The 53,001-nt window shown below is 50.6% G+C and carries 51 protein-coding genes and 1 tRNA gene; 27 read left to right on the top strand and 25 right to left on the bottom strand.

The features are described from left to right. Positions 1–341: 341 nt before the first annotated feature. Entirely contained in the window at positions 342–1,865 is a 1,524-nt protein-coding gene (rny, locus tag HRU10_05390) for a ribonuclease Y (GenBank protein NRA26667.1), read from the bottom strand. Positions 1,866–2,087: 222 nt separating this feature from the next. On the opposite strand from rny, the gene HRU10_05385 reads away from it, so the two are divergent. After that, a complete protein-coding gene (locus HRU10_05385) occupies positions 2,088–3,248 on the top strand; it encodes a rod shape-determining protein RodA (protein NRA26666.1) in 1,161 nt (386 codons plus the stop codon). Positions 3,249–3,323: 75 nt separating this feature from the next. Further along, a complete protein-coding gene (locus HRU10_05380; GenBank protein NRA26665.1) occupies positions 3,324–5,096 on the top strand; it encodes an Rne/Rng family ribonuclease in 1,773 nt (590 codons plus the stop codon). Positions 5,097–5,118: 22 nt separating this feature from the next. Here HRU10_05380 and HRU10_05375 read toward each other — a convergent pair whose 3' ends face one another. From HRU10_05375 to HRU10_05365, 3 genes are all read right to left on the bottom strand, one after another. Continuing rightward, on the bottom strand, positions 5,119–5,505 hold the full coding sequence (locus tag HRU10_05375; protein ID NRA26664.1) for a CrcB family protein: 387 nt from the start codon (positions 5,503–5,505) through the stop codon (positions 5,119–5,121). Positions 5,506–5,652: 147 nt separating this feature from the next. Continuing rightward, positions 5,653–6,642 (bottom strand): N-acetylmuramoyl-L-alanine amidase, encoded by a 990-nt coding sequence (locus tag HRU10_05370; GenBank protein ID NRA26663.1) that lies wholly within the window; start codon positions 6,640–6,642, stop codon positions 5,653–5,655. Positions 6,643–6,700: 58 nt separating this feature from the next. Further along, the gene (locus HRU10_05365) at positions 6,701–7,342 is read right to left on the bottom strand and encodes a translation initiation factor IF-3 (GenBank protein NRA26662.1); all 642 of its coding nucleotides are present in this window, start codon (positions 7,340–7,342) and stop codon (positions 6,701–6,703) included. A 314-nt stretch (positions 7,343–7,656) separates the two neighbouring features. Here HRU10_05365 and HRU10_05360 point away from each other — a divergent pair. From HRU10_05360 to HRU10_05330, 7 genes are all read left to right on the top strand, one after another. Next, positions 7,657–7,749: transfer RNA gene (locus tag HRU10_05360), tRNA-Ser, on the top strand. A gap of 116 nt (positions 7,750–7,865) precedes the next feature. Then, complete coding sequence (locus HRU10_05355) at positions 7,866–8,495, top strand: TetR/AcrR family transcriptional regulator (protein ID NRA26661.1); 630 nt, start codon at positions 7,866–7,868, stop codon at positions 8,493–8,495. Between the two features lie 2 nt (positions 8,496–8,497). Continuing rightward, a complete protein-coding gene (locus tag HRU10_05350; protein NRA26660.1) occupies positions 8,498–9,817 on the top strand; it encodes an AarF/ABC1/UbiB kinase family protein in 1,320 nt (439 codons plus the stop codon). 91 nt (positions 9,818–9,908) lie between these two features. After that, a complete protein-coding gene (rplU, locus tag HRU10_05345) occupies positions 9,909–10,223 on the top strand; it encodes a 50S ribosomal protein L21 (protein NRA26659.1) in 315 nt (104 codons plus the stop codon). Positions 10,224–10,250: 27 nt separating this feature from the next. Further along, on the top strand, positions 10,251–10,493 hold the full coding sequence (gene rpmA, locus HRU10_05340) for a 50S ribosomal protein L27 (protein ID NRA26658.1): 243 nt from the start codon (positions 10,251–10,253) through the stop codon (positions 10,491–10,493). 130 nt (positions 10,494–10,623) lie between these two features. Then, a complete protein-coding gene (locus HRU10_05335) occupies positions 10,624–11,289 on the top strand; it encodes a sigma-70 family RNA polymerase sigma factor (protein NRA26657.1) in 666 nt (221 codons plus the stop codon). 52 nt (positions 11,290–11,341) lie between these two features. Next, positions 11,342–11,581: a hypothetical protein gene (locus HRU10_05330; protein ID NRA26656.1), complete on the top strand. Its 240-nt coding sequence runs from the start codon at positions 11,342–11,344 to the stop codon at positions 11,579–11,581. 7 nt (positions 11,582–11,588) lie between these two features. Here the strand turns inward: HRU10_05330 and HRU10_05325 are convergent, their stop codons facing one another. Together HRU10_05325 and HRU10_05320 are read right to left on the bottom strand one after the other, a co-directional pair. Next, positions 11,589–12,431 carry a S8 family serine peptidase gene (locus HRU10_05325; protein NRA26655.1) on the bottom strand — a complete coding sequence of 281 codons (843 nt, stop codon included), beginning with the start codon at positions 12,429–12,431 and terminating at the stop codon, positions 11,589–11,591. Then, positions 12,428–12,943 (bottom strand): GAF domain-containing protein, encoded by a 516-nt coding sequence (locus HRU10_05320; protein ID NRA26654.1) that lies wholly within the window; start codon positions 12,941–12,943, stop codon positions 12,428–12,430. The genes HRU10_05325 and HRU10_05320 overlap by 4 nt, the downstream gene beginning before the upstream one ends. A gap of 131 nt (positions 12,944–13,074) precedes the next feature. On the opposite strand from HRU10_05320, the gene HRU10_05315 reads away from it, so the two are divergent. Together HRU10_05315 and mnmA are read left to right on the top strand one after the other, a co-directional pair. Then, positions 13,075–13,815, top strand: a complete 741-nt coding sequence (locus tag HRU10_05315; protein ID NRA26653.1) for a DUF547 domain-containing protein — start codon at positions 13,075–13,077, stop codon at positions 13,813–13,815. Positions 13,816–13,858: 43 nt separating this feature from the next. Further along, positions 13,859–14,935, top strand: coding sequence for a tRNA 2-thiouridine(34) synthase MnmA (mnmA, locus tag HRU10_05310; protein ID NRA26652.1), 1,077 nt, complete (start codon positions 13,859–13,861; stop codon positions 14,933–14,935). A 3-nt stretch (positions 14,936–14,938) separates the two neighbouring features. Here the strand turns inward: mnmA and HRU10_05305 are convergent, their stop codons facing one another. Next, positions 14,939–15,712: a M48 family metallopeptidase gene (locus HRU10_05305; protein NRA26651.1), complete on the bottom strand. Its 774-nt coding sequence runs from the start codon at positions 15,710–15,712 to the stop codon at positions 14,939–14,941. Then, positions 15,693–16,337: a MazG family protein gene (locus HRU10_05300; GenBank protein ID NRA26650.1), complete on the bottom strand. Its 645-nt coding sequence runs from the start codon at positions 16,335–16,337 to the stop codon at positions 15,693–15,695. Before HRU10_05300 ends, HRU10_05305 begins: the two co-directional genes overlap by 20 nt. A 108-nt stretch (positions 16,338–16,445) precedes the next feature. Between HRU10_05300 and trpC the strand changes: the two genes are divergently transcribed. Genes trpC through HRU10_05280 form a run of 4 tightly spaced genes read left to right on the top strand, consistent with a single transcriptional unit; the run spans position 16,446 to position 18,740 of the window. Next, positions 16,446–17,240: an indole-3-glycerol phosphate synthase TrpC gene (gene trpC, locus HRU10_05295; GenBank protein NRA26649.1), complete on the top strand. Its 795-nt coding sequence runs from the start codon at positions 16,446–16,448 to the stop codon at positions 17,238–17,240. A gap of 2 nt (positions 17,241–17,242) precedes the next feature. Continuing rightward, positions 17,243–18,094: a ribosomal RNA small subunit methyltransferase A gene (gene rsmA / locus HRU10_05290; protein ID NRA26648.1), complete on the top strand. Its 852-nt coding sequence runs from the start codon at positions 17,243–17,245 to the stop codon at positions 18,092–18,094. 56 nt (positions 18,095–18,150) lie between these two features. Next, positions 18,151–18,360 (top strand): hypothetical protein, encoded by a 210-nt coding sequence (locus HRU10_05285; protein NRA26647.1) that lies wholly within the window; start codon positions 18,151–18,153, stop codon positions 18,358–18,360. Next, complete coding sequence (locus HRU10_05280; protein ID NRA26646.1) at positions 18,357–18,740, top strand: PIN domain-containing protein; 384 nt, start codon at positions 18,357–18,359, stop codon at positions 18,738–18,740. Before HRU10_05285 ends, HRU10_05280 begins: the two co-directional genes overlap by 4 nt. Here HRU10_05280 and HRU10_05275 read toward each other — a convergent pair. The 16 genes from HRU10_05275 to HRU10_05200 form a co-directional block, all read right to left on the bottom strand. After that, positions 18,737–19,291, bottom strand: a complete 555-nt coding sequence (locus HRU10_05275) for a pyridoxamine 5'-phosphate oxidase family protein (protein NRA26645.1) — start codon at positions 19,289–19,291, stop codon at positions 18,737–18,739. The two genes, HRU10_05280 and HRU10_05275, sit on opposite strands and share 4 nt — an antisense overlap. Before the next feature lie 6 nt (positions 19,292–19,297). Next, positions 19,298–20,119, bottom strand: a complete 822-nt coding sequence (locus tag HRU10_05270) for a PhzF family phenazine biosynthesis isomerase (protein ID NRA26644.1) — start codon at positions 20,117–20,119, stop codon at positions 19,298–19,300. Between the two features lie 53 nt (positions 20,120–20,172). Next, the gene (locus tag HRU10_05265; protein ID NRA26643.1) at positions 20,173–20,823 is read right to left on the bottom strand and encodes a class I SAM-dependent methyltransferase; all 651 of its coding nucleotides are present in this window, start codon (positions 20,821–20,823) and stop codon (positions 20,173–20,175) included. A 255-nt stretch (positions 20,824–21,078) separates the two neighbouring features. After that, positions 21,079–21,924: a response regulator gene (locus tag HRU10_05260; protein ID NRA26642.1), complete on the bottom strand. Its 846-nt coding sequence runs from the start codon at positions 21,922–21,924 to the stop codon at positions 21,079–21,081. Between the two features lie 258 nt (positions 21,925–22,182). After that, positions 22,183–22,878 (bottom strand): cytochrome c, encoded by a 696-nt coding sequence (locus tag HRU10_05255; protein ID NRA26641.1) that lies wholly within the window; start codon positions 22,876–22,878, stop codon positions 22,183–22,185. A gap of 4 nt (positions 22,879–22,882) precedes the next feature. Continuing rightward, on the bottom strand, positions 22,883–23,620 hold the full coding sequence (locus HRU10_05250; GenBank protein NRA26640.1) for a cbb3-type cytochrome c oxidase subunit II: 738 nt from the start codon (positions 23,618–23,620) through the stop codon (positions 22,883–22,885). Between the two features lie 22 nt (positions 23,621–23,642). Then, positions 23,643–25,112, bottom strand: a complete 1,470-nt coding sequence (locus HRU10_05245; GenBank protein ID NRA26639.1) for a cbb3-type cytochrome c oxidase subunit I — start codon at positions 25,110–25,112, stop codon at positions 23,643–23,645. A gap of 15 nt (positions 25,113–25,127) precedes the next feature. After that, the gene (ccoS, locus tag HRU10_05240; GenBank protein ID NRA26638.1) at positions 25,128–25,316 is read right to left on the bottom strand and encodes a cbb3-type cytochrome oxidase assembly protein CcoS; all 189 of its coding nucleotides are present in this window, start codon (positions 25,314–25,316) and stop codon (positions 25,128–25,130) included. Positions 25,317–25,319: 3 nt separating this feature from the next. Further along, the gene (locus tag HRU10_05235; GenBank protein ID NRA26637.1) at positions 25,320–25,601 is read right to left on the bottom strand and encodes a hypothetical protein; all 282 of its coding nucleotides are present in this window, start codon (positions 25,599–25,601) and stop codon (positions 25,320–25,322) included. Positions 25,602–25,610: 9 nt separating this feature from the next. Further along, complete coding sequence (locus HRU10_05230) at positions 25,611–26,879, bottom strand: hypothetical protein (protein ID NRA26636.1); 1,269 nt, start codon at positions 26,877–26,879, stop codon at positions 25,611–25,613. Then, a complete protein-coding gene (locus tag HRU10_05225; protein NRA26635.1) occupies positions 26,876–27,532 on the bottom strand; it encodes a cytochrome c in 657 nt (218 codons plus the stop codon). The genes HRU10_05230 and HRU10_05225 overlap by 4 nt, the downstream gene beginning before the upstream one ends. 4 nt (positions 27,533–27,536) lie before the next feature. Beyond that, positions 27,537–28,091: a DUF3341 domain-containing protein gene (locus HRU10_05220; GenBank protein ID NRA26634.1), complete on the bottom strand. Its 555-nt coding sequence runs from the start codon at positions 28,089–28,091 to the stop codon at positions 27,537–27,539. Between the two features lie 5 nt (positions 28,092–28,096). Next, positions 28,097–29,614, bottom strand: a complete 1,518-nt coding sequence (gene nrfD, locus HRU10_05215; protein NRA26633.1) for a polysulfide reductase NrfD — start codon at positions 29,612–29,614, stop codon at positions 28,097–28,099. A 14-nt stretch (positions 29,615–29,628) separates the two neighbouring features. Continuing rightward, positions 29,629–33,066: a TAT-variant-translocated molybdopterin oxidoreductase gene (locus tag HRU10_05210; GenBank protein ID NRA26632.1), complete on the bottom strand. Its 3,438-nt coding sequence runs from the start codon at positions 33,064–33,066 to the stop codon at positions 29,629–29,631. Then, on the bottom strand, positions 33,063–33,716 hold the full coding sequence (locus HRU10_05205) for a cytochrome c3 family protein (GenBank protein NRA26631.1): 654 nt from the start codon (positions 33,714–33,716) through the stop codon (positions 33,063–33,065). Before HRU10_05205 ends, HRU10_05210 begins: the two co-directional genes overlap by 4 nt. Before the next feature lie 488 nt (positions 33,717–34,204). Then, the gene (locus HRU10_05200; protein NRA26630.1) at positions 34,205–36,163 is read right to left on the bottom strand and encodes an HAD-IC family P-type ATPase; all 1,959 of its coding nucleotides are present in this window, start codon (positions 36,161–36,163) and stop codon (positions 34,205–34,207) included. Between the two features lie 120 nt (positions 36,164–36,283). Here HRU10_05200 and HRU10_05195 point away from each other — a divergent pair, with 120 nt between their 5' ends. The 6 genes from HRU10_05195 (at position 36,284) to HRU10_05170 (ending at position 43,900) form a co-directional block, all read left to right on the top strand. Next, positions 36,284–36,760 (top strand): hypothetical protein, encoded by a 477-nt coding sequence (locus HRU10_05195; protein NRA26629.1) that lies wholly within the window; start codon positions 36,284–36,286, stop codon positions 36,758–36,760. A 74-nt stretch (positions 36,761–36,834) separates the two neighbouring features. Beyond that, the gene (locus HRU10_05190; protein NRA26628.1) at positions 36,835–36,993 is read left to right on the top strand and encodes a hypothetical protein; all 159 of its coding nucleotides are present in this window, start codon (positions 36,835–36,837) and stop codon (positions 36,991–36,993) included. Between the two features lie 124 nt (positions 36,994–37,117). Beyond that, entirely contained in the window at positions 37,118–37,822 is a 705-nt protein-coding gene (locus tag HRU10_05185; protein NRA26627.1) for a ShlB/FhaC/HecB family hemolysin secretion/activation protein, read from the top strand. Between the two features lie 24 nt (positions 37,823–37,846). Then, positions 37,847–38,623 carry a ShlB/FhaC/HecB family hemolysin secretion/activation protein gene (locus HRU10_05180; GenBank protein NRA26626.1) on the top strand — a complete coding sequence of 259 codons (777 nt, stop codon included), beginning with the start codon at positions 37,847–37,849 and terminating at the stop codon, positions 38,621–38,623. A gap of 61 nt (positions 38,624–38,684) precedes the next feature. Continuing rightward, a complete protein-coding gene (locus HRU10_05175) occupies positions 38,685–39,740 on the top strand; it encodes a filamentous hemagglutinin N-terminal domain-containing protein (GenBank protein ID NRA26625.1) in 1,056 nt (351 codons plus the stop codon). Then, on the top strand, positions 39,674–43,900 hold the full coding sequence (locus HRU10_05170) for a hypothetical protein (GenBank protein NRA26624.1): 4,227 nt from the start codon (positions 39,674–39,676) through the stop codon (positions 43,898–43,900). The genes HRU10_05175 and HRU10_05170 overlap by 67 nt, the downstream gene beginning before the upstream one ends. Positions 43,901–44,042: 142 nt before the next feature. On the opposite strand, the gene HRU10_05165 is transcribed toward HRU10_05170, so the two are convergent. Then, complete coding sequence (locus tag HRU10_05165) at positions 44,043–45,761, bottom strand: hypothetical protein (GenBank protein NRA26623.1); 1,719 nt, start codon at positions 45,759–45,761, stop codon at positions 44,043–44,045. 278 nt (positions 45,762–46,039) lie between these two features. Here HRU10_05165 and HRU10_05160 point away from each other — a divergent pair, with 278 nt between their 5' ends. From HRU10_05160 to HRU10_05135, 6 genes are all read left to right on the top strand, one after another. Next, positions 46,040–47,491: an MCP four helix bundle domain-containing protein gene (locus HRU10_05160; GenBank protein ID NRA26622.1), complete on the top strand. Its 1,452-nt coding sequence runs from the start codon at positions 46,040–46,042 to the stop codon at positions 47,489–47,491. Between the two features lie 158 nt (positions 47,492–47,649). Next, positions 47,650–48,561: an alpha/beta hydrolase gene (locus tag HRU10_05155; protein ID NRA26621.1), complete on the top strand. Its 912-nt coding sequence runs from the start codon at positions 47,650–47,652 to the stop codon at positions 48,559–48,561. A 5-nt stretch (positions 48,562–48,566) separates the two neighbouring features. Beyond that, a complete protein-coding gene (locus HRU10_05150) occupies positions 48,567–49,565 on the top strand; it encodes a hypothetical protein (GenBank protein ID NRA26620.1) in 999 nt (332 codons plus the stop codon). A gap of 106 nt (positions 49,566–49,671) precedes the next feature. Further along, positions 49,672–51,333 (top strand): cyclic peptide export ABC transporter, encoded by a 1,662-nt coding sequence (locus HRU10_05145; GenBank protein ID NRA26619.1) that lies wholly within the window; start codon positions 49,672–49,674, stop codon positions 51,331–51,333. A 93-nt stretch (positions 51,334–51,426) separates the two neighbouring features. Continuing rightward, positions 51,427–51,663, top strand: a complete 237-nt coding sequence (locus HRU10_05140; protein NRA26618.1) for a PUR family DNA/RNA-binding protein — start codon at positions 51,427–51,429, stop codon at positions 51,661–51,663. Between the two features lie 249 nt (positions 51,664–51,912). Continuing rightward, positions 51,913–52,728: a hypothetical protein gene (locus HRU10_05135; GenBank protein ID NRA26617.1), complete on the top strand. Its 816-nt coding sequence runs from the start codon at positions 51,913–51,915 to the stop codon at positions 52,726–52,728. Positions 52,729–53,001: the final 273 nt, after the last annotated feature.

The raw sequence follows: 53,001 nt of genomic DNA, 5'->3' as shown, positions 1-53,001 counted from the left end.
TTGAAGACGGCACAACAGTGCTTGGTTGGTTTTGGTTGTTTTTTCATCAACTGACTTCCTTGATCGGAAGTCCGCCAAAGCCAACCACTTTTTAATTTTTTAGCGCATCCCTATGGGATGGCTGTGAATGTGAGTATTTATAGTAGATCGTAATCGAGATTTGGCTGGTTACGAGTGCGCTCACAAAGCAAGAAGGTAGATCGACAAAATAAAGGCAGACACTCCGTCCACATGGGTGGATCGCCGTGTAAAGACCCAGCTTTTGGACCCCAATAACCCCGAACTTCTCGCGGCAACGGGGGACCTACACAAATATGACGATGTGAAATGGGAGAACGGTTTTATTTGGCTGTTTCCGTAAACCGCGTCTCGCGGATTACGGTGATTTTAACCGGATTGGGGAAATTGAATTCTTCTTCGATTTCGTTGCGTATTAAACGAGCGAGGCGGCGGGCTTCCTGATCGTCTACCTCTTCTGGAGAGACAATGATGCGGACCTCTCGACCCGCTTGGATCGCATAGGCGTCTTTCACTCCTTGGTGCTTAGATGCTAGCTCCTCCAGCGCAGAAATGCGGCGCACGTAGCCATCGATTGAATCAGACCGTGCTCCTGGACGCGTCGAAGAAAGTGCGTCCGCTACCATCAACAATGGAGCATACATACTTTCAGCTGGCACTTCTTCATGATGGGCTGCAACTGCATTCACGACGCGCATGTCCTCACCATTGCGCCGTAGCACTTCCGCACCAATGGCTGCATGCGAACCCTCGAATTCGTGGCTGACGCATTTCCCCATATCATGAAATAACCCTGCCCGCTTCGCGATATCTGGATCCAGTCCCAATTCTGAAGCGATGAGTGAGGCGATAAAGCCCACTTCAACTGAGTGTTCCAGGGTGTTTTGATTATTCGACAGACGATAGTGTAGCCGACCGACTAAGTCGGTTACCTCGCGCGGCATCTCAGGTAAACTCAAACGGCGCAGAGCCGTCTCACCCTGCTCCACAATCCGCGCATCCATGTCGCTTTGGATCTGCGCCACCGTATCCTCGATCGTCGCTGGATTGATCCGGCCGTCCTTCAATAGAGCAATCAAGGCCTGACGTGCCACCTCGCGGCGCACCGGATCGAAAGAAGACACCAGCACCATACCCGGCGTGTCATCAATGAGAAGTGTCGCGCCTGTTGCCGTCTCAAACGAGCGGATATTTCGCCCTTCTTTTCCGATGATTTTTCCTTTTTCATCATCGTTTTTGAGACGCACGTTAATAGCAGACGTCTCGTGGGCCGGATTCGTAGCAATGCGTTGCATCGCCGCCAACAACATGGCTTTTGCCTGACTATCGATCTCGTCTTCAGCCTGGCTCAGTCGCTCCATACGATAATTCGCAATCTCGCTAGCGATCCGCTGATCGGCGACTGCCATCAATTCTTTCTTAGCAAACTCGTGGCTAATTCCCGTCAAGCGGTGCAGCTTTAATTTATAAAGTCGTTGGTATTTCTCTGCTTCATGGTGCGCATCACTCAGCTCCTTCTCCTGCGATTCGAGCAGCCCCCGACGCGCTTCAGCATCTGCCTCCACCTGGGCGGCCTCCTCTAATTTTCGGGTGGCATCTTTCTCTCGTTGCTCGAAGTCAGCGAGCTGTCTCTTCCGTTCAATCTCGATCTCGGCTTGAGCCTGATCTAGAGCAGCACGCGTCTTAGCCTTAGCAGAATTCAGCTCCACCTCGGCCTCTCTTTCCGCAATAGCCCGGATACGTTTCGCATCATCCTTGGCCCGTTTCACCCAAGCGCTTCCGAAACCTACGAGAAGGATGATACCAACCAATAGGCCGACTACGAAGGCGACGAAAGCAGGGAGCATGAAGGAGCGTTAGGGAGAATAATGAAAGAGGATGGTAGCCAACCGGCGGTTGAGCCGATGCATCAATGAAGTTTAGTATCACAAGATCTTCAAGAAAAGATTGCTTAAGGGCTTGAAGCCGTGTGGGTTTTGGAAGTGCAGCAGTCCGTATTCGACAGGCAATATCAACGACTTTTCAAAAAGGAGTCGCTTGTGGATGCCGACTGGATCTCACCCATCTGCATGTTTGTGCTGCTCGTTATCGGTATTGCTTTTATCTATTCAGCCCAGCTTTCCTATGGAGGAGGAAGTTGGAAGCGACAGATATTTTGGATGGTTGCCGGAGGCGGTATCTATGTAGCCCTGGCGATAACGGACTACCGCATACTTTTATCCAAAGCCCACTGGATCTTCCTTGCCGCCCTTACCCTATTGGCTCTTGTGCACACACCTTTGGGAGTAACTCAAATGGGAGCAACCCGCTGGATCAATGTGGGCATTACGAACTATCAACCTTCTGAAGCCGCCAAAATCAGCGTCCTCATTATGGTGGCTAGTGTCTTGGCACGGTCGAAATTTGGAGGGATTAACGACTCTCTAATTGTATTGGCAAAAGTGGCGATAGTAGTTTGTGTGCCTGCCTCGCTGATTGCCACCCAACCTGACCTAGGCACCACCCTAGCCATGCCTCCCATGATCTTCGCCATGCTTTTTGCTTCCAACCTGAACCGACGATTTTTTGTCGGGACCTCAGTTGTTGTTGCGCTTGTATCTGCAGTGGTCGGCTTGGATATCTATCGTTATCATAATTTTCTGGAGGATCGAGGAATCACGGCTTGGGAAAATGCAAAAGTGCATGGCAGCCTCTATGAGAAAGAGTCGAAACTCCCGTTGCGCGATTACCAGCGTAATCGCATCTATGGATTTATCGCACCCGATGCTGCGGACCCGCATGGCAGCCAAATCACTTACAACGCCAAGCAATCATTCATTACAGTGGGAATAGGAGGGCTGATGGGCAAGGGATGGCTTGAAGGGACACAAGCAAAGCTGGGTTATCTTCCTCGTACTGTGGCTCATAATGATTTTATCTTTTCAATCATCGGCGAAGAGACCGGCTTCATCGGTGGTTTGATCATTCTAGGCATATTCACTATTTTGATAGCCAATGGGTTCCGCATCGCAGCATTAGCGCGGGATCACTTTGGCACACTCTTATGTGTGGGCGTGAGCACATTGTTCCTCGTCCATGTCTTTATTAACGTGGGTATGACTGTGGGACTCGCCCCAGTCACCGGACTACCCCTGCCTTTTCTAAGCTACGGAGGCTCCTTCGTTCTCAGCTGCTGCATCCTTCAAGGTCTCATCCAAAGTGTATACCGTCATCGAAAGAATTACTCATGAGTATACATTATCCCCTGACAGACAGAAGGTTGCACAGTTTGCGGCGCAGTTCCTCCGCAAAACCTATCGTGCAACATGGAAACAAAAGATCGTAAACTCGAAGTCATCGAGGATAAGCAAAACCAAACGGTTGAAGATAAACGCCGCGCCGAACTGCGGGAAAAGCCGGCCGAAAAGGTCGTCGAACGTGTCCCTGAGGACGAGTTAAAAGCCGGCGCCAAAGACCGCTCAAAGAAACGACCCCTGATTCAAAAAATCGTGCAAGCCATTACCCGAGAGAAACGCTCCTACAAGGAACTGGTCATCAACTCCGAACCACTCGAAAAACGCGTCGCCCTACTCGACGATGGCGTGCTGCAAAAATTTGAGGTCGAACGCGAAGGCGAAGAACGGATGGTCGGTGCGATTTTCAAGGGTAAGATCCAAAACTTGGAACCCGGCTTAAAGGCTGCCTTTGTCGATATAAACCAACCCAAGAATGCTTTCCTTCACTACTGGGATATCGTGCCTGCCGCAAACAATGAGGATTCGGGCATCGAAATTATCCGAGACAACAAGACTGAAGCACAGCGCAAATCCGGCTCTGAAAGCTTGTCGATTAAGGACGTGCCCAAGAAATTTCCGATCGGGACAGACATTGTCGTCCAGATCACTAAAGCTCAGATCGGAACTAAGGGCCCACGTACCACAACCAATATCGCGCTTCCTGGACGCTTCCTTGTCCTGATGCCTTTTTCTGGTCAGTGTGGTATTTCACGTAAAATCGAGTCACGCGAAGAACGTAATCGCCTAAAAACCATCCTCAAGGAACTCACCATTCCCGAAGGCATGGGCGTGATTATCCGTACCGCTGGTGAAGGCAAAAAAGCCCGTTATTTCGTCCGCGACCTCCATATTCTATTGAAAACCTGGGAGTCGATTCAGGCCAAGATTAACGAATTGAAGAAGCCTGCTTGCCTCTATCAGGAGCCCGATCTGATCGAGCGCACCGTCCGCGACTTCCTCACCGAGGATATTGACCGAGTATTGGTCGACAACAAGGAAGACTACGAGCGCATCCTGCGTGTCGTCTCCGCCATCTCTCCACGCTCGAAATCAAAGATTCACTTTTTTGGGGAAGACATCCCCATCTTTGAACGCTTCAACGTGGAACGTCAGATCGAACAAACGTTCATGCGCAAAGTGCCCTTACCCTCGGGTGGTGAAATCGTCATCGAGGAGACTGAAGCGCTCATCTCTGTAGACGTAAATACCGGCGGCCACCGTTCCGAGAAAAAAGACGGCAAAGACTTTATCTTACAGGCCAATCTCGAAGCTGCTTCTGAGGTCGCACGCCAGTGCAAACTGCGCAATATTGGCGGCCTCATCATTATCGACTTTATCGACATGAAGGCCAAGCGCGACCGCAATGCCGTCCTGGGACGCATGCGCGATGAGATGGCACGCGACAAGGCAAAGAATCACGTCCTACCCATCTCCCAGCTCGGCATCATGCAAATGACTCGCCAGCGCCATTCGGAGTCAAATGCTTCGCACATGTATACCGCTTGCCCGTATTGCAGCGGCAAAGGCATCGTAAAAAGTGCACGCACCATGTCCGTGGAGATTCAGCGAAAAATCACCAGCATTCTCCGTCACGAGCGCAACGGCACGAATCCAGAAGATAAGGTTCAACTGCGCGTCTATCTTCATCCGCTCAACCTCGAACGCCTACGCCATGACGACGAGCGTGTGCTACTTGAAATAGAAGATACCTACGGTTGCCGCCTGGCCTTCCGCGCTGATCCCGAGTTCCACATCGAGAACTTTAAGATCGTCGACGTGAAGTCTGGCCAGGAACTGCGCTAGGAGCGGGTATTTTAAGTCCCACCTACCTGACCCAATCAAGGATCTTCTGGGTCAGGTAATAAGTGCAAGACACCGCCGCGAAGGACCCGAGTACGTGCACAGCTGCATGACTGAGCGCGATGAGAATTTTTTGGTCCTGAATCAACTTCAAAGATTCTAGGCTGAATGCAGAAAAGGTTGTCAAGCCACCGCAAAATCCAAAAATCAACAAACCTTGCGTCTCCGCACTCAACGGCGTCGAAGCATTACGGACCAAGGCGAACAGGCAGCCGATCAATGCTGCCCCGATCACATTCACACAGAGCGTACCCCAGAAAAATTCGGCGTTCAGGCGCTGAACGATCGCAAAGCGCACAAGGCTCCCCAGAGCCCCGCCCACAGCAACCGCGATGATCAATAGGATAGGCATCTCATACCACCATGGATTTCTTATAGTAAATCGTGACGGTTGTCTTATTCGTCATCGAAATTTGTCAGTTTCCGAGAGCATTCATGATGCAAAAAGAAGTTCTGAGGACTCACTGCTTTCGCCCCGAAAAACTCGGTGAAACCCATCTTAGCCCCGTCCCCGGACTTCATTGAGCTTCTTCTGATATTGGAAAATCCCATTCTTAACTGTGTCTGCAAGGTGATTGATATAGGCCTCGCTCTTTAATTTTCGTGCCGTAGCTGGATGAGTCAAAAAACCCAGCTCAAGCAGCAGTCCAGGCACCTTCACTTCCCGCAATACCTGGAAGCGTGCCCGCTTCACACCGCGATCTGCTTCGTGCGGCAGTGCATCGATCAAAGAGCGCTGCAGCAGGCTCGCAGCCTGAAGATTCCACGTGTTGTTCCGGTTTCCTATATACGAACGGCCGTCACTACTACGACTGCGACTGGTAGAAGACGAAGGTTGGCCCTCTGGCGTCATCACAAAGGTCTCTATACCATGCACAGACTGGCTCGAAACCGCGTTGAAATGGATGCTAATAAACAGATCTGCGTTCGCCCGATTTGCGAAAGCCGCTCTGTCTTTAAGGGAGAGATAGCGATCACTTTCCCGGGTAAGCAGCACTCGGTATCCGAGCGCCTCCAGCTGTTTCTCTAGACGTTTTGCTACCTTCAGCGTCAGGATTTTTTCATTGATACCCATGGAGTTATTTATCGCCCCGTGATCTTTACCACCATGTCCTGGATCAATCACAATACGGTAAAGTTTGGGCTTCGGGTCTGTCTTTTGTGGCACTAAAAGCGGGTCAAGGGTCCGTGACAGATCACTCTTAGAAATCCAGAGTTTCCCCTGATATTGAGCAACAGGGAACCCCAGCGGATGTTTCAAGCCATTGAGATCAAAGCTACGCTGGTGAATTTTGAAATCGAGACGCGTCCACTGACTTTGCAAGCGCACCTGCTTCGAAGCGACCACGGTGATATGCCGCATCCCGTAGCGCGCAGCGATCGATTCGGCATCGACATAAACACGCCCGTGCAGCGTCTTCTCAGCTCCACTAAGGGAGCAGAATCCAAGAAAGATCAAACAACACGAGAGGAAACGAAGGAAAGGCATGACGCGTCGTAGTGAATAAACCCAGCCCTTAAGAGTTAGTTTCCAGGAGAAGGTTTACCTACTTTTCGTCTTCAGACAGGTCCTCGTCGAGCTCTTCTTCGTCATCGTCGTCATCAAGAACCTCATCATCCAGGCTGCCAAGCTTGAGCTTGCGACGCTCTTTGGGAAGCGGAGACATAAGCATACCCAAATTGCGCCCGGCGAACTTGGGATCGGCGTCCATCGTTCCAACGTGTTCTAGCTGAGCGACCACATTTTCCATGCGCCCAAAGCCCAAATCGCGGTGCTCATTTTCACGGCCGCGGAACGTGAGCGTGAATTTCACCTTATTTCCCTCATAAAGAAAACGCTCCGCCCGGCGGATCTTGGTATCAAAATCGTGCGCATCAATACCGAGCCGAAACTTGACCTCCTTTAGCTTGGAAGTGCCACTCTTCTTGTTGTCCTTCTTCTTTTTGGACTCCTCATACAGATATTTTCCGTAATCTAGGATGCGGCAAACAGGGGGCCGCGCAGTCGGTGAAATCTCAATCAAATCCAATCCAGCATCCTGGGCAAGCTTGAGGGCTGTTTTCGTTTCCAAAACGCCGAGATTCTTTCCATTCGGTCCAATGACACGTATCTCGGGTGCTCGGATTCTATCGTTTCTGCGGGGGCCGCGATCTCGTGACTTAAAACGGCGATTACCGGGTCTAGGCATTAATCAGTCTGGGTATTATGTGTGTTTATGAGGTAGTGGCTGACGCCATTAAAAAGCCAACCTTGCCCCCAGTTCCCTCTATTTCAACGTCAAACTGACCCTCTTTTCAAGCGACTGAAATGAATTGCGAGTCGAATGCAGCCTTATAATTCATAAGAAGAGAGAGGGCTGAGCCGCGGTTCCGAGCGAGTAAAGCGAGCAAAAAGACCGGTTTGCGCACAGCGTAAATCCGGACCAAGCAACGCGTCAGCCTCACAAAACTATTGATCTTACCAAAAACTTCCGAATGTATAAAAGCGTCCAACGGCAATTGAGGAGAGATGGCTGAGTGGCCGAAAGCAACTCTTTGCTAAAGAGTCGTACCTCCAAAAGGGGTACCGCGGGTTCGAATCCCGCTCTCTCCGCCATTCTGCAGAACAAACTAGCAGAATCAGATAAGCACTTATTAACCTGAGTAGCAAATCTCCAAATCTTCGCCTCATTTGACTCAACACCTGTGCCGATATGTTGATGTATGGCCGATATGGACCGAGATAGATTCATCGATGCTTACATTGATCACGTGCTCGAACACGGAAAGCCACCGGTTACTGTGTGGAAGTTTTGCAAAGGCGTCGGCATAGCTGAAGTGGATTTTTATAAACTATTTTCCTCACTATCCGTGTTGGAGGCATCGATCTGGGGAAATGTCGTCAGCGGCACCATTGAAACATTGAACGCAGATGAAGACTACGCTGGCTACAGTGCTCGTGAAAAGTGGTTAGCGTTTACTTACACTTATTTAGAGAACCTCAAAAACTACCGCACGTTTGCGCTCGAACGCTTCCCGAGGGAAGCAGGAAGCCTCTGTTGTAAGCGGCTCCAAAAAATGGAAACGGCGGTTACGGAATTTGCCGAGAGCGTCGTAGAAGCAGGAAAAGAGGACGGTTCCATCGCCGATCGTGGTCGGCTACTCGATCTCTACCCAAGGGCATTTTTCGGGCACGTGCTCTGGATCACCCAATTCTTTTTGGATGACGAATCTGAGGGCTTCGAGCGCACCGATGCAGCCATTGAGAAGTCCGTAAATCTCGCCTTTGATCTCACAGGAAACCAGGTCTTAGACAGCATCTTCGACTTCGCCCGGTTCATCATAGGCAAACCCGCCCAATAGCCATGCAGGAACAATCCAGCATACCCAAAAGCAAAATTTCACGCGCGGCGACTCTGGCATCAACAGGTGTCAAAATAGGCTCCAATTACGCACGCCACTTCGCCAAAAAGGCGGTCGGTAAAGCCGATAAGGAGACACTTAATCAAGACAACGCCAAGGCTAGCTACGAAGCCTTTAGCCGCTTGAAAGGTGGCCCATTGAAAGTGGCGCAGCTTCTCAGCCTCGATCGAAACATCATTCCGCAAGCTTTCCGGGACCAATTCACGCAGGCTCAATATTCGGCCCCGCCCCTTTCGTTCCCGCTGGTCGTTCAGACTTTCAAGAAGCAATTCGGGAAGCATCCAGACGAAATGTTCGATTCATTTTCCCGGAGTGCAATCAACGCGGCTTCGATTGGGCAAGTCCACCGTGCCACGCGCGATGGGCATACCTATGCTGTCAAAATCCAGTATCCCGGAGTCGCGGAGAGCTTGAAGTCAGACATTCGCATCGTGAAGCCCTTCGCTACACGGATGTTCAACCTCACTTCGGCAGATGTAGAAAAATATTTTGTCGAGATGGAAGCCCGCCTTTTAGAGGAAACCGACTACCACCTCGAACTTCAGCGTTCCGTTGATCTGTCACAAAAATCTGCCGACCTCCCGCTTACCCGTTTTCCGAATTATTACCCCGACATGTCGAGTGAGCGTATTATCACAATGGACTGGATTGAGGGTGAAATGCTCGATCAATACGCTCAGCGTATGGACGGCTCCCCCGAAAGTCAGCTCGTTGGCCAAGCACTTTGGGAGTTCTACCACTTTCAGGTTCATACTCTACGCGCTTTCCATGCCGATCCCCACCACGGCAACTTCATCGTAAAAGACAATACTCTTTGGGTGATCGATTTCGGCTGTGTCAAGGTTGTTCCCGACGACTATTATTACGATTATTTTCAGCTTCTGGATCGTGAGCGCCTCTATGACGACGCGATCTTTACCGAGATGCTCGAGAAGTTGGATCTGGTTTTCCCGGACGATGGACCTGCGGAGCGCCGTAAACTTGTTGAGATCTTTCGCGAATCCATCGAGCTACTCGGACGCCCATTTCACACTCAGGAATTCGACTTTGCGGATCCAAAATACATGGACGAGATCGCGGCGTTTTCTGAAAAGACGAGCCGAGATGAAGAGTGGAAGCTTATTAGCTCTGGCCGCGGCAACCCACATGCGCTCTACATAAATCGAGCCTATTTTGGCCTCTATAACATAATGGCCAACATGAAGGTGAAAATCCACGCAAAGCTGCCGGATTGGATTACCACATTAGAGAAATCCGGGTGACAAAATCTAGGCCACAACTGAGAAATCCGGCCTCGATTCTACAAAACTCTTGCCAAGGTGGTCGATTTCCGACTTTTTCGAATCTTTTCCCATGAAAGCGACAATTAAAACGCAAGGACAACAATTTACAGTTTCTGAAGGCGACATCCTCAAAGTTTCTCGCCTCCGCGACTCAGAGGAGGGCTCTAGCATCGATATCAACGAAGTGTTGATGATCCATGATTCCGAGGCTCCCAAGATCGGCACTCCTCTCGTTGAAGGTGCTAAGGTCACAGTGAAAGTTCTGGAAAACAAGCTCGATAAGAAGCTCACCGTCTTCAAGAAAAAGCGCCGCCAAGGCTACAAGCGCAAACGTGGTCACCGCCAATCGCTCTCCGTGATCAAGGTCGAATCAATCACCGCATAACCTAATCAATTCTAAAATTATCCTCCGATGGCACACAAAAAAGGACAAGGAACTTCTAAGAACGGCCGCGACAGTAATCCCAAGATGCTCGGGATTAAGAAATATGGGGGCGAGGCTGTATTAGCTGGAAACATTCTCGTTCGCCAGCGTGGTACACGTTTCCACCCGGGCGCAAACGTAGGTATCGGCCGTGATCATACACTCTTCGCTCTGTCTGACGGCAAAGTGGAATTCGACAAAGCTCACCGAAAAGTGAATGTCGTTAGCTAAGGGCCCCTTCTCGTATTATCTCACTTCAAAAACGCCTTCCTGACGGAAGGCGTTTTTGCGTACCCATCCTTTCGTTACAGAACTAAAATAGCTTGCCCCTTCATGACGTTAAAAATCTTTTAACACTCCAATGAGCCGACACATCGCAGATATTGACCTCGCCGAGCGGGCGCTTGCCGGCGACAGTAGTGCATCTGAAGAAATAAAAGAAATCCAGGATGGATTGATGGCGTATTTCCTCTCCCGTAAAGTCAAGCAGCAGGACGCAGAGGATGTTATCAGCCGCATCTGGGAAAAGTGTTTTCCTTCAGATCCAGAGCGCATCAGTATTTTGACTCGATATACTGGAGCGACTGGACTGAAACCCTGGTTCATTACCATCGGGCTGAACATCCTTATCGATTTCCACCGCAAGCAGTCGCGACTCGTCTACCTTGCTGAGCCAGAGGTTTCACCCGGAAGGGTCGAGGAAACTCCAATACATAAAACAACCCCAGGGGCTGAAACGGAATTGGTAACCAGCATGATTCGAGACGCCTTTAAAGAAGCACTGGAAGCCATCCCGTTGGAAGAACGCCTTATCCTTACGCTCATTTTCTTTGAGGGGATCCAACGCCAAGAAGTCGCACGGTGTTGGGGTTGCTCCAATGCCCGTATTACTCGAATAACTCAGAAAGCTGCGGTTCAAATCCGTGAAGAGACACTAAATTTGATTCGAAAACGTGAGCCTTGGCTGGAAGTTGAATGGAGCGATGTGCTCAAAATAGCTGCATCGGTAAGAAAACTCACTTTCTGATGCAAATCGCGACTCTCGGCGCGTATATGTCGTTACCACGTTAAATATTGTAATGAATACCAATGAATTCGAAGACTTGTTCGCCTTAATTGCGGACCTGGCACCCGATGCAGAAGGTCGCCAGCAAACCATCGAAGAGCCGCCTGTTTCGGTAAGCGATGAGGAATTAACGCGTCTAGCCCAAGGTGAACTGAGGGCAGAAGAGCGCAAATCTATCTGCCTCAAACTGCATCAAGATCCCGAAGGCATCAACCGTCTAGCTGTGCTTATCCGCTCGATGCGTATCGCCTGATCTTTTGTTACAGATCTGGAAATAGAACCGTTATCACTTCTTCACCGAAAAGACATGATAGCGGGATCTCTAGCTCGCCAAGGCGCATAAGCATTGCCTTCAGCTCCCAAAAGCCCAGGTTAGGCCATACTTCAAGGGCCCGCGCGATCAATGCAGTCGCGATCGGTGCGGCGAAACTTGAACCGGTCATGGAACGCCAGATGCCTCCTTTCCAGGGACAGTTAACCCACTCACCTGGGACCGTTAGATCAATAAAGGTTCCTGGCTGGGCAGACAGCGTCAGTTTTGCCCTTCGCTCCGAAGCAGAAACTCCAAAAACCGAGGAGAAGCTGGAAGGATATTCCTCTTGCTGAATATCTCGATTACTTGCCGCGGCAACGATTCGACAGCCTTCGCGATATGAACGGTCTACCCAGTCTTTGTAAACCCAAAGACGCTGCAAAAGCGGGCTACCAAAACTGCAGTGAAGCACCTGAGAGCCCGATTGAATAGCATGATGCGCTGCAGAAGAAATAGCCCCGGCACGACCGCGATTTTGCCCGTCCAAAACTTGATAACTATCCAGGCACACCCCAGGCGCCAGGAGACACAAAATTCCTGCAACCGCAGTACCATGGCCGAACGCATCCCCAGCATTCTGGGCATCTACTGCAACTACAGTATCGTCTGTATGGATCTTGAAGTCCTCCCCTCCTCTATTGCGACACAACGCAGGATGTCCCCTATCCACTCCCGAGTCCAATACAGCCACAGAGATTCCATCTCCGCGACTTGAACGCATGGCATCGACGAGGTCTCCAGCACGGGTCTCATCAAAACTCCAAATCGACTCGGATTGCCACGAGTTCATGGCTTCTTTTTCCAATCTTCCTCTAAATAACGCGATAACATCGCACTCAGGTCATGCATTTCTTTGAGGTGACCCAGGCCAAAGCGCCCTGTTTCATTGAGAATCACTGCGCTGACAACACCTCGCAGATCACCCCATAAATAGATCGGCACGACCATCATCGCCTGGGTGCATTGACTCAATTCCAAGTCGATCTGTTTGCTATGGTCGGGATGTGACGACACATCATTAGCAACCACACCTTCTCCGCTGTGAAACACCATGCTCACAATTCCCGAATCTAGAGTCTGACTTAGCTTTAGTTCCAATTCATCAGCCATTGGTCCAGTATTAATACACACTACAAGAGACTCATCACTCTGATCATACCACCAGAGACTGCCCTCATCCGCACCGATAGAGTCGATTGTTTTTTGCAATATTGAACGCGTCTCTTCAGTGACCAGGGCGTGTAAGTCCTGAGAAGACACAGGATGATTTGAAAAAGAACCGTGAGCATCGTCTGGCTGCATACTCACAGACCGTGGATAGCTCTTTAGTGTATGAAAAGGCAAAACGTCGATGAGGTTAGATGTAGTCTGAGACAGAATCTCCTAGCACTGATGAAACGGGAATAAAGAAACCGAATACGAATCAAAACCATATGAGCCCATTTCGTCATCTCTTTAAATCTACTTTTGTAGCTGCTGCTCTATCTGCCACGCTCATGGTTGCGAATGAAAATGAATCAGGCCTCCATCAGCCATATGCAGAGTTGTTGTCTGTCTATGCCAAAGCCGAAGGTATAGACTATGCCACATGGTTCCAGAGCCCAAATGACAGGTATAAGCTGTCAAAATATATCTCGGCTTTGGGTGAAACCTATCCAAAGACATCTGGCTACGAAGATCGAAAAGCAATCCTGATCAATCTATACAACGCAGCGATGATCGAAACAGTTTTCCAATACTATCCGATTAACAGTGTTACTGAAATCATGCCGGATTTTGGGATTTTTCGCAAAAAGCATATCCAGCTGGGGGATGACATTGTATCGCTGGATGACATCGAAAAGGGCATTCTATTGAAAGAATATCCAGACCCTCGCATTCACTTTGCGGTGAACTGCGCGAGCATCAGCTGTCCCCCTTTACGGCAAGAGCCATACTATGGCGAACGACTTAACGAACAATTAGAAGAGCAAACACTATTCTTTGCCGGCTGGATTGAAGGCTTACAAATAAGGGAAGATCGTGTACTTCTCAGCTCATTGCTCGACTGGTATGCCCACGATTTTGAAGACAACGATCCAATCGGCTTTCTCAACCAATACAGGGAGTCGGCAATCCCACGCGATCGGCCCATTGAATATATACCCTATAATTGGGACTTGAATCGAGAATAGCACTTCCTTGCACACGGAGATTCTCTGGTTATTCAATAGTGTTATGGCGAAAGAGAAAATCCTGGTAGGGATGTCGGGAGGCGTCGATAGCAGCGTGGCTGCCTTTCTACTTAAGGAGGCGGGTTACGATGTATCCGCGGCCTATATTAAGGTCTGGATGAATGAGACCGACGTGTTCGGTCGCTGCCCCGCACAGCAAGATATCGATGATGGATCGGCCGTCGCGGAACTCTTAGGGATCGATTATCAAGTGATCAACTTGATCGAAGATTACCGATCTCATGTCGTAGACTATCTCGTGGAAGGTTATCGTAAAGGGGTGACCCCCAACCCGGATATGCTGTGCAACCGGGAAGTGAAATTTGGAGTCTTTTTGCGCTGGGCGATGGAACGGGGCTTCGACGGAGTAGGAACCGGTCACTACTGCCGACGTATCATTAACGAACCGGACAAAGCTTTTATTCACGAGGGTCTCGATCGAAATAAAGACCAGTCTTATTTTCTCGCTCTCCTGCGCCAACAACAGATCCAAAAAGCGCGCTTTCCTCTGGGAGAACTGACAAAACCCGAAGTCCGCGCCCTTGCAAAAAAGCTTGGCCTGCCCAACGCAGACAAGCGAGACAGTCAGGGGATATGCTTCTTGGGTGAAGTGAAAATCAACGAGTTTCTCGGGCAATTTATCGAAGACAACCCCGGACCAATTATCAATCACGAGGACAGAATCGTCGGCGAACACCTGGGTTTACACCGCTACACGATAGGACAACGCAAGGGTATCGGCGTGCCTTCGAATACCGATAACAAAGCTTATGTGGTTGTAGACAAAGACTATCCTACGAACAGCCTGCACGTTGCTTTCGATCAGCCAAACGCAGACGGGCTTTGGCAAGAATCCATGGATGTAGTCCATATACACTACGCAGATGAGACACTTGAACACACTGTCGAGATTCAAGCAAAGCCGCGCTACCGCGATCCATCCCAAGCCGTCACCTTTACTCCCACTGGAAACGATTCTGCCACGATCCGCTTTCATCAGCCGCAACGCGCTTTAGCATCCGGCCAAGTAGTCGCATTCTACGATGGAAGCCGTCTCATCGGAGGCGGATTCTATGCCTAACACCTAAGAATGGCGACCGAGATTCATGATGCCGCGGCCGACCCGATTGAGCTCACGGTCATGCCCCCCTGCACTCGAATCATACACATGGAGGAGATCCCAAAAATGCCGACTGTGGTTCATCTCACTCAAATGCGCCAACTCGTGATAAATCACGTAGTCCTGTAGGATCGGCTCGAGCAAAATCAAACGCCAATTCAGGTTGATACGCCCCTGGCTAGAGCAGCTCCCCCAAAGTGTCGACTGATCACGCACTGTCACTGGCGGAGCTGGAAGACTCACTGTCCTAGACAAATAACTAACGCGCGAAACGAGGTAATCCTTTGCCACTGACCACAAGACTTGCTGCCACAGCTCATCACAGGCCGGATGGTCATGCTGCAAATTGACCCGTATCAGTTTCTGGTCGGTGTCCAATTTATAAAGCGATCCTTCTTCATCCAGATCCTCATCCTCAAACACGATCTTCCACTTCTTACCCTCAAGAGAAATCCAACCTTGCTCAGTCACGTATTCACAGAGACACAGCCCTTCAGGAATCTTTTCTAAAGCCTCGCGTAACCAGGCTTTATTTTCCCGCACAAAACCGATCGCCTCGTCCGGTGATACTCCACGGGGCACAGTTACCCGCACATCTTCGATGCTCTTCGCACTTAACTTCAATCGCCTGGCAGTAGCGTGAAAATGAAAAACCACAGGGATTCTGATCGTCTCATCATTTACGATCAGTTCCACTGGTTGAGTCCAACCTTGCTGGTTAGCCGGTTTTTCGCGCACGTGATTCGATTTCTTCTACAAGTTGTGTGGTAAAGCAACGCAGGGCAGTCTCAGGATCTATCCCAGCCTCTTTACACTTCACCACGATCTGAAATAAATGTTCCCCCATTTTATGCTCATCTACACTTGAGATGGGTTTTTCAATGTTATTCCTAACTAAATTAGCGTTAGGTGAAATATTATTGCGATCAATTTGCTTCAACACGTCTGCCGCATACCGCAGTGCCGGGAGTTGCGGCGGAAGATCTTTAAATATGCCCTTGGGTTTTGGCCTATTTTTTTCCAGAGCTTTGATTTGATCCCATCGTTTAAGCACTGATTCTGAATCATCCAACGCATCCTCATTTCCAAACACATGAGGGTGACGACGCACCAGTTTTTCATTGAGCTCGCGTGCTACATCTTCAAAAGCAAAATAACCGTTTTCTTCGGCGATTTGTGCATGCATCACAATTTGACACAAAACATCTCCCAACTCCTCTCGCATATGTGGCATATCGGCGTGATCAATTGCCTCAAGAAGCTCGGAGCATTCATCAATGAGGCAGCATGCCAAACTCTGGTGGGTCTGCTCTTGATCCCAAGGGCATCCGTCAGGCGCTCGCAACCGGCGAACCGTTTCCATGAGATCTTCTATCGCACTCACAATCTTGTTTCAACTTATTCAATAAAAATAGGTTAGTCGAGTTGCTTTTCAGAACTTTACTCGTGAGAAGGAATTCCCAATTTCTAAATGGACAAATTAGCAGAAATCATGGCGTGGAAACGCAAAGAAGTCGCGCCACGCATTCGCCCTATAACAGATCGCGAGCTTTCCAAGCTGAGTGAGATGCAACGCTCAAGTATCTCCTTTGCCAAAGCGCTCGTTCGAGAGGACGGCCTTGCCGTTATCGCGGAGATCAAACGAAAATCTCCCTCTGCCGGTGAAATTAAAGAGGTCGCCGATGCTGCTGAACAAGCGCGCGTCTATCTCAACGCCGAAGCCGATGCTCTCTCCGTCCTCACAGATGAAAAATATTTCGCCGGCACATTACGCGATCTTTGGGATGTGATCGATTTCATAGAGACTCACCAACGAACGATACCGGCCTTACGCAAGGACTTCATGGTCCACCCTATCCAAATTGTCGAAGCCGCTGAAGCCGGCGCACGCTGTATCTTGATCATCGTGCGCGCCCTGAATGACGATGAGATCAAAATGCTCTACGACAGCGCCACACAAGCCGGGCTAGATGCACTCTTCGAGGTGCATACAATGGAAGAACTTGAGCGGGCGTTAAAATTTGAACCAAAAATTGTCGGCGTAAACAATCGAGACCTGACAAAATTCGTCACCGATCTAGCGATCTCTGAAGAAATCATCCCACAGATCCCCGACGACGTGGTTGCCGTGAGCGAGAGTGGCATATTCACCGTAGAGGACGCTGAACGCGCTAGTGCTGTTGGAGCGAATGCCATCCTGGTCGGGGAAGCTCTGATGCGAGCTGACGACCCTGAAGAGCTGATGCGAGGCTTTCACGCCTGCTAAGCATGAAAGACCCCTTTGCCCTGTTGAACCCAGGTTCGACACGCTCACTCCTTGCTGAGCTTGGCCATGACCCAAACAAAAAGCTGGGGCAGAATTTTCTGGTAGATGCGAATATCGTACGCAAGTCCCTGGATCTGGCAGGTGTCAGTTCCACAGATACGGTCGTCGAAATCGGTCCCGGCCTAGGCACCCTGACTCGAGCCTTACTGAGGACAGGTGCAACGATACATGCAATCGAACGCGACAAACGCCTGTTCCAATTTCTTTCGACACACCTCGTTCCTCATTCTGAAAGCTTTCACCTGACAGAAGGCGACGCTGTGGCCGATCCGATTGCGGGACTCAAAAATAAGGCGTCCTTTAAAGTCGTGGCGAATCTGCCCTATGCCATCACCAGTCCATGGATGGACGCTCTACTTGCCGGGCCCTTGCCAGATTCCATGACACTGATGCTACAGGAAGAGGCTGCCGACCGCCTCACGGCAGCACAAGGATCGAAAGCCGTGGGCGCCCTGTCTGTCGACGTGGCGCTTGCCTACGAGAAGACAGCCCTCCACCGCGTTCCCGCTCAGTGCTTTTATCCACCACCTAAGGTCGGCTCGGTCCTCTTACACCTTCAGCGCCACGAACAGCCACGAAGTCTAAAATCCGCAACAAAGCAGTTCATACGCTTTGCATTCACTCAACGCCGCAAACAAATTGGCTCACTGGCACGGAAATACGATATCAAGGACATCGAGGGGATGTTAATATCAGCCAATATCGATCTTCAACAACGCCCCGAGTCGATCTCGGTAGAACAGTGGACATCGTTTGACGATAAAATCTCGCACAAAGCAGATCTTAAACTCTGACATTTAAATGCCAGTCTATTAACCATAAATCAAACCCAGCTTTCATTATGGCAAACATGGATATAACATTTAAAAAAATTACTGTTCAAATACCAGATGAGCTCCTCAAGAATGCCCAGGAATTCACGCAAGAGGGTGTAACTCAAACAGTAAATGCCGGACTCGAAAAACTAGCAGCAAGCCTAGCATACCAACGCCTTGGAGAACTTAGAGGCAAATTTCCAGGCATAGAATTGGATGTCAGTTCATCAAGAGAGGGTCGATGATAGCAGTAGACACCAGTAGTTTAGTTGCATTTTTCCAAGGAGAGCTCAGCGTCGATGTGGAGGCTATTGAACGCTCTATCAGCGAAGAAACCTTAATCGTGCCTCCTTTTGTGGTTACAGAAATATTTAGTGCGAAAAATTTGAGCACTGAAGCCAAGCTGGTTGTAGATAGTCTGCCGACACGAACCCTTGATGTTTCGTTCTGGAAAAGAAGCGGCCTACTGCGGTTAAAATTACTCAAGCTTGGCCTCAAAGCGAGATCAATAGATAGCCTCATAGCCCAATTCTGTCTTGATAATAAGCTCACGCTCATATGCGGGGATCGAGATTTTCGCCACCTTTCTGAGCATACAGGGTTGAATCTGCTTATCGAAAGCTAACTTTCGCCACCGCCCATAGCCGCTAATCCATCAATACTTTCAGTATTCTTCTCCCGGTTATAGGCCTCGATTCCATCAGGCCCCTTACGCTCGGCCCATTTCACTAGAGTTTCACGCTGTTCCTTAAGTTCAAACTCAGGAACACCATAGCCACAAGAGTCCGAGATGCGTTCGCCACGTAACACGATGATAGCACGTGCACCCGGTATTGCCTCGAAATGCTTACTGTATTCCTCCCATTTTGGGCTATCAGGATAGATCACCTCACCCTTTCCATGGACCCGAGCGATACGCGGGGGTCCCCAAAAAGCACACCACATCATGACCATACGCTGGTTCTCCTGAATATGAGCTATTGTTTCCGCTCCACTGCCAGTGAGATCCAGATAAGCCAGCGTCTCACTATCGAGTATCCTTAAAGTATCGAGGCCTTTGGGTGAACAATTTACGAATCCGTCGCCCGACAACGGGGCGGTCGCCACAAAAAACATCGGTTGCTCTTCGATCCATGCGCGAAGCTTGTCGCTAATCTCGGGAAATATTTTGGCCATAATTATCTATGCTAAGACTTTTTGTGAAACAGTTCCTTCGCTGAACACTCGGGTGCGCCCACGAAGGCAAATTTTTTTGTTTAGCACTTCGCAATCCACAACACCCCCACGAGGCGAAGCTTGTAGAGCTACCAGTCGATGTTTACCCAAAATACGAGACCAATATGGAGCCAACCAGCAATGCGCCGAACCCGTTACCGGATCTTCGTCGATACCATGTCTTGGAGCAAAGAAACGAGATATAAAATCGTGCGGTGACTCACTATCATCTGCTGCTGTAACGATAAGCCCACGCTTTGTAACTGATGATACCGCAACGAGATTCGGGTTCCAATACCTGACATACTCAGCACTCTCAAGGACCAAGGCGACATCCATGCCCTCGAATGTATCGATTACTCTACAGGGAAGCCCCAATAGGTTGAATTTCTCGGAATCTACGGCCTCAAATTGAAGCTGAGGAAAAGACATTTTCAGAAACTCACCCTCAGCTTCCACAGTTAACACACCACTCCGAGTCTGGAAATGAATCGACGCGGCATCGGGATAACGCTCAAAAATAGAGTGGGCTGCTGCTAAGGTCGCATGGCCGCAAAGATCGACTTCTACGACCGGAGTGAACCAGCGCAAATCAGCGTAGATCTGGCTTTCATCTGCACTGATTATTTCGACAAACGACGTCTCACTGAGATTAAACTGGGAGGCAATCTTTTGCCGAAGACCATCGCTAATGACATTCTCTAAGATACAGACAGCAGCTGGATTTCCAGAAAAGGCCCGATCCGTGACAAAGGCATCAATCACCTGAAAGCGCTGATCTATGCTCATAGTTTTGTTAAACTAAGAAATTCGTTAGATCCGGAAAAAAACTCAAAATCAAGCTATTTTACCGTCATCCTCGCTCCCTGCGAAGCAAAATACTCCCGGAGAGACTCCACAGGATAGCGTTCACCATTGAGCTGAACGAGAGGATAAATAAGGACTTCTTCCCGGCTCACACGAAGGAGTTCACTCAGAGATTGCCGAATAAAAGAAGGATCAAACCGATTGCCGTAAAGGAAGAGGAAGTGGGCATTGAGCACCAAATCATAGCTGCCATCTGAAAATGGAAGCTCCGGCAGCGATGCACACACATAGCGGCCCAAAGCGCGTCCAATCGGATAGTCCTCAGAAAAACGACGCAAAGCTTCATAGCGCAGACGATACACCTCTTCCATTGAGGAATAATGTGAAAACCTGAAGTGCTGTTTTTGCTCTGCCGCTTTTGATAAGACTGACTCAACATCCATGGACCCTACCCTTCCCAGCGCTGATGCCGTCCGATCATAAAGCGGATCGCAGGCAGTCACTTGGAAATTCCTATGGGAAGCTTCCGCAGCGAAAGACGAAGGACCTGCCGAAACGTCGAGTGTACTCTGAGACGCGAGCACATTGTCGTGCAGGTCAAAGAAACGAAGATATTCGTCAAAGGTCCGTCCGAGGAAGGCGATAGATTCGATGGGATAGATGTCAGGCGTGGAAAATGTTTTCATGTCGATCATAGAAGCAGGAAGATTGAAGAAACAAAAAGCCGAAGCAGGTGATCTGGCTTCGGCTTGGCAGAATGGATGGGTGCTCTAAAGGCACACACTTTGAGTGTCATCTCATCGACACCATCGCCAAGACGAAGCTGTCCACCACCACACAGATGTGGCTCCTGGGACTCGCAACTCGACTGGCACAGTGTTAATCATCGGCCAGAGCAAATTCGCTCGATCCCTAGTCTTCAAGCAAATTCTAGCACTGCGCTATCCGACTGCTACCGAACTCTGGTCGAGAGCATACTGATCGATAGCCGCAATAATGTCATCTCCTCGTGGCTTTGAGATCCAAGATGCCGCACCGACCTGTTTGCAGCGTTGAGACATCTCTTTGTTGATCAAAGACGAATATACGATCACGGGTATATTATCGCCGTGGGCCTGATTTTCCTTTATCTGTCGACAAAGTGTAAGGCCGTCGAGTTTGGGCATCTCAATATCGGTTAGCACCAGATCCACATAGTCGTGTATCGACCCGCCATCATCACTTAGATGATCCCAGGTGCGCTGGAGATATTCGAGCGCAGTCGCTCCATTATCGAAAGTCATGATTTGTCGATAGCCTGCGCTCTTCAACGTTTTCATCGTGGCATTGCGAATCATCCGAGAATCCTCAGCATATACGATTTTCACAGATTCGCGATTCTGAGCACGCTCCGGACTGGGAATCGCCATTCCAGATTCCTCGCGCTGAGGTTCAAAGTCGAGCATGAGGCGCTCGAGGTCGAGTATGACGACCACACGATCGTCCAGACGGACAGTTCCGGTAACAAAGCCGACACTGCCAGCATAGTCATTCTGAACGGCATCAAAATTTGTCCAAGCAGTCCGGTGAATCTTGTTCACACGATCAATCAGAAAGGCATTAACTGTCTGGTTGAAGGAAGTAACCAAAATCAGCTGACGCTCCGGGTCTCCTGGCTCTTCGTCGAGTCTGAGGGCCGAGCGCAGATCAATGAGCACAACTGCCTTCTCATGAATATATACCGTCCCCATCACTCCATCCGGCGCCCGGACGGCCGGGGTAATATCAATATTTTTCCGGGCGATCACTCGCTAAACTTTAGATACGTTGATTCCGTAACTACTATTCCCGATATAAAATTCGATGAACTCGACTTCGTTGGTTCCCGTCGAAAGCAGGATTCCGTCTTTTTTCTGATCAGTGGCTGCAGACATGGTAAAATGTAGGTGAGACTCTAGACTCAAACATCGCTGAACCACGATCTGTCTTTAGAACTCGATATAAATGAGCAAAAAAAAGGCGTTCATCCAACTCGGAGAACGCCAGAAAAATAAGCCTATAGCTGTCTACTCCACAGGTCCGAAGGCCTCAAAAAGCTCTGGACCTGACCATGGACCCGAGCGCTGCATGGGAGCAAGTGCCATGTAGCTTTCCATCTCAGTCGCCGTGATCGGATCTGCAGCGTTACCCCAAGAGCTACGGATGTAGGTGAGGACTGCGGCTATGTCCCGTGGGCGCAGGCCGGTGCCGTTAGGTCCAAATGCCGGCATATTACCGTTATAGGAATTACCCATGACCTCAATTTCACCCACTAGCCCGTTGATAAGGATACCCGCTAAGAGCTCTTCTGAACCCGTCACCCAGTTCGACCCCGCAAGTGGAGGAAATGCTCCCGCCATGCCATTGCCATCAGCTTGGTGACAAGCAACACATTGGGCATAGATACGCTCACCGCGTGGCATGAGCCAATCCACTGAGTCATAATCAGGCGGTTCGACAACAGCCATTCCCTTTGTACTAAACTGAGGATCATAAGCATCCCAGCGAAACTCGCCAGAATTCTTCTCGACGTAGATACCGCCCCAGAAAATGAGCGCGGAAAAAACAAATAACAGAAAGATAGGGACGGGAGTGAATCCTTCGCTGGGCTCCGACTTTTCCCGTTGCAACTGGTCATGAATATACTGGATATGGTCATCACCTACCTTGGCGTGTTCCAGGGTATGACGGGAAGGTGGAATAGACTTTGGGTCTTCGGACATGCTGCTATTCTTGGAAGGGTGCCTCAGGAAGGGCGTAGTTGAGTCGCAAGCTTTTCAGGTAAGCCACCAGAGCGCGTGCTTCCATCTTTGGGACCACCTGCATGCCAGCAGGCGGAGCATCTGGAGAATCTGAGGGAATTTGCACCGCGTCGGGTTCTGGAGTTCCGTCGACTATAGGTTTCAATTCAAACAGGTAACGGTAAGGAGGCATCGTTGAACCCACCGAAGTCAGTTGTGGGTTATAGAGATGTTGATAGTGCCAATGTCCATCGTCGGCAGAGATTCCACGATCTCCAACATTCTTTAGATCTGGCCCCGTGCGCATGGTGCCAAGAAGGACGCGGTCTTGTAGAATATAGTCACGTGCTACGGATTGTCGCTCACCCCAGAGTCGGTCTTGGTCAGCGCCAAAACCTTTTCGACGCACCTGCTGGCTGTGGCAATACATACACCCTTGGGACATGTAGACCTGCTTGCCCAGCTGGGCCAAGCCCAAGGGCTCTTGAGGATACATCGGCTCACCCTCCATGAGTAAACCCGGACGCTCAATCATTTCTCCACCCTCGACTAAGGGCTTAAAAAAGGTAGTTCCAGAGATTTGGTTACCCTCATCATCCATTAAAGCTGGTGTAGTCGGCTGTAGCCCACCGAGCTGGATTTCACTGGATATGATTAATCCAGTGAACGAAAACGCTAGCGCAGCGAAGAAGCCGAAAAACAGCGTATAAAAATTCTTCATCATAAGCGATGCCTCCCGAGCCAAATTAGGCTTCAGCCTCCTCCCCAATTAAGGTAGGACCTTGCTTGTAGCGAGCCCAGCGCCCGCCGATCAGCAACCAAAAGAAGTTCACTGCAAAGGCGATGTGGCCCACGGTTAAGAGAATACCAGACACAGAACGGGCGTAGAGATAGGGAACCGTATTCTTTACGATATCGAGAAACTCTATTTCTGGGTTATTCATCTCGGATCCTTGAATCCAACCGCCGACGCTCAGTGCAATCACCATTGCGGTAATGCCCACCGCGGTAGTCCAGAAGTGCACTTTGATCAGAATCGCTGAAGGCCACTCACGCTTAAGGAGCCGAGGCATAATAAAATAAATCGCCCCAAACATTACCATGGTGAAGAAGGCATAGAGACCATGGTGAGCGTGGCCGACGGTAAAATGGGTAAAGTGAGTCACCAGATTAACTTCGCGGATGGCCATCAGTGAACCGATCAAACTCGCCAGGGTATAGTTCATGGCACCAAACACCGTAAAACGCAGGGTGGGACTTGCCCATACCTCACGATGATGCCCGACAACAGACAGGTGGTGATTGATTGCCGTAACAATCACGGGGATCACCATCATAACACTGCCGACAATACCGGCTGTGATCAGCCATACTGGGATGGGTCCCCCCACCAAGTGGTGCACACCTGCCCAGTTATAGAAAAGAGCTAGGGACCAAAAGCCCAAAACAGAAAGATAGTAACTGTGGATAGGCCGCCCCAACACCTTTGGTATGAAATAGTAAACCGCAGCCAGCCCGATCGGCGTAAACCAAAGCCCCAAAACGTTGTGAGCAAACCACCAGTTCGTAATGCTCTGGACGACGCCTCGCGCCGGGACGAAGTTAATCATCACTTGCGCAATGATATAGAGCCAAGGCAGCCAGAATAACGCAGCCAGCACATACCACTGGGAGACATAGACGAACTCTTGTTTCCGATTAAGAAAACACTGGACTCCCCAAAAGCCGATCCCGAGGTAAGCCACCGCCAACAAAGGCGCTGCATAGGGGGGCATCTCCAACCATTCGACACTGGTCATGTCTCCTTTGAGGATTCCGAAAACCCCGATTATTACCCCTAAATTCCAAAATGCTCCGGAGATATAAAGTATCCCTCCGTGCATCAGCTTAACCTTGCTCAGGCGAGCCATAAGCCAGAGTGCAACCGCTGCTGCTACATTGAAACCCCATCCATAGGCCATGGCGTTCAAGTGTGCCGAGCGCGCACGTCCAAAAGTCGACCACTCGATGTTACCCATAAACTCCGGGGTGTGCGCTTTGAAGGCTGCCATCAGAGCGAAGACAGTTCCGATCATGAGCCATACAATCGAAGAGGAGACAAATAAAATTGCGGGTCCCCGAACCGAATCATCGATCGCCGACAAGGTAACCCGTTCTTCAGAACTCGGGCTTGTGATCGGCTCGCTCGGACTAGGAGCTGGTGCAAGGGTACTCATATGTCGGAAAGTATATTAGCGGCGGGCGGGAAAGCGGTCTATCACAACTCCCTCTGGCTCATCCTCTGTAAAGACTGACTTTGCCTGCTTGTCAAAATGCTGAAAGTGACCGCGTTTGACGGACCACATCAAAACGAAGGAGGCCACAACGAAGAATATCGCAGCGACTCCAAAGAAAATTAAAAGGTAGCTGAACCATTCCATGGGTCAGTATTGCTGAAGTTTCTCGATGGTCAATGCCACCGCCTGATCCACGGGGATCTTATAAATCTTGTTTTCAGCGTCGATGAGCGCTGCTTCGTTCAACGCCTTCGCACCCGAAGCATCCACAGATTCTTTTGTAGCCGTGCGCATGTCTACGATCTGCTGGTTGACCGGCTCATTACGTCCTGGAAGATATGCAATTCCTAGAATCAGCACGAAAATCAACATCGAGCCGATCACACCGACGACCGTCAAAAGCGGGGAGGATGGTTTATCGTGTTCCATGGTGCTAAATTATTCGTGGTAATTGATAGACTCGAGAACATGAGGATCACGGATCGGGATGATCTCATGTTTCTTCATGCTAGAGAAGAAAGCCCAAGCGACGATGCCCCCGACACCAATCAAGGAGGCGAGATCGAATGGATTGATAGAAAACTGACGGACTTGGTATCCCACCAAGCTCGCGGGGTCGGTATCTGTGAGTTTCCCTGGAAGGATATTCCAGAAGATATCGAGGACACAGAAGAATAGAATCCAACAGGCAGCAGTCACCAGCGCAGGTGTGCGGATCTTGGTATTATAAAAAAGCAGCGAGAGGAACGGTGCGAAAAAATGACCGAATACGAGCCCCATGCTGACCCACCACCAGGAGTTGAGCTCGCCGTTAGGGTTCTTCTCGCGGATGTTATACCAGAAGGTCTCTTCCGGTATGTTCGCCATGTAGATAAGGAAATATTGGGAAAAGCTTATGTATGCCCAGAAGACGGTGAATGCGAGGCAAAGGCAGCCGAGCAAATACTTGTGCGACTGGTTCACCAACCCCTTCAAGTAACCCTTGTATCCTAAATAGACTGTGATGAGTACAATAACGGCAAGGGCTGCCCGCATACTCGCGGCAAAATACCAAACGCCATACATCGTGGAGAACCAGTGAAACTCGAGACTCTTGAACCAGTCGATCGCAGCGAGGGTTGTCCCGATGGCCATAAAGAATAGACCTGGGCCAGCTAGGCGGCGAGCGCGTGAGGTCCATATCCCATCTCCATCGGCGTCTTGGCTGATGGAAAATTTGCGGAACGCTTCAGCGAGCAGTATCCAAAGACCAAAGATAAGCACGACACGGACGATAAAAAACGGGATGTTCAGGTAGGCTTCTTTTGCTGTGTAAAGCACGTCATTCGCGACCGTCTCGCCGTTAGGCATGACATAATTCGGATTCATCCACTTCCACAGGATAGCGTTGTCGGGTCCAGTGAGGGGAATAATCGCCAAGGGAATGAAAAGCAGAAAGAGCCACTTAAAGCCGGATAATGCATGCTCGACCTGCCGGCGGATGATAATCGGCCAGCCCGCGTCAAAGGTATACCAAATCATCACCAGAAACAGCATACCGATCAAAATCGATAGCCAGAAGGCCAACCCGATCAGGTAGCTGATGAGGTTGCGCGGGTCGTGATCGCCCACGCCCATAAAAACCCCCACAAGCGCGACAATGATTCCGACGGCACCAATGCCGAGGGAGAGACCAGAATATTTTTTTGCTAATTCTTGCGCGTTCATAGACCCAGCGTTGCTTTCAATTCAGGAGTGAGCTCGTCTTCTTGAGTATAGAAGGCTTGTTGTAGCACGCGAACGTATGCGACTACCGCCCAACGTTCCTCGGCGCTTAATTTATCGCCGTAGCCCATCATCGTATTCTTGCCGAGGCGAATCGTATTATAGATCTCACCGTGAGGCATTTGACGGTAGTTGTCCGCATGAAAATTTGCCGAACCCACCAAGCCGTATTGCCCCGTAATGCCGCGACCATCGCCAGCAACACCGTGACACACCGAGCAGAAGATATTATATTTCTCAGCACCCAACTCGATGAAAGTCCCATTCACCTCGTAAGGGAATTCAGAAGCCCATTCACCCGAATCTGTTTTGCCGGTATATTTTTCAGGTGAGCGGAATTGCTCATTCTCAAAATCTGAGCTCCACACCTTCTCGTAGTCCAAAGCCGTCCCACGGGACACCGTGCCCACAGGTGCGGGTCGGTCGGCCATACCGTTGTTGAAAAATCCACTCTCTCCTTGAGGGTGATATTTCGCCTGGCGGTCCATATCCGGGAAAATGAAGATAGGCTCTTTCTCGTTCTTGTTACCCCGAAACCCTAGGACGGAAACGACCGTGACGATCACAAAGGCAAGTATGGCGATAAATATGCGCATGATCTTAGTTATTTGAAACGAGCTTCACATCGGTAGCTCCGAGATCCTTGAGAAATTGAATGGATGTCTTGGGATCGAATTTCTCGTCCCGCGCTTCGATGCACAGGAGAAATTTATCATCCGTTGCCTTGAAAGAGGGCTCGTAGTTGAAGATCGGGCTGTGGTGCTGCGGCAAGCGATTGAGAAAAAACATCCCAAACAGTGTGCCGAAAGCCGCGAAAAGAATAGTCATCTCGTAAGCCACAGGAAACGGGAAAATAGGGCTGTAGAATGGCTTTCCGCCCACGATAAGCGGGTAGTCGAAACTGTTCATAAACCAAACCATCAGGTTTCCCGCGGTAAATCCTGTTACGCCTCCGATCAATGAGAAGAGTCCCACCAAAGAGCGTTTTTGACCACTCGCCTTATCGAGACCGTGGACCGGGTAGGGCGTGTATGAGTCCCACTTTTTGAAGCCCGCATCACGAGTCTTGATACAGGCCTCGAAAATATCGGGAGGTGAATGGAATGTGCCAATGGCTCCAAACGTCTCTTCAGGTAGTAATTCTTTATCAGACATAGCGGTTATTTCTCCTCCTTCTCATCTGAGTGGCCGTGGTGACCGTGCGGATCTCCAGCAGGCATATACATCTTCACCTCCGCCATCGCGATAAGCGGCAGGAAGCGCAGGAACAACAGGAACAGGATCGAGAAGAGTCCAAAGGTTCCAAAGTAAGTAAAGATGTCTACCATCGACGGTGAGTAGTATCCCCAAGACGACGGAAGGAAGTCATTCGCCAAGGATGTTACCGTAATCACGAAGCGCTCGAACCACATGCCCACATTGACAAAAATCGACAGGATCCAGACCAAGGCGTGGTTCTCGCGAACGGCTCTGAACCAAAAGAGCTGAGGCGTGAACACGTTGCAGGTGAACATCGCCAGATAAGCCCACCAATATTGACCTAAAGCTCTGTTTACGAAAGCAAAGCCCTCGTAGGGATTGGCCCCATACCAGGCGATAAAGAACTCCATCGTGTAGGCGTAGCCAACCATCGTTCCAGTCGCCAACGTGATCTTACACATGTTGTCGATGTGGTTCTGAGTGATCAAATCGTGGAGCCCATACAGCGCTCGGAGCGGTAACATCAAGGTCAGCACCATGCCGAAACCAGAAAAGATCGCACCGGCAACGAAATAGGGTGGGAAAATCGTCGTGTGCCATCCGGGCAAAATCGAAGCGGCAAAGTCGAAGGATACGATGGTATGCACCGAAAGAACCAGCGGCGTCGCTAGACCTGCCAGAAGGAGATAGGCCATTTCGAAATTGCGCCAGTGATTGGTGGAACCGTTCCAACCCATGGAAGCAATGCCGTAGAAATATTTACGGAGGAAATACACTACTTTGAGGTAGCTCCGCTCCGCAGCTGACTTAGCATTGGCGAGGTGCTTTTGATAGGTCATCTCGACCCGATCACGGATGGTTGCGATGTCGGGAATCATACCCATCAACCAAAACAGGGTCGAAACGGTCGCATAGGTAGATACCGCGAAAACGTCCCATTCTAGAGGGCTTCGAAACTGTGGCCACATCCAGTTAGAATTAGGGAAAGGCGCGAGCCAGTAAGCGAACCAAACGCGACCGACGTGGAAGGTCGGAAAAATGCCCGCGCACACAACCGCGAAAATGGTCATCGCCTCAGCCGCGCGATTAATCGAAGTCCGCCACTTTTGCCTCAGCAGACAAAGAATCGCCGAGATCAATGTTCCGGCGTGACCGATACCGATCCAAAATACGAAATTTACAATCGCCCAGCCCCAGTTGACTGGATTGTTCAGGCCCCAGACACCCGTTCCAGAAGAAACCAGGTATATCAGACCGAATAGTGTGAAGCTCGCACCCACGCAAGCGACTGCGAAAGTCATCCACCACCACAGAGGAGTCCGTTCCTCGACGATGCTGCAGACCTTTTCTGTGACCCAACCGAGGCTCCGGTTATTTTCGACCAAATCAGGCCGACCCACCGGAGCAGGCTTTACCTTTGCCATAATCTCGTGCTGAGCCGATCCGTGGTCGTGTGCGTTTTCAGAAACAGTAGCCATGACTATGCAATAAATTAGTGAGCTGCGGGAGCGTGGTTTTCATGGTCGTGGCCAGCGTGATCCCCGTGCCCATGTTCCTCGTGACCGCCGTGGCCATATCGGTTTTCGTAATCCTTACGCCCCCAAGGCTGCTTGTAGGCGTCCGGCATTGAGGGGTTCGGATTACGCAGCTTAGCGAGGTAGGTCGTGCGTGGGCGCACATTCAAGTAGCCCAACAGCGCGTAATTTCTCTTACTATCCTTTGCCTTGGACACTTCGGTGGTTTCGTCGGCAATATCGCCAAATTTGATGGCGTCAGTCGGACAAACCATTTGGCAAGCGACCTTGATGGCACCATCGCGGACTTTAATATCATTAGAATCTTTAGCGCGCGCCTTTTGGCGGATCTTGGCTCCCTGGATACGCTGGACGCAGTAGGTGCATTTTTCCATCACTCCGCGCATCCGGACGGTCACGTCTGGATTGTTGCGCATTTTGACAAGCTCGCCTTTGGGCCCATCAGTATTCTTTTTACCCAGAGGTCCAAGGTAGAGGTCAGAAATTTGACGCTTGTTCCAATCGAAGAAATTAAAGCGGCGCACTTTGTAAGGACAGTTATTTGCGCAATAACGGGTTCCAATACAACGATTGTAAGCCATTACGTTGAGGCCCTGGTCGTCGTGGACAGTCGCGTTCACAGGGCAGACTTGCTCACAAGGTGCCAGCTCACAATGGACACAAGACAAGCCCATGAAAGTCACTTGGACGTCCTCAGGGATGCCCTGGTGCCAACCGTTCATGGCAGAACCGGTTTCTCCAGCTGAAGAGTGGATATTCGGGTCTTTGTCGACGTCGGCTGCGAAATAACGGTCCAGGCGAACCCAGTGCATTTCGCGACCGCGCAACACTTGATCCTTACCCACGATCGGGATGTTATTTTCGCTCTGACAGGCAACGACACAGGCGTTGCAACCAAAGCAGAGATTCAGATCGATCGTCATTCCCCACTGCTGTGGGTATGTGAAATCCGGCGTCTCGTAGGCAGATCCACCTCTCGGCGTTTTGGTCGCCTTGTATTGGACAGACTTCTTCTTGTCTTTTCCGTAGATGGCAGGTGAGTGCGCCTCCATACCCATCTTCGAAACGAAGTCAGGATGTTTTTTGAAGTCATCAACCGTAGCCTCGCGGACGATGGCGCGACCTTCCATTGACCAGTGCTCCTGAGTATTCGCAAGCACGTAGGTTTCTTCAGTCAGCTTAATGTCCACGCCGACCGCCGTAGTGGCGTCGGTCGACTTGAGTGGAAAGAAATCAAAGCCGGTGTTCTGCCCGATGCGCCCAACCACACGTCGCCCAAATCCATAGGGAAGGATGACGCTGTAATTTGCCAAGCCTGGCATGACGTGGAGCGGTGCTTTAACGGTCACACCATCCACAGTAATCTCCGCCATCGGCGCAATCTCCTTACCGCGGACATATTTGTTATCACGAGCGTTGGCTCGGAATTTACCCATCGACTGTATGATGGTGGTGCCCGGTAAAATCTGAATGCCTTGCTCTTCTTCTAGCTCACGTGCAAGACGTGGACTGATCACCACGGCGTTATCCCAGGTGAGCTTCGTCATCGGCTCTGGACATTCGAGGAGCCAGCCGTTATTCGCGTAACGTCCATCGAAGACATGTTTGCTAGGGACAAAAATTGCCTCAAGGGAATCTTTGCTCAGCACGGAGGCTGGCATGATCTGCTCGGCAAACTCACTCACCTTTGAAGCAGAGATAGAAAGTGACGTAGCAGCAAATCCACTATCTGGGAGCAAGCCCTCAGACAGGAAAATCTTCATCTTCGTGGCGACGTCGTCTCCGTTTGCGATAGTAGCAAATGTCTCACTCACCATATCGTAGCCGCTTTTACCCGTTTCACCGGCTAGGATGCCCAAGATCTCCAGAGCGGTGAACGTATCGAAAAGCGGTTCGATCATTGGTTGGACCGGCACCAAGGTGCCGTCGAATGTCCGCGCATCACCCCAGCTCTCCAGATAGTGAGACTCCGCGATTCTAAGACCCGCAGATTCCGTGCTCTCAGTATCGTAGTAAGAAAGCGTCGTCAGGGAATCGAGTTTGCCCAGCGCATCCGTAAAACCCGCTGAAGCGGGAGCGTCAAAGGCAGGATTTGAGCTCAAAACGATGAGGTTTTTGACTGATCCCTCAGAGATCGCAGCACCCAGCTCAATAATGGAGTGAGTCGAAGCAGTTTTGGGCGTTTCGACATAACGCAAAAGTCCGCCATCTTCCGCGTGCAGCACTTTGTTGATGGCCGCTACGATGACGTGCACCTCTTCTGGAAGCTGAATACCAGCAAGCACAGCAGAATGCTGCTTATGGTTTACGAGGTCTTGGGCACAGGCCTTTATCCATTCATCATGGGCTTGTAGGGAACTTCCCTTTCCGCGCAGCGTTGCTACGAGATCAGCGTCAAAGTTGAAGGCCTCGAATATTTCCGCTCCTACCAGGGCAATAAATGCAGGCATCTGAGACGCACCCAGGCGGAGTCGGTGATCAGCCATGCCCCCGGTGAGCGAAAAATCGCCTTCCACCGAGTAAAGCCGATTCATCTTATCAGCTTCTTTAGGGTCGTCGATTGCGCGACCTTGACTGAAGCCTCGGATTAAATTCAAGGAACCATTTTCACCGCCAGTGATATCCGCTCCCACAGAGAGAACGCGCTCAGCCTTAGTTAAATCGTAGAGAGCCTTGACGGGCTTCCCTGCGTATTTTTCTAGAGCAGATTCCTGAAATCCTGGTTGGGACGCCTCATACTCGACGATCGATATTGAAGGGTATTTTTTCTTAATCGTCTCTAAAAGTCGGAGGCGCGTAGGGGAAGAACTCTTTCCCGTGACGATTGCGTATCCTTCGCCGCTAGCGGATGCCATGGCTTCGCTCAGCTCAGAAAGCGCGGTGGAGACTTCGGCTTTGGAAGCTTTTCCTCCATTGCGGACAGAATCAGTAAAGCGCTCGGGATCATAGAGATCCAGGATACTTGCCTGCGCAAAGATGGAAGAACCACCGCCGAAAGGCTTGTAGCTGGGGTTTCCTTCAATCTTGATCGGACGTGCACCGTGTGTCTCCACGACCAAAGGAATAGTCTGATTACCAATCGAGAAAGACGTGCTGTAGTAGGAGGGCACGCCGACTGGAGTGTATTCAGGCTGCTGAGCGTAAGGTAGGATATATCGACGTGGTTGACGACAGCCCGCCATTCCGACTCCGGCCAGACCGAATGATGCGGCCATCAGCTTCATGAACTTACGGCGGTCTACACCTTCAAGCTCGGAAGCACCTTCGGGAAATTCCCGCTCTACCCAGTCCTTGAACTCAGACGTTTCGGCCAAGTCATCGAGACTCTTCCAATAGCGTGGCCCGGTGAAATCGTTGGCGGAGGGCTCAGGATGTGAAAATATTCGTTTACTCATCGGTGGCAGCCAGAACAGCTAAGTGGCGGGTTCACATTCCAGTCATGCACAAGCTCTTCGCCCTGTGCTTTTTGGTCGCTCGAATCTCCAGCGGACCAATCCAAGTTATATACATCCTCGACGGGGCGAATGAAACGCTCGGGCTCGCGATGGCACTCGAGGCAAAATGCCATTGAGAGAGACTTTTCGTGGTGGACGACTTCCATTTCATTAACTTGGCCGTGGCAATGCACGCAGCTGACTCCTCGATTCACATGAGCCGCGTGATTGAAATAAACATAATCCGGTGTTTTGTGGATCTGGACCCATTCAACAGGTTCCCCAGATGCAAAGCTGTCACGGATTGGCTGAAGCTTAGGTGAGTCTGTCTTTATCAACGAGTGGCAATTCATGCATGTGTTGGTCGAGGGCACATTAGAGTGCGCGGCTTTGTCGACATCCGTGTGGCAGTAGCGGCAATCCATCCCCAACTGGCCAACGTGTAAACTGTGGTCGAATGCTACCGGCTGTGTGGGTTGGTAGCCCACGCGTGCATACTTCGGTGTAAAATAATAGGTGATGCCCGCAATGATTGACGTGGCAGTCAATGCCAGCGCTGCAATCACTTTGAGCGGGATCGTGTTCACCCATCTTGGGAAGATATTCGCCATAACTCTATGTATGAAATACGATTAGGTCGTAGAAATCAGATCACGTTTCTCTTATGAATTACTTAAGCAAATTTGATAGAGATCCCATTATCTCGCGTTAGTTTAGAATATCCGAGGGGCTGTTGGGATTCGCACTTCAATAGACGATGTCGAAGCGCGGATACTTGCCTGTGTGTAAGAAAAATAAGTGGTGAGATCATTTAATCGCTAGCTAGCGGCATTGCTGCCAAATTCAACGGACTGTTAGGTCGTCAAAAAACTTAGATCAATGGTTATTTTTCTCAAAAAATGGAACATTTCTTTATTGAGACATTGTATCAATAAAAACAAATTAGTTTAGACCTTAGATTAAGTGATTTTAATTTTCACAAACTCATAACTTACAAACACTTAAAAATTTTATTTAGCCCATTAAATAATGAGACGCAGACTCAATAGTTGAATCTTATTCTCAGAAACAGACGTATTAATAGATCGCTTTCACTCATTTATGACATCTGCTTTGCGGCACGCCAACTCACCCAAAGACTAGAACCTAACATAAGCAGCGCAGCGACCACCGGGTGCAGATTTCCAGATGCCGCGAGACCCATACCCACAACATTGTAGATAAGAGAAAATCGAATGTTACCACGAATACAGGCCAGGGTTTGACGCGAATTCTCTATGGCTTTCATAAGCTTTGGCAGAGATTCGTCCTGAATAATTCCTGAAGCGAACACCCGCGCTAAATGCGTTCCAGACCCAATCGCCAATGAAGCAATGGCCGCGTTCATCGCAGGCGTGTCGTTGATACCATCCCCGATTAGAACAGGCCGCTCGCCGCGTTGAACGGAACGATCTATCTCATCAGCTTTCTGTTGAGGCGTCATCCCATATTGCATGGTTACCCCAGACTCAGCCAGGGAGACCTGAGGCCTGGGATCGCCCGTTATCACTGAGGATTCGATACCATCATCTGCAAGCCCTTGAATCAGGGCCTCCACGTCGGGCCGCAAACGCTCACGCATGACTAGACGTCCAACAGGCTTTCCATCGATCAAGAGAGCCAGTTGCTTGGAATCTACCGACTCTGAATCACCCACCTGTGTCGCATCAATAACGTCAAAGCGTTGTTTGGACGCTAAGTTACCAGAAATTCCACCAGGGATCAGCGTTACCTGGTCAAATACAACAGGCTGTTCAGGCTTACCAAATTTGCGGACGATAGCTTGGGCGACCGGATGATCGGACTGCGTTTCAAGCGAACTTAACCAACGAATCAAAGTCGATCGGTCGATGGGAGCCTGCTCATCTAGGATCAAATCAATCCCGAGATCATCAAAATCGGTCAAGGTCCCAGTTTTATCCCAGAAGATTCGGTGGGTAGAAGCGAGCCCATCGATCAAGCGTGCATCGCGCGACACCACGCCAAGAGATGCCAAGCTGAGTAATCCTCGCCAAACCGCTATGGGTGTCGCCAAACCCAATGCGCATGGACAGGCCACCAAGAGCACCGACATCGCATTGAAGAGTGCCGTTACCCAAGAGTCACGCCAAAGCCAAAAAGCTGCCGTGAATACGGCAACGCCGATGACAAAAGGGACAAAATAGGCAGCCAATCGATGAGCTTCGGCTTCTATGTGTGACGGGTGCTTCCGGGCTTCCTTCAGCGAAGCAAATACACCATCAAGCATGCGCCCATTCTGAATGGGATCAGGCACCACCGAAATGTCACCAGAAACGAGCCAATACCCCGCTTCAACCCGATCCCCCTCAGTTGCATCCACCCAATTTTTCTCGCCAGTCAGCAAAGCGGTGCGCAACACCCCTGACCCCTCAGAGATCGTCCCGCTGACCGTGATCGGCTCGCCAGCTTCCACACTGACTCGCGATGTCTCATCCAGATCACCCACGGCCACCGTCATTCGATTACCACAACAACGCTTAACAAAACACTGCGAAAAGTCGGTTTCGACCTGCTCCACTTCTTTAAGCATTTGCTCGCGTGTGCGCCTACCCACGAATTTCCCGAGCGAATAAATCGCCAGAACAATAGCAACGACTTCATAATACACGCTGCCCTTCCCAGTAATCGAAGCAATGAGTGATGCTGCCATAGCACCGGTGGCGGTAAGTGTAAACAAAGCCTCAATCCCAATCCGACGCTCGCGAACCGACTCGGCTAATGCAAACAGCAGGGGACGCCCTAACAAACATGCCACTAAAACTGCTGAACCCGCCAGGATGCCATGCAAAACCCAATACGCCGTCGAGAAGAGAGGGGGCTGGGTAATATTGATGGTCAGCCCCCAGATCATCCCCTGCCCTCCGATCAGTATCCCAGCAATGAGGGCGCCGACCCCAGATTTAGGTGTATCCGTTCGAGAATGGCAGCAGGTGGAACCCGCTTCAGAGTCAGATTCTACCTGACTGTCCATCACCGCACTTAATCCTTCTGATGCCATCGCTTGCTCTGTATCTATATGTGTCTGTCAGGAAGAAGCCATGCCACTTTGACTTGCAACCTCGCTGACATATTAATGCACCAAAGAAAGCTGACCGTTCAGCTTCGCAACCCATTTCACATGTCTCAATCTCCTCAATCTACAGGCACCCCAGGTTGGAAGGTCGTCCTTTTTGTTTTTCTACCACTCACTGCCATCGTTGGCTCGGCTTTCATATTTTTGGCTCCGATCATTACGGCTAAGGAGCCCGGCAAACTCTACGTGGGCATCCGTTTCAATAACGAAGCCACCATTCGCTTCATGACTTTTAATGAGGGCAACCCCCTCGTGCGCGTGTCCCTGTTCCCTATCGAAGCCCCCATTGAGGCGGAGCCCATAGCTTCATTTTTTCCGGCTCGCCGAGGCAAAAACGTCTTCGATGTCTCTGCTTTGACAGATGGACAATATCGCGGGCTGTTTGAATGCAATGGCTACCATCCAATCACGGTGGCGTTGCTATTAGAAAATGGGAGCTTTATCCCAGACCCCGTACTCAGCTCACCCGAACATGTGCTGATCATGGATAAGTTTATTGGGGTTTTTATGCAGGAAATCTGACCGAAATAGCGCTGATTCAGGAGCATGCTCAGCAGATTTTATGCTCGCAAAACATCAGCTTTTTCGACAGATACATGAAAAGGTTTCCTCCCTATACCCACAACACTTCAGTCTACGAAGTGATCGCTGGGTTCTGTAAATCGCTGCATTTATTTGATTATGATCTCCTTCAAGGCCTGCAGCCGGTATTTGCCGGTGCTCATTCCCCTGTGTCTGCTTGGACAGGCATCTAATATTCCCGATGCGGGCAGTATTTTGCGCGAACAACCTTCGGTTTAGCCCGAGTTCGAGCAAGTTCCAGAGCAGAAAGAAGCTTTTGAGATAGATCTCAACGATCCCACAACCGATTCGGGTCCAATGATCTTCGTCAGCAAGTTTGTGTTAGAGGGTGTGACACTCGTCTCGGAAACCGAACTCCTCGATGCCTTAGCTCCGTTGACCAACCAAGAGATACCGCTAGCGACACTGCAATCGCTAGATATCATAACTACCTTCTATGCAGAAAACGACTTTTTGGCCCGCGCCCTCCTGCCAGAACAGGATATTATCGACGGCGTGGTGCGCATCAAAGTCATAGAGGGCTCGTTGGGGCAAATCGTTGTAAACAACGAAGGCCAACGGGTTCAAGAAGAACGCGTCATGGGATTTTTCGATCAAGAGATCTCAGCAGGCGATCCGATGAACTTATCCCAGCTCACACGTGCGCTCTCTATTTTAAGCAGTCAACCGGGTCTGGATTTCGACGCGTCACTCAGTGCCGGTGAGGAGGAAGCTGGGGTCGACATCAATGTCACTACTCGAGATACCCCCCTGCTCGACTTCGGCGCAGGCATCACCAATCTAGGCCTGAGGTCTACCGGTGAGTTGCAGGCCATCCTGGGTCTCAATGTTTTCAACCCTCTCGGTCTTTTTGATGAAGCTGTCTTACTTAGCACCTTGACCGAGGGAAGCCATTTCATACTCGGCGATTACAACCTGCCCATCGGCTATAGTGGCCTCCGTGTCGGCACAAGTTTCTCACACCTTGACTATGAGATCGTCCAAGAATCTCTCAAAGAATAGGGTGCCGAGGGCCACGCTTCGACGATGAGTCTCTACGGAACCTACCCATTGGTATTAGAAGAGAATACAAGCATCTCCATATCTGCTCGGGCGACTTACAGATCGCTTCAGGATTTCACTATTGCAGGACAAACAAGTGACCGGGAAGTGATTGTTGGCCAAATCGCTCTAAACGGCTCACACGAAGATGATCTCGGACTCGGAGGCATCACGAACTTTAGCCTCTCCTTTTTAACCGGTCACAGTGACCAAAACCTCGAAACCGCACGTCTACAGGACGCCGTGACGCGGGATGCTTTCGGGTCTTTTTCCAAACTCAATTACGCAGTGCGGCGACTCCAACTGCTTCCCGGCAAGTGGTATCTCGATCTGTCGAGCCGGGGGCAATTTGCATTCGATAATTTAGACTCATCCGAGCGTTTCTCCCTCGGCGGTGCAGAACATATACGCGCCTATCCAATGGGTGAGGCCGGTGGAGATTCAGGCCATATCGTATCGGCCAACTTGTTTTATCGGATTAACCGATTAGTGAGAGCCTCAGTCTTTGTCGATGCAGGCTACACTGAGAATAATTACGAAACTTGGGCCGATTGGAATGCCTTCAATCCGAACCAGGAAAACAGCTATACTTTGGCCGGAGCTGGGGCCTCTCTTGCTATTGGGTCCATCAATGGCTACATCCTTACCGCTTCGATAGCGACGCCGCTCGGGAATAATCCGGGGCGAGATCTAAATGGAAACGATTCTGACGGCCGCAATCCGAGTTTCCGCGGATGGCTCAGCATTACCTCTGAATTCTAAAAATCCTCAAAGCGAAACGATGATGAACCGCTCTTCAGCAACCTCTTTTACCCGACATTCCATGAAATCCCGGACTCCACGACTGCGCGCACTGTCTCTCATTTTCTGCATGGCGATCTCTTCTGCACGGGGCAACCTTCCGGCGAATGCCTTGCCAACGGGCGGCAATATCATATCGGGTACGGCACAAATCACACAAAGTGGCAACCGACTGGACATCACCCAATCGACGCAGCAAGGCATCATCCAATGGGATTCCTTCAACATCGGCGCTCAGTCGACCGTAAATTTCGCTCAGCCCAACTCAGGCTCCACGACGCTCAACCGCGTCTTGAGCAGTGATGCCTCGCAGATCTTCGGAAACCTCAATGCCAATGGAAGCGTCTTTCTCCTAAACCCAAACGGCGTGTTGTTCGGAAATGGTGCCCAAGTAGATGTGGGCGGCCTCGTCGCGAGCTCGATGCAGATCACCGACGACGCTTTCCTCTCCGGGGAGTATCTCTTTGAAGGCGACGCGCATTCAGGCTCGGTCATCAACCAAGGCGAACTGATCGGAAATTACATCGCCATGCTCGCCCCCGAAGTCCGCAACGAGGGCGTCATTATCGCCGAGCAAGGCACCGTCGCTCTAGCAGCAGGCGGAGCAGTCACCCTCAACATTTTAGGAAATCAGCTGATCGATGTGGAGGTCAGCGAGGCCGATTACGATACCCTCGTCGAAAACAAACACCTTGTTGAAGCCGAGGAAGGTTTTGCGGTGCTCACAGCAAAGTCCGCCGTCAGCCTCCTCGGAAAGGTCGTCAATACAGGAGAAGTATCGGCATCTGGTGTGATCAACGATGGCGGTGTGATTCGCCTCGTAGCCAGCAGCACGGTCCTCCATTCGGGTGAGATCACTTCAGATGGCGGCGACGCCGGCGATGGGGGCTCAGTCATCTTGCTTTCAGATTTAGAAAACCCCGACAGCCAGAAAGTAGTCTCTGGCGGAATCAGCGCGCGGGGTGGCTCCAGCTCCGGCGATGGCGGATTCATCGAAACCAGCGCAAGCCAGTGGGAATCGCTGAGTCAGCAGTTATCACTACCTCGGCACCCTCTGGATCGACAGGAGAATGGTTGATCGACCCAACGGATTTCACGATCGGCGTGAATGGGGATATTGAAGCCTCGACCCTGGAGACTCAGCTGGGCTCAAACAACGTGACGATCGAATCAGTCAATGGAGGCTCCGGGACGAATGGGGACATTTTTGTAAACGATGAGCTGAGCTGGAACACCCACACCCTGACGCTCACTGCCGACCGATTCATTGAAATGAACGCTCCGATCGCCGTAACGGGCGGCGGGGGACTCGCATTGGAGTTTGGCCAAAGTGGGACCGTAGCCTCCATGCCTCTGGGAGACTATTTAGCCCGAGCACCCGTGAGCCTAGCAGCCGGGACCAGTTTCACCACGCTCTACGGAACTGACGGCACCCTGATTACCTACACCATTATTAATGACGAGGCCGGCCTGCTCGCGATCGACTCAGACATGGCGGGCGCTTACGTCTTAGGCAACGACATCACGGTAACGACTGACCCCTGGGCGCCCCTCGGAAATGCTGCGGGCGACATCAGCACGGCAACGAGTTTCGCCGGTATTCTTGATGGACTGGGCCACGAAATCGACGGCTTAACCCGCGCAAATACGGACAACGCCAATGGCGTAGGTCTGTTCGGTGTGATCTGTCCCTGTGGCGTCGTTATCAACTTGGGACTTACCAATGTAAACTTGGCTGGCCTCGAAGGCGTTGGCGCTTTAGCCGGATTAAACGCAGGCTTAGTGGCGAATGTCTACTCTACAGGCACAGTGACGGGCAGTGACGCCGCGGGCGTGGGCTTGAACGTCGGGACCAATGACGACCCAGTCGGCGGGATTGGCGGTTTAGTCGGCTACAACTCTGGAGCCATCTCAAGTAGTTATTCGGCCGCAACAGTTACGGCAACCACCGGAGACCAAAGTTCCGGCGAAGGCTTTGATGGCGGTATAGGCGGTCTCGCCGGTTCGAATGACGGCGTTATAGATAACAGCTACGCCACAGGGAGTGTAAGCGGCATCAGAGACGTCGGTGGCCTCGTGGGCTTCAGCTTGGGCAGCATCAACTTTAGCCACTCTGCCGGGGCAGTTTCTGGAACAACGAATGTGGGCGGCCTACTCGGTGCCTTGGCCGACTTTATGGGATTTGACCCCCCGGGCCTCCTCGATGGCACTTATTGGAACACCACCAGTTCCGGCCAGGTGACCAGCGCCAGTTCTGGATTTAACGCATCCACAGGCCTAGATGGCACCGCTTTCCAGCAGCAGAGCAGTTTCAGCGATTTCGATTTTACGAATACCTGGGTGATCTATGACGGAGTCACCGATCCCCTACTGCGCGGATTCCTCACCCCTTATTTCGTGGTCGCGGACGATCTGTCCCAGACCTACGACGGCACCATGGCTTCAGGTTTCACAGCTACGGAAGTGACCAGCCCGCGCCCAGGCACAATTACCGGCACAGTTTCACTCTCTGGTGCGGCCACGACAGCAACGGATGCGGGAGACTACACAATCACCCCAAGCGGACTCACCCTTTCGGCTGCAGGTCAAATGGACCAACATGGGGTCATCATCGAATACGTCGACGGCACCCTGACCATCGACCCCGCAGCTCTCACCGTCACGGCTAGCGATCAGAGCAAGACCTATGGGGACACCTTAAATCTCGGAACGTCGGCATTTACTTCATCCGGCCTGATAGGTTCAGAAACGATCGGTTCGGTTACGCTCACCAGCAGCGGCTCACACGCCGGCTCGACTACTTCAGGAGCCAACTCCTACACAGACGATATCGTCCCCAGCGCAGCCACTGGCGGCACCTTCAATGCCAGCAACTACGCCATCACGTATGCCGCCGGAGATCTGACGATTGATCCGCGCGCACTCACACTCACCTTAGGCCTTACGACAAAAACATATGGCGAGAGCGTCGCTCCTGCTGAAGCGGTGTCTACCGCATTCTCAGCTGAGGGGCTTGCTCCCGGTGACGCCATCGATTCTGTCTCTTTGGAAAGCGAAAATGGTCTTTTGCAGTCAATCACCGCTGACGCACGTTTTTATCCAAACGAAATCAACATAGTCGGTATAAATGGAGACATCGACGAGGAAAACTACACGCTTAGCTTCGTGCCAGGTCATCTATCGATTGATCCAGCGACTGTGCTTATCACCGCCAGCGATCAGACCAAAAATTACGGAGAGACTCTGGATTTGGGTGTCTCCACCTCGAATTTTTCTGCTACCGGATTGAAAAACGGCGACGCTATTGAGTCCGTTCTTCTCGCGAATCGTAATGGATATGCAACCTCCGCCACTCAGGGAGCAGGGCTTTATGAGAACGAAATCGTGATCAATGGTTTCACAGAGAGCGGTTCTGATTTTAGGAGAGCTAATTATAATTTCACTTATGAGGACGGCGATCTGACGATCGATCCCCGCGCGCTGACTATCACAGCCGAAGATCAGTTCAAAGTCTACGGCGATGTGCTCGACCTGGGCACAAGCGCTTTCTCATCCAATGGATTAGTCAATGGTGAGTCTATAGGCGCCGTCACCCTCACCAGCGTGAATGGCTACGCTGCCTCGACCACAGAATTCAGAGGGACTTATGAAGATGAGATCACCGCATCTACCGCAACCGGAGGCACCTTCGACCCCAATAACTACGCCATCACCTACGAATCAGGAGATCTCTACATCGACCCGCGCCGAATAGTCATCACAGCAAGCGATCAGCGCAAAACCTATGGATCCGTAATGGAGCTGGACTTGTCCGCATTCACCGTGACCGGGCTGGTCAATGACGACATGATTGATGGTGTCTTCCTAGCAACTACGAATGGCTATGAAACATCCACCGGGCAAGGTGTCGGTGTATACGAATTTGAAATTCAACCTCAAGGCGTATCGGGAAGTGGGCCGAACTTCAGTCTCACCAACTATGCAACCGCCTTAATATCCGGCGATTTTATCATCGATCCGGCTCCTCTGACAATTGTCGTGGAAGACCAGACGAAAGCATTTGATGGAGAACCCCTTGATGTCACTACCCTCGATTTTAGCATAAATGGCTTGGTAGCTGGAGACTCCCAAGACGTCATCGGCGGCAACCTCATTCTCGGAGGCACTGCCCTCACCGCGACTGAACCCGGCACCTACCCCTTGGAGCTGTCCGGACTTACTGCGGATAATTACGTAATCGTATATGAGCTGGGAGACCTCACGATATCGCAAGCAGTGGAAAATGCTGTGGCCACGATCCAGGAACAATCCCTGAGTCCCAACGTTTACCCACCTGTAAGCTCATTTCATGTGCCGGTAGTGTCTGTGAACGTGTTTCGGGAAAAGAAGACGGCTCCGTTCTCTAGCAACAAAAACAGCGCGAGTCCAGATAGCAGAGTGCCTAGTAATTATAGAACCCCTCCTAATCCAGAATATACTGAAGACGGGAATTCTTGGACAAATTTTTTGAGCCAGTTGAACAAAGAATTAGAAGTGTTTAACATAGGGGCCGAGGAAAATGACCAACTCAAAGAAGATGAAAAAACCGAATTCCAAATCCAACCCTTTAAGAGGAATTTATGGGATTTTCCACGTGACGAGATAGTCAGCGCGCAGGGCGGCCATGAGGAATTTTATTCCTCGAATGGGCACTACACATTAGTCACTGCCGGTGGCATTAAGTATCAGTCCAAAAATGCAGGACGATTCCTCAACGACCTCATGAAGATATCCGATGCTGGTGACGCGGTGACTCAAATGAATATTTCTGGCCACGGCGCGTCTGAGAGGACGAAGGGGGCCAATGTTATCACGCTAACGGGGGGCTACCTTACCTCGGCACGCGATGCCATCATGCTAAAGACCGCGGAGCAATCTACCGATATCACAGCCCTCCTCGCCGAAACCTTAAGCCCGACGGCATCGATTAATCTTTGGGGATGTAACACCGCGCGCGGGAACCTAAACCTCGCCCAGGATTTTTCAAATATGCTCCCTGAGCGCACCGTGCAGGGCTTTATATTCTACGCATTCGCAGAACAAGGACGTGACGGTCTCAGTGACCCCATCGGCTTCCGAAAGACTTATCGCAACGGAGAGCCTTACCGCGCCGATAAAGCCGAGGAGAAAGAACCGTCACTCCGCAAAAATAAGCCTTCTGGGGTGAGTAGAGTCATTCAAGTCGGGAGCCTCTTTTAGGGCAATCGGCCCATTGGGTCACATCAAAGCATGCCCCTCCAACTATAGGATGCGCTGGAGGGCGACGCATCACTAGTTCAACCAACAGTTGTGGCCACGGCGCTCTGTCGCCGTGCCAGGCGGATGTGCGATCATAGCAAATTCAACGAGTCGAATCTGCGACCGGAGACCCAGGCACAACCTCGAGCCTTCCTGAGTACGCAAACAAGTTATCTTCCACAACCAAGCCGTCCGACTGACTCTCATTCAGCCAATCACCCCACTCGGCCCCGTCGTCTCTGCTGAGCTTATTATTTTTAAAGGTAAGGTCAGAGACCAAGGCCAAATCCAAGACTTTGTCGTGCGCGCACAGGAACGTATTCTCGTCGATCAAAATCTTTCGATGATAAGGCGTATGACGCAATGCCGGCCTTTTTAAGTTTGGCTTGAGTTCAAGAACTGCTGCACCCCACTTCGGCGCATTGTAAGCACAGTGATCGAAGGTGTTTTTTCGCAGAGTAAGGTCGTGCACGGGCCCGGATTCATTCCAAAACCCGATGGCTCCTGCAGTCTGAACAGCCGCTCCAGCTGATTGGAAGAAATTCTCTTCCATAAGCACTTTTCCACGTGTGCTAATGAGGGTATTACGCGCTCGATTGCCACGCATAAAGCACCGACGCATGGTGAAGTCAGGAAACCAATCGATGTTATCGAGCGCATCGCCGATCGCTACATTATCAGGTAAAGCCTCAGAAAAGCGCACATCGACGGTCGACATGTTTTGGATAGTTACCTCTGCAGCTTTGCCGGTCCAGTAGGCTTCCGCAGTATCTAGGCGACAGAGCTCAAAGGTATCTCCCTGCTCACCCACGGGAGCGCCCGCCTGTTGAGGATGTCGCAAATCCAGGCGTAAGGTATGCGCATCGAGCTGGCGGATCACCTGGAAATAAGCGCCGTGGATATTGGTGGCATCATCGAGCTGATTCTCAAACCGTCCGTCCTCGATGAGAATATGACCTGCGCAATTCGAAAAATGGGTAGCATCGAAGCAATCCGCATCTATGCGGGTCTTCTTGGGGCTGGGAGCCACGACGCAGCGTTTTAAGGATACATCCCGACAACGCTGACCGATAAAGGCCATACCTCCGCAAGCGTGCACCGTGATATGATTGAGCTTGATGTCCGAGCTGTGGCTCATGCTCACGCCAGGAGCATAACGTTTTGAGCAGCGCAGCATCATTTGATTCCCGACAGTCACGGGATGTTCAAACGATCCTGATAGCCGAATTTTTGTCGCTGTCATCTGTTCGGCCTGCCATTGGACCTGCCAACCGGCCCCACAATTGTCGGCGCTCCCCCGAGCTGGCAGGCGTTTTTGGGTATCCCACTCAAAGAGGCTGTCCAATTGCTCTGACCAATAGCGAGATTTGAATGTCAGGATACCGTTGTGAATAAACCACCCGGGATTGTTTTCAGGCGGTAGCTCCAACTCCATCCAGCCGTCGCCTGCAGCGACCACCTCACCCGATCCGTTTAGAAATTCATGACGATCAAAGGTAAGGTGGTTTACAGTAATATTGTGACAGTCCTGAATCCATAGGGGCGCTACCAGACCATCAGCGTAGAGCCTGCATCCATTTCCCTCGATCGTGATGTCCCGCTTGCCCCGGAGCAAAATTCCATGGACTCTCGGACACAAATCATGATTGGTAATCGGCAACAGCGTTTGTTCTGCAGTCTCTTGCAGCAAATCGTATTCGCCCTCTGGAAAAATGAGAGTCTGCCCGTCCTTGAGTTGCTCAACAGCACGGCGGATAGCAGGAACGAGGTCATTCTCGGCATCGCCAGCCTGGATAAAATCGGTGAGGTATAATGGATTCACTCGATTAAGAACCTTCAAAAGAGGATTGAGTGTCCAGAGTTTACGTTCGCATGGCTCGAGATAAAACATCCTCCCTCACACATAGGACACTCGGAATTTAAGCCAAACTGTATTGCCTAATTCGCTAACAAAAAGACACGTCGAAGAAACCAAGGGAATCCTTTGCATAAATATTCAGCTAAGGATCTAGACCCATTCGGCGGCCTCTTAGAGCTAATGCGTATAGGACTCCATTGATCTTATTTCTATCCAGTTTTTCAAAAGAGAAGTCAGTTGATATGAGTGAACAAAGCAGAATTCCTCTCAAGCGAAGGTTGATCATTGGTTTCTCGATTCCAATCTCAATGTTGATAGTTTCGCTGATTTCTAATAACGTTTTCATGTCCAATATGAGCGGAGAAATGGCCGATCACATTGCCAACGAAATCCCAGAAACTCAGGCTCTCAACCGACTCGCTGCGGCTTCTTATGCCATGCGTATGGATGTATTGGTAATTGCGCGGACCCCTGAACCAGAGGTTCGTAAAATCTTGGCTCAGCGAATCGGCGAAAAACGTCAGCAAGCAGAAGCCGCCTACGCTATTTACGAGGAAAGTTTATTCAGTGATAAAGGCAAAGCCATCTACGCGGAAATCTCAGAGCTATGGGATCAGTGGATCAGCATCATCGAACGCATATATGCCACCAGTGAGGCGGGTAGATTCGACGAAGCCCACACCATGCAACTCACCGAATGCGAGCCAGTTTTCCACACCTACGAAAAAGCGCTCGAGAAATACCTTAATTTCTACAGCGAAAGGCAGGATGCTTTGAACGAGGAAAAAATGGCGTCAATACAGACCAAGATTTACATCATCAACGTCACCGGGATTATTCTGCTCGTCGGTATCTTAATCACAGCCACATTTGTATACTTCGGAGTGACCACTCCGATTAGCCGATTCCTCATCAACATTCGCGCAGCTGCCGAAGAAACGCGTAAGAACTCGGACGGCCTAGCAAGATCTTCTGAGACGCTCGCACAAGGCGCAGGTAATCAAGCTTCAGCCGTTTTGGAAACCTCAGCATCACTCAAGGATATTTCCGAGATGATCCAGTCCAATACAGAACATACCGTATCTGCAAATTCCCTGGGCACGCAAAGCAAGGGTATCGTCGAAGCCGCCAACAATCAGATGAATTCTCTCATCTCGTCGATGGCGGTCATCTCGCAGTCTAGCGAAAGAACTCAGGATATCGTTAAGACAATCGATGAGATTGCTTTTCAGACAAACATTCTGGCACTCAATGCAGCTGTCGAGGCCGCCCGAGCTGGCGAAGCAGGTGCAGGCTTTGCGGTCGTCGCCGACGAAGTACGTAGCTTAGCTATGCGTGCTTCGACCGCAGCTTCAGAGACGTCTCAGCTCATCGTAACATCGGTAGGCCAGATAAACATCGGCACCGCTCAGGCTAACGAGGCCAACGAGGCATTTGCAAAGGTAGAACAGTCCGTGGAGGAGATCTCGACCATCGTCAGAAAGATTGCCGAGGGCTCCAAAGAACAGTCAGCCAGTATTGAACAACTCAGCGGCGCTGTCGGCGAGATTGATAAGGTGGTTCAAAACAATTCTCGAACTGCAGACCGGTCGGCAGCATCGGCGGAAAACCTGAAGCAACAATCCGATGCACTCAACGAGTCTCTCACAAACTTCTACGGTTTCATGGGAATGGAATCTACAGAACGCTCATAAGCTAGGGCCACCAGAGCCTTCTATACGGCGCAGCGGGTGCTGTTGATCTCGGTGGCGAGACAGTCAAACCTGAATCCATAACCAACGCATTCCGCCGAAACTATAGTCGCCAGGCGTTGATAACCTTTACTTATCGACACCTTAATCCTAGTGCACTGATGAATATAGTTGTCAGAATTTCTACCCTGATCGGCCTTACACTCTGCCTCGCAGAAACTACCCTTTATGGAAACGATCCGGAGATCCCTGAACCTGCTGGCAACGTCATCGTCTTTCGTGATGTCCCTTACGTGACACACGGGCATCCACACCAATTACTCGATATCTACCTCCCCGGACAAGAGGAACAATTCCCTTTGATTGTATGGATTCACGGAGGGTCCTGGTGGGGAGGAGACAAGCACAACATCGGAGATTATCATCATCTCACAGATCAAGGCTACGCTGTCGCAAGCGTCGGCTATCGTCGAAGTCGCGAAGCTGCCTGGCCCGCTCAAATCGAAGACTGCAAATCAGCTATTCGCTGGTTGCGAGCTCATGCAGCTAACTACAATATAGATCCAGAGCGCTTGGCCGTCGCGGGGTTCTCTGCCGGAAGTTATCTCGCAGATATGATCGGAATAACGAGTAATGCGCCTCACCTTTTCGATCGGGGAGAGCACCTCGATCAGCCCAGCAGCGTCCTCGCTGTAATAAGTATGAATGGAGCCGTTTCCTTCCCCCGGCGACCATCTAAGAAGAAACATTGGAAACCCAATTGGTATGATAGCCCTTACAGTGTTTTATTCGGGGGACCCATCAGAGAATTCTCCGACTACAGCCGTCACGCCAACGCCGTCGATTACGCAGACCCGACAGACCCCCCGATTTTGTATAAGTATGGAATCAAAGATAATGCTGCTCCCAAACGCCGTGTCGTTGCATACACAAACCGCTTTCGCGATCAGGGTGTTCAAGTCGATATCTTCGAAGATTCCGGCGGTCATCGGATCAAGGCAGATCCAGAGTTTATTGCGCTGCGAGATGCATTCCTTGAAGAGCATCTTCAATCTAAAACCCAGTCCGATTGAATTCTATGAAATTTACGCTCATGTTCGCCCTCTGCATTTTCGCTTCAACGCTTCCAGGCAGCCCTCAGCGTTTCGTAGCCATCGGCTTGGGCACTGATATCTTGTATTCAGACAACGTCAGCGACTGGAAACATGCATCTGTCCCGATATTTAGCGAATACAGCACCGAGCACAGCCTCTTGGACCTCGCATCAGGCAATGGAAGATTTGTCGCCGTCGGAGGAGATTTTGAAAAAGGCAGGATCGTGTTCAGCGCCGATGGAGAAACTTGGCAGAATCTGCCTCCTCGCCCAAAACGCGTCTCTTCGATAGCATTCTGCAATGGACGGTTTGTCGCTATCGAGGGCAACCGGTTTATTATTTCGGAAGACGGAGAACATTGGGAAACCGGGGCAAGACTTCCAGATCACCTCAAGTTGACACCCCTGAAATTAGCGTTTGGAAACAACACTTTCGTTCTCATTGGTACGCACGAATGGAGCGAAACTGGATACCTTGACAATGGTTTTAAAGCGACCACGACAAACGGGGAAAAAATTGATAGCTTCGCGACCCAGCAGAAACACGCCCGTGACATTATCTTTCGTGAAAACCATTTTCTCACAGTCGGCCGCAGAGAACTCTGTGAACGCTCCATGGACGGTAAACAATGGCAGCTGCTTTCCTTCAATCCCTATGGAAACGACTTCCGTGCAGTGATCGACGATGGACTACACCTGATAGCAGAGGGCGGAGCGGCACCATTCATTTCAACCGATGGAAGTGTGTGGAAACGTCTGTCTATTGACCGAGAAAAAATCAGAGTAGCTCCCAGGGCAGCCCCACGCATTCTCTGGAGTGATGGGGAAAAGAGCATAGCCGCTGCCTGGGAATCTCTTTTTCTGAGTGAAGATCCGGCACGCCAATCTTGGCGAAATATCCCCGAAATCGGTGCGTCCATACCAAAGGATCCAGAAACTGGAAAAGGAACTTCATTTCATACTATCGCGATTTTATCAAAATAGCATTGAACGAACCTAGCACCACAAGAGCGTCATAAATTCATAGATCTGACTTTGATCTAGACAAGCTTCGCCTTCCGCTGTCGTCTCCCGCTGTCCTGTATCCATTATGGCAAAACAGCAGCAGTCTCTGGAATTTTTCCGTTTCCTAAATCGCGAGTCTAAGGAATTCGGTGCTCAGCTTCTTTGGCTCACCGCAGCTGCGGGCATAATCAACGGCATCATGGTGGCCGTGCTCGTGACGGCAGCACCGATGGCGGCCCCCGGAAATCTAAATTTTCCCTACCTGTTGATGTTTGGCGTCGCCTTCTTTGCCTTTTACACAAGCAAACGCCACGTCCTCAATAAAACGAACATCATCGTCGAAGGCATCGTCGATCAGGTGCGTATCCGCATCGCCGACAAGGTGCGCAAAGCCGACCTGCTCACGTTTGAGAAAATGGACTCCGGTCTCCTCCAAACCGTCGTCTCCACCCACACCATGGTGATCTCTCAGGCCTCCGGTTTGATTATCAACGCTGCTTCTTCGGTCCTGCTGATCATCGTTTCTTCTTTCTATATCCTGATGATTTCCAAGACAGCCTTTCTCCTGACTCTCGCTGTCCTTGGCGGGGCGATTCTCATCTACATGTCGAATCAGAAGGACGTGGTAAAATACCTCATGGCCACGGCTGCGAAAGAAGGCCAGTTTTACAAGGCCTTCGACGACCTCCTCAAAGGCTTCAAAGAGCTCAAACTCAACAGCCGCAAGGACAACGCATTCTTCGAAAGCGCTCTGAGGAAATCTTCGATGGAAGCCCAGACTTATAAGATCAAGGTCGGGGATTTGGTAAACCGCAACATGTTGTTATCACAGACCACTTTCTACGTGCTGCTCGCTGTTGTGATCTTCATTTTGCCCAATCTCGAGATTGACCTAGCCCCTACCATTATCGCTCTTACATCAGTTATTCTTTTCATCGTCGGTCCCATCAGTGAAATGGTTACCACTTACTCATTTTACACGCGGGCCACTGTCTCCGTCACCGAAATTGACAAGCTTGAACAACAGCTCGAAACCCTGCAGCCCGAGCTGGAAGATACGGAGATTCAAGATTCACAGCCTCTCCCCTTTGAGCATATCGAATGCAAAGGCATCTCTTTTCACTACAACAATGGTAGCCCAGGACGGTTTCAGCTCGGTCCTGTCGACTTCACATTAGAACCCGGTAAGATCGTCTTCATCGTCGGAGGTAATGGCAGTGGAAAATCCACGTTCATTAAACTCTTCACAGGCCTCTACCCACCGAGCGAAGGCAGCATTAACATCAACGGCCGTGTTTTGGGCAAACGCCTCTATCGCCGTTATCGTAACCTGTTCTCACCCGTTTTTTCGGACTTTCATCTCTTTGATCAGATCTACGGCATCGACGACCTTGACGAAGACCGAATCGATCAACTCATCCATAAGATGGAGCTACAGGATCGCACAAAAGTGACGGGCAGAGCCATTTCCAATACTCAGCTCTCTACCGGCCAGCGCAAACGCCTTGCCCTGGTGCTAACAATGGTCGAAGACAAACCTATCTTCATCTTCGACGAATGGGCCGCCGATCAAGATCCCACTTTCCGGCGTTATTTCTATAAAGAAATCCTCCCCCAGCTTAAAGCTGAAGGAAAAACAATCTTAGCAGCGACGCACGATGATAAGTATTTCGATGTCGCCGACGAGGTCTACAAATTCGAGGAAGGGAAGATGCACCGTATCCAAAATGGCGAAAATCCCTTCTAAGATTTCACAGCGCAGTCACCGACCAAATCACCTCACGCAGACCTGCTAAAAAATGACCCTAGAGAAAAAAGCTTGAAAGAAGCCGAAGGTGCGATGGTCATAACGCGCAAAAACGTAGAATATATGAGTGATTTCCTCAAAAGTGAGAAAGTCTTCGCCGACCGAAAAGTGTTCTATCTCGACCTCAAAGAAAACGACCGAGGCCGTGTTTTAAAGATCACCGAAGATGTCAACGGCCGGCGAGACACAATTATGTTACCCATGAGCGCCTTGCAGGAGTTTGTGGACACCTTGGATGAATTCCTCGATTACGAGGAAGAAGAGGAATAGCCCAATTTGTTTGCCGACCTACAATTAAAGGGCTGCCTCCCCTTCAGGTATTCTGGAAAAGAATTCTGATGCGACACTCGTTTGGCCATGAAATATTGACCCTATCTCAGGCAAGCCTGGTTCAAAATGAAGTCGCCGAGTCGATTTTGTAAAAAACTCTTTACGTAGGCGTATATAGCGTGACGCCGTTACACTGAGGGCAAAGTTTTCCCGCAGGCGGTGCTCTGCAAATATCGTTTAATATTGTTCATGATGCATAAAGGCACCTCAAAATTGGATGCATACATCCAGACATTGCTCTCAAGCGACGAAGCTTTAGAACAATTCATCAAAGATCCGCTCGTTTCAGAAAACTCACATGGCTTGACAAAAGCTGAGCGCTCCGTGCTGCGCCGCTCAGTAGTCCACCTACCTCCGACTGCAAAGAGTGGCTTTGCTGCTGTTCGCTCATTGAGCTCGTATCGCCGCTCCCTGCGCCTCCTCCAGAATGTGATACATAATTCAACAGGAGCAGTACAAGGCGATTGTCTCACTGCTACCTCCGAGGTTGCTTCAGCAGGGGCATCCGAACATGCAAGTTCAAACGGTGGGACCTTCTACATGTTTGTGTATTATCCCCAGGGGAGTAACAACTACACCTGTCAGACAAACGCAGCCGTCGATGCTCACGGGGGTCCGTACAGTAGATATCGTTTCTTCCGAATTGTCTTCGGGGCCGGTTATACGACCGTGGGCCGGCTGTTGCTCGGCGCAGCTCAGGCCTTTCCGAACAACATTAGCTACCAGACAGTGAATAACACCCAGGGTGAGTCCTTTGTTTCTGAAATCACCATAGATGGTTCCAGTAACTCAGCCGACCTCAGCAACTCATGCTATGACTTGAGTAAGAATCCAAATGCAGATTTTGCCTTCTGGTTTTACTCGATTAATGGCACCCCCAATCATGGCGGCACCAACGGTATGGAAGGCATGAGCTTTGAAAATTATTATCTCAATTCAGGTGATACTGTATTCTGGCAATTGATCGCTCCGGACCAGCGCTATGGCTTCCACAAGTGTGTTTGATTAAATAAAAGCACTATGTTTCAGCCGCTCCCGTATCATGTGGCGCATGATACGGGGGAAGATCCATGCAGGCCCCAAACCACGAGTCGAATGGGATTAAATGTGCGGGGCGAGATATGGTCTCGTAGAATGACCGCAACACCGATTGCCGAGGGAGCAGATGAAAACTTGGCCCACCCAACGGCTGCCGCCCTAACCCTGCACATCGAACTTGAATGGTTATCAGTTTAAGCTATGCGAGAGCCTGGCTGTCTAGCAATCCTCCACGAAACC

Source organism: Opitutales bacterium (genome assembly GCA_013215165.1).
Classification (GTDB): Bacteria; Verrucomicrobiota; Verrucomicrobiia; order Opitutales; family JABSRG01; genus JABSRG01.
The sequence above is the reverse complement of the archived record's forward strand: the minus strand, read 5'-3'. Positions and strand labels throughout refer to the sequence as shown.

What these genes read in the sequence shown, in the direction of transcription:
- rny (NRA26667.1), bottom strand. Translation starts at nt 1,865, where the DNA reads ATGCTCCCTGCTTTCGTCGCCTTCGTAGTCGGCCTATTGGTTGGTATC.
- HRU10_05385 (NRA26666.1), top strand. Translation starts at nt 2,088, where the DNA reads ATGTTTGTGCTGCTCGTTATCGGTATTGCTTTTATCTATTCAGCCCAG.
- HRU10_05380 (NRA26665.1), top strand. Translation starts at nt 3,324, where the DNA reads ATGGAAACAAAAGATCGTAAACTCGAAGTCATCGAGGATAAGCAAAAC.
- HRU10_05375 (NRA26664.1), bottom strand. Translation starts at nt 5,505, where the DNA reads ATGCCTATCCTATTGATCATCGCGGTTGCTGTGGGCGGGGCTCTGGGG.
- HRU10_05370 (NRA26663.1), bottom strand. Translation starts at nt 6,642, where the DNA reads ATGCCTTTCCTTCGTTTCCTCTCGTGTTGTTTGATCTTTCTTGGATTC.
- HRU10_05365 (NRA26662.1), bottom strand. Translation starts at nt 7,342, where the DNA reads ATGCCTAGACCCGGTAATCGCCGTTTTAAGTCACGAGATCGCGGCCCC.
- HRU10_05355 (NRA26661.1), top strand. Translation starts at nt 7,866, where the DNA reads ATGGACCGAGATAGATTCATCGATGCTTACATTGATCACGTGCTCGAA.
- HRU10_05350 (NRA26660.1), top strand. Translation starts at nt 8,498, where the DNA reads ATGCAGGAACAATCCAGCATACCCAAAAGCAAAATTTCACGCGCGGCG.
- rplU (NRA26659.1), top strand. Translation starts at nt 9,909, where the DNA reads ATGAAAGCGACAATTAAAACGCAAGGACAACAATTTACAGTTTCTGAA.
- rpmA (NRA26658.1), top strand. Translation starts at nt 10,251, where the DNA reads ATGGCACACAAAAAAGGACAAGGAACTTCTAAGAACGGCCGCGACAGT.
- HRU10_05335 (NRA26657.1), top strand. Translation starts at nt 10,624, where the DNA reads ATGAGCCGACACATCGCAGATATTGACCTCGCCGAGCGGGCGCTTGCC.
- HRU10_05330 (NRA26656.1), top strand. Translation starts at nt 11,342, where the DNA reads ATGAATACCAATGAATTCGAAGACTTGTTCGCCTTAATTGCGGACCTG.
- HRU10_05325 (NRA26655.1), bottom strand. Translation starts at nt 12,431, where the DNA reads ATGAACTCGTGGCAATCCGAGTCGATTTGGAGTTTTGATGAGACCCGT.
- HRU10_05320 (NRA26654.1), bottom strand. Translation starts at nt 12,943, where the DNA reads ATGCAGCCAGACGATGCTCACGGTTCTTTTTCAAATCATCCTGTGTCT.
- HRU10_05315 (NRA26653.1), top strand. Translation starts at nt 13,075, where the DNA reads ATGAGCCCATTTCGTCATCTCTTTAAATCTACTTTTGTAGCTGCTGCT.
- mnmA (NRA26652.1), top strand. Translation starts at nt 13,859, where the DNA reads ATGGCGAAAGAGAAAATCCTGGTAGGGATGTCGGGAGGCGTCGATAGC.
- HRU10_05300 (NRA26650.1), bottom strand. Translation starts at nt 16,337, where the DNA reads ATGGAAACGGTTCGCCGGTTGCGAGCGCCTGACGGATGCCCTTGGGAT.
- trpC (NRA26649.1), top strand. Translation starts at nt 16,446, where the DNA reads ATGGACAAATTAGCAGAAATCATGGCGTGGAAACGCAAAGAAGTCGCG.
- rsmA (NRA26648.1), top strand. Translation starts at nt 17,243, where the DNA reads ATGAAAGACCCCTTTGCCCTGTTGAACCCAGGTTCGACACGCTCACTC.
- HRU10_05285 (NRA26647.1), top strand. Translation starts at nt 18,151, where the DNA reads ATGGATATAACATTTAAAAAAATTACTGTTCAAATACCAGATGAGCTC.
- HRU10_05280 (NRA26646.1), top strand. Translation starts at nt 18,357, where the DNA reads ATGATAGCAGTAGACACCAGTAGTTTAGTTGCATTTTTCCAAGGAGAG.
- HRU10_05275 (NRA26645.1), bottom strand. Translation starts at nt 19,291, where the DNA reads ATGGCCAAAATATTTCCCGAGATTAGCGACAAGCTTCGCGCATGGATC.
- HRU10_05270 (NRA26644.1), bottom strand. Translation starts at nt 20,119, where the DNA reads ATGAGCATAGATCAGCGCTTTCAGGTGATTGATGCCTTTGTCACGGAT.
- HRU10_05265 (NRA26643.1), bottom strand. Translation starts at nt 20,823, where the DNA reads ATGAAAACATTTTCCACGCCTGACATCTATCCCATCGAATCTATCGCC.
- HRU10_05255 (NRA26641.1), bottom strand. Translation starts at nt 22,878, where the DNA reads ATGTCCGAAGACCCAAAGTCTATTCCACCTTCCCGTCATACCCTGGAA.
- HRU10_05250 (NRA26640.1), bottom strand. Translation starts at nt 23,620, where the DNA reads ATGATGAAGAATTTTTATACGCTGTTTTTCGGCTTCTTCGCTGCGCTA.
- HRU10_05245 (NRA26639.1), bottom strand. Translation starts at nt 25,112, where the DNA reads ATGAGTACCCTTGCACCAGCTCCTAGTCCGAGCGAGCCGATCACAAGC.
- ccoS (NRA26638.1), bottom strand. Translation starts at nt 25,316, where the DNA reads ATGGAATGGTTCAGCTACCTTTTAATTTTCTTTGGAGTCGCTGCGATA.
- HRU10_05235 (NRA26637.1), bottom strand. Translation starts at nt 25,601, where the DNA reads ATGGAACACGATAAACCATCCTCCCCGCTTTTGACGGTCGTCGGTGTG.
- HRU10_05230 (NRA26636.1), bottom strand. Translation starts at nt 26,879, where the DNA reads ATGAACGCGCAAGAATTAGCAAAAAAATATTCTGGTCTCTCCCTCGGC.
- HRU10_05225 (NRA26635.1), bottom strand. Translation starts at nt 27,532, where the DNA reads ATGCGCATATTTATCGCCATACTTGCCTTTGTGATCGTCACGGTCGTT.
- HRU10_05220 (NRA26634.1), bottom strand. Translation starts at nt 28,091, where the DNA reads ATGTCTGATAAAGAATTACTACCTGAAGAGACGTTTGGAGCCATTGGC.
- nrfD (NRA26633.1), bottom strand. Translation starts at nt 29,614, where the DNA reads ATGGCTACTGTTTCTGAAAACGCACACGACCACGGATCGGCTCAGCAC.
- HRU10_05210 (NRA26632.1), bottom strand. Translation starts at nt 33,066, where the DNA reads ATGAGTAAACGAATATTTTCACATCCTGAGCCCTCCGCCAACGATTTC.
- HRU10_05205 (NRA26631.1), bottom strand. Translation starts at nt 33,716, where the DNA reads ATGGCGAATATCTTCCCAAGATGGGTGAACACGATCCCGCTCAAAGTG.
- HRU10_05200 (NRA26630.1), bottom strand. Translation starts at nt 36,163, where the DNA reads ATGGCATCAGAAGGATTAAGTGCGGTGATGGACAGTCAGGTAGAATCT.
- HRU10_05195 (NRA26629.1), top strand. Translation starts at nt 36,284, where the DNA reads ATGTCTCAATCTCCTCAATCTACAGGCACCCCAGGTTGGAAGGTCGTC.
- HRU10_05190 (NRA26628.1), top strand. Translation starts at nt 36,835, where the DNA reads ATGAAAAGGTTTCCTCCCTATACCCACAACACTTCAGTCTACGAAGTG.
- HRU10_05185 (NRA26627.1), top strand. Translation starts at nt 37,118, where the DNA reads ATGATCTTCGTCAGCAAGTTTGTGTTAGAGGGTGTGACACTCGTCTCG.
- HRU10_05180 (NRA26626.1), top strand. Translation starts at nt 37,847, where the DNA reads ATGAGTCTCTACGGAACCTACCCATTGGTATTAGAAGAGAATACAAGC.
- HRU10_05175 (NRA26625.1), top strand. Translation starts at nt 38,685, where the DNA reads ATGAAATCCCGGACTCCACGACTGCGCGCACTGTCTCTCATTTTCTGC.
- HRU10_05160 (NRA26622.1), top strand. Translation starts at nt 46,040, where the DNA reads ATGAGTGAACAAAGCAGAATTCCTCTCAAGCGAAGGTTGATCATTGGT.
- HRU10_05155 (NRA26621.1), top strand. Translation starts at nt 47,650, where the DNA reads ATGAATATAGTTGTCAGAATTTCTACCCTGATCGGCCTTACACTCTGC.
- HRU10_05150 (NRA26620.1), top strand. Translation starts at nt 48,567, where the DNA reads ATGAAATTTACGCTCATGTTCGCCCTCTGCATTTTCGCTTCAACGCTT.
- HRU10_05145 (NRA26619.1), top strand. Translation starts at nt 49,672, where the DNA reads ATGGCAAAACAGCAGCAGTCTCTGGAATTTTTCCGTTTCCTAAATCGC.
- HRU10_05140 (NRA26618.1), top strand. Translation starts at nt 51,427, where the DNA reads ATGGTCATAACGCGCAAAAACGTAGAATATATGAGTGATTTCCTCAAA.
- HRU10_05135 (NRA26617.1), top strand. Translation starts at nt 51,913, where the DNA reads ATGATGCATAAAGGCACCTCAAAATTGGATGCATACATCCAGACATTG.